At 41.1% G+C, this 57671-nt stretch carries 49 protein-coding genes, 1 rRNA gene, 2 pseudogenes and 2 riboswitches (1 of these 54 running past the window's edge); of the genes and pseudogenes, 18 read left to right on the top strand and 34 right to left on the bottom strand.

Translation table 11 applies throughout. The annotated features are described in order from the left end of the window. The 6 genes from G4417_RS08050 to G4417_RS08025 all read left to right on the top strand — a co-directional run. Nucleotides 1-1435: the 3' portion of an AAA family ATPase gene (locus G4417_RS08050; RefSeq protein ID WP_173683259.1), read on the top strand. Its footprint begins 155 nt before the window's first position; only the last 1435 of its 1590 coding nucleotides appear in the window; the start codon falls outside the window, past its left edge; the stop codon is at nucleotides 1433-1435. A 454-nt stretch (nucleotides 1436-1889) separates the two neighbouring features. After that, nucleotides 1890-2720: a LytR/AlgR family response regulator transcription factor gene (locus G4417_RS08045; protein WP_243872095.1), complete on the top strand. Its 831-nt coding sequence runs from the start codon at nucleotides 1890-1892 to the stop codon at nucleotides 2718-2720. A gap of 141 nt (nucleotides 2721-2861) precedes the next feature. Then, nucleotides 2862-3638, top strand: a complete 777-nt coding sequence (locus tag G4417_RS08040; RefSeq protein WP_173717673.1) for a hypothetical protein — start codon at nucleotides 2862-2864, stop codon at nucleotides 3636-3638. Then, nucleotides 3635-4465, top strand: coding sequence for an ATP-binding protein (locus G4417_RS08035; RefSeq protein ID WP_173683256.1), 831 nt, complete (start codon nucleotides 3635-3637; stop codon nucleotides 4463-4465). The genes G4417_RS08040 and G4417_RS08035 overlap by 4 nt, the downstream gene beginning before the upstream one ends. A gap of 18 nt (nucleotides 4466-4483) precedes the next feature. Beyond that, nucleotides 4484-5371 carry an AraC family transcriptional regulator gene (locus G4417_RS08030; RefSeq protein WP_173683255.1) on the top strand — a complete coding sequence of 296 codons (888 nt, stop codon included), beginning with the start codon at nucleotides 4484-4486 and terminating at the stop codon, nucleotides 5369-5371. A 170-nt stretch (nucleotides 5372-5541) separates the two neighbouring features. Beyond that, complete coding sequence (locus tag G4417_RS08025) at nucleotides 5542-7809, top strand: glycogen/starch/alpha-glucan phosphorylase (RefSeq protein WP_118759005.1); 2268 nt, start codon at nucleotides 5542-5544, stop codon at nucleotides 7807-7809. Between the two features lie 183 nt (nucleotides 7810-7992). On the opposite strand, the gene G4417_RS08020 is transcribed toward G4417_RS08025, so the two are convergent. Next, on the bottom strand, nucleotides 7993-9204 hold the full coding sequence (locus G4417_RS08020) for an MBL fold metallo-hydrolase (protein ID WP_173683254.1): 1212 nt from the start codon (nucleotides 9202-9204) through the stop codon (nucleotides 7993-7995). Nucleotides 9205-9386: 182 nt separating this feature from the next. On the opposite strand from G4417_RS08020, the gene G4417_RS08015 reads away from it, so the two are divergent. Further along, nucleotides 9387-10034 (top strand): endonuclease III domain-containing protein, encoded by a 648-nt coding sequence (locus tag G4417_RS08015; RefSeq protein WP_173683253.1) that lies wholly within the window; start codon nucleotides 9387-9389, stop codon nucleotides 10032-10034. A 221-nt stretch (nucleotides 10035-10255) separates the two neighbouring features. Here G4417_RS08015 and G4417_RS08010 read toward each other — a convergent pair whose 3' ends face one another. After that, nucleotides 10256-10546, bottom strand: coding sequence for a hypothetical protein (locus G4417_RS08010; protein WP_022380138.1), 291 nt, complete (start codon nucleotides 10544-10546; stop codon nucleotides 10256-10258). A 164-nt stretch (nucleotides 10547-10710) separates the two neighbouring features. Then, nucleotides 10711-11517 carry a DNA-3-methyladenine glycosylase family protein gene (locus G4417_RS08005; RefSeq protein WP_173683252.1) on the bottom strand — a complete coding sequence of 269 codons (807 nt, stop codon included), beginning with the start codon at nucleotides 11515-11517 and terminating at the stop codon, nucleotides 10711-10713. A gap of 252 nt (nucleotides 11518-11769) precedes the next feature. Here G4417_RS08005 and G4417_RS08000 point away from each other — a divergent pair, with 252 nt between their 5' ends. From G4417_RS08000 to thiC, 3 genes are all read left to right on the top strand, one after another. After that, complete coding sequence (locus G4417_RS08000) at nucleotides 11770-12048, top strand: type II toxin-antitoxin system HicB family antitoxin (protein ID WP_173683251.1); 279 nt, start codon at nucleotides 11770-11772, stop codon at nucleotides 12046-12048. Between the two features lie 187 nt (nucleotides 12049-12235). Continuing rightward, the gene (locus G4417_RS07995) at nucleotides 12236-13243 is read left to right on the top strand and encodes a fibronectin type III domain-containing protein (RefSeq protein WP_173683250.1); all 1008 of its coding nucleotides are present in this window, start codon (nucleotides 12236-12238) and stop codon (nucleotides 13241-13243) included. Nucleotides 13244-13335: 92 nt separating this feature from the next. Further along, nucleotides 13336-13444: riboswitch (TPP riboswitch) on the top strand. Nucleotides 13445-13692: 248 nt separating this feature from the next. Next, nucleotides 13693-15003, top strand: coding sequence for a phosphomethylpyrimidine synthase ThiC (gene thiC, locus G4417_RS07990; RefSeq protein ID WP_173683249.1), 1311 nt, complete (start codon nucleotides 13693-13695; stop codon nucleotides 15001-15003). Between the two features lie 77 nt (nucleotides 15004-15080). Here thiC and G4417_RS07985 read toward each other — a convergent pair whose 3' ends face one another. The 6 genes from G4417_RS07985 to nagB all read right to left on the bottom strand — a co-directional run bounded on the left by G4417_RS07985 (nucleotide 15081) and on the right by nagB (nucleotide 21628). Continuing rightward, nucleotides 15081-16901 (bottom strand): DUF6320 domain-containing protein, encoded by a 1821-nt coding sequence (locus G4417_RS07985; protein WP_173683248.1) that lies wholly within the window; start codon nucleotides 16899-16901, stop codon nucleotides 15081-15083. Between the two features lie 58 nt (nucleotides 16902-16959). Next, nucleotides 16960-17895 carry an alpha/beta hydrolase gene (locus G4417_RS07980; protein ID WP_173683275.1) on the bottom strand — a complete coding sequence of 312 codons (936 nt, stop codon included), beginning with the start codon at nucleotides 17893-17895 and terminating at the stop codon, nucleotides 16960-16962. Between the two features lie 56 nt (nucleotides 17896-17951). Continuing rightward, nucleotides 17952-18680, bottom strand: coding sequence for a histidine phosphatase family protein (locus tag G4417_RS07975; RefSeq protein ID WP_173683247.1), 729 nt, complete (start codon nucleotides 18678-18680; stop codon nucleotides 17952-17954). Nucleotides 18681-18853: 173 nt separating this feature from the next. After that, nucleotides 18854-19558: an N-acetylmannosamine-6-phosphate 2-epimerase gene (locus G4417_RS07970; RefSeq protein WP_173683246.1), complete on the bottom strand. Its 705-nt coding sequence runs from the start codon at nucleotides 19556-19558 to the stop codon at nucleotides 18854-18856. 111 nt (nucleotides 19559-19669) lie between these two features. Then, complete coding sequence (nagA, locus tag G4417_RS07965) at nucleotides 19670-20773, bottom strand: N-acetylglucosamine-6-phosphate deacetylase (RefSeq protein WP_173683245.1); 1104 nt, start codon at nucleotides 20771-20773, stop codon at nucleotides 19670-19672. A 111-nt stretch (nucleotides 20774-20884) separates the two neighbouring features. After that, a complete protein-coding gene (gene nagB / locus G4417_RS07960) occupies nucleotides 20885-21628 on the bottom strand; it encodes a glucosamine-6-phosphate deaminase (RefSeq protein ID WP_173683244.1) in 744 nt (247 codons plus the stop codon). A 387-nt stretch (nucleotides 21629-22015) separates the two neighbouring features. Here nagB and G4417_RS07955 point away from each other — a divergent pair, with 387 nt between their 5' ends. Continuing rightward, nucleotides 22016-22843, top strand: coding sequence for a MurR/RpiR family transcriptional regulator (locus G4417_RS07955; protein ID WP_173683243.1), 828 nt, complete (start codon nucleotides 22016-22018; stop codon nucleotides 22841-22843). Between the two features lie 102 nt (nucleotides 22844-22945). Here the strand turns inward: G4417_RS07955 and G4417_RS07950 are convergent, their stop codons facing one another. The 4 genes and pseudogenes from G4417_RS07950 to G4417_RS07935 all read right to left on the bottom strand — a co-directional run. Beyond that, nucleotides 22946-24469 carry an alpha-N-arabinofuranosidase gene (locus tag G4417_RS07950; protein WP_173683242.1) on the bottom strand — a complete coding sequence of 508 codons (1524 nt, stop codon included), beginning with the start codon at nucleotides 24467-24469 and terminating at the stop codon, nucleotides 22946-22948. Nucleotides 24470-24499: 30 nt separating this feature from the next. After that, on the bottom strand, nucleotides 24500-24814 hold the full coding sequence (locus tag G4417_RS07945) for a hypothetical protein (protein ID WP_330598239.1): 315 nt from the start codon (nucleotides 24812-24814) through the stop codon (nucleotides 24500-24502). A gap of 1 nt (nucleotide 24815) precedes the next feature. Next, nucleotides 24816-25124 (bottom strand): annotated as a pseudogene (locus G4417_RS07940) (carbohydrate ABC transporter permease); the annotation flags it as partial. A gap of 50 nt (nucleotides 25125-25174) precedes the next feature. Further along, nucleotides 25175-25270: pseudogene (locus G4417_RS07935) on the bottom strand (alpha-N-arabinofuranosidase); the annotation flags it as partial. Nucleotides 25271-25456: 186 nt separating this feature from the next. Here G4417_RS07935 and G4417_RS07930 point away from each other — a divergent pair. Next, entirely contained in the window at nucleotides 25457-26380 is a 924-nt protein-coding gene (locus G4417_RS07930; protein ID WP_173683241.1) for an ArsR/SmtB family transcription factor, read from the top strand. Nucleotides 26381-26476: 96 nt separating this feature from the next. Here the strand turns inward: G4417_RS07930 and G4417_RS07925 are convergent, their stop codons facing one another. From G4417_RS07925 to sstT, 6 genes are all read right to left on the bottom strand, one after another. Then, nucleotides 26477-28405, bottom strand: coding sequence for a glycoside hydrolase family 127 protein (locus G4417_RS07925; RefSeq protein ID WP_173683240.1), 1929 nt, complete (start codon nucleotides 28403-28405; stop codon nucleotides 26477-26479). Beyond that, entirely contained in the window at nucleotides 28402-28674 is a 273-nt protein-coding gene (locus G4417_RS07920) for a DUF6171 family protein (protein ID WP_062807108.1), read from the bottom strand. Before G4417_RS07920 ends, G4417_RS07925 begins: the two co-directional genes overlap by 4 nt. A gap of 131 nt (nucleotides 28675-28805) precedes the next feature. Then, nucleotides 28806-30308 carry an alpha-N-arabinofuranosidase gene (locus G4417_RS07915; protein ID WP_118576238.1) on the bottom strand — a complete coding sequence of 501 codons (1503 nt, stop codon included), beginning with the start codon at nucleotides 30306-30308 and terminating at the stop codon, nucleotides 28806-28808. A 262-nt stretch (nucleotides 30309-30570) separates the two neighbouring features. Beyond that, the gene (locus tag G4417_RS07910; RefSeq protein ID WP_173683239.1) at nucleotides 30571-31407 is read right to left on the bottom strand and encodes an alpha/beta hydrolase; all 837 of its coding nucleotides are present in this window, start codon (nucleotides 31405-31407) and stop codon (nucleotides 30571-30573) included. A gap of 111 nt (nucleotides 31408-31518) precedes the next feature. Beyond that, entirely contained in the window at nucleotides 31519-31770 is a 252-nt protein-coding gene (spoIIID, locus tag G4417_RS07905) for a sporulation transcriptional regulator SpoIIID (RefSeq protein ID WP_055152517.1), read from the bottom strand. A gap of 133 nt (nucleotides 31771-31903) precedes the next feature. Beyond that, entirely contained in the window at nucleotides 31904-33130 is a 1227-nt protein-coding gene (gene sstT, locus G4417_RS07900; RefSeq protein ID WP_173683238.1) for a serine/threonine transporter SstT, read from the bottom strand. 177 nt (nucleotides 33131-33307) lie between these two features. Here sstT and G4417_RS07895 point away from each other — a divergent pair, with 177 nt between their 5' ends. Further along, nucleotides 33308-34321 (top strand): hypothetical protein, encoded by a 1014-nt coding sequence (locus tag G4417_RS07895; RefSeq protein WP_173683237.1) that lies wholly within the window; start codon nucleotides 33308-33310, stop codon nucleotides 34319-34321. 137 nt (nucleotides 34322-34458) lie between these two features. Here the strand turns inward: G4417_RS07895 and G4417_RS07890 are convergent, their stop codons facing one another. The 3 genes from G4417_RS07890 to G4417_RS07880 form a co-directional block, all read right to left on the bottom strand. Beyond that, nucleotides 34459-36363, bottom strand: a complete 1905-nt coding sequence (locus tag G4417_RS07890; RefSeq protein WP_173683236.1) for an EAL domain-containing protein — start codon at nucleotides 36361-36363, stop codon at nucleotides 34459-34461. Then, complete coding sequence (locus tag G4417_RS07885) at nucleotides 36353-38026, bottom strand: GGDEF domain-containing protein (RefSeq protein WP_173683235.1); 1674 nt, start codon at nucleotides 38024-38026, stop codon at nucleotides 36353-36355. The genes G4417_RS07890 and G4417_RS07885 overlap by 11 nt, the downstream gene beginning before the upstream one ends. Before the next feature lie 282 nt (nucleotides 38027-38308). Next, the gene (locus tag G4417_RS07880; RefSeq protein WP_119245716.1) at nucleotides 38309-38944 is read right to left on the bottom strand and encodes a GTP pyrophosphokinase; all 636 of its coding nucleotides are present in this window, start codon (nucleotides 38942-38944) and stop codon (nucleotides 38309-38311) included. Between the two features lie 322 nt (nucleotides 38945-39266). On the opposite strand from G4417_RS07880, the gene G4417_RS07875 reads away from it, so the two are divergent. After that, entirely contained in the window at nucleotides 39267-39749 is a 483-nt protein-coding gene (locus G4417_RS07875) for a DUF2284 domain-containing protein (protein WP_173683234.1), read from the top strand. A 62-nt stretch (nucleotides 39750-39811) separates the two neighbouring features. On the opposite strand, the gene G4417_RS17725 is transcribed toward G4417_RS07875, so the two are convergent. The 3 genes from G4417_RS17725 to G4417_RS07865 form a co-directional block, all read right to left on the bottom strand. Then, nucleotides 39812-39976: an oligopeptide/dipeptide ABC transporter ATP-binding protein gene (locus tag G4417_RS17725; protein WP_420314191.1), complete on the bottom strand. Its 165-nt coding sequence runs from the start codon at nucleotides 39974-39976 to the stop codon at nucleotides 39812-39814. A gap of 236 nt (nucleotides 39977-40212) precedes the next feature. Beyond that, nucleotides 40213-40488, bottom strand: coding sequence for an ABC transporter permease (locus tag G4417_RS17310; RefSeq protein ID WP_330598235.1), 276 nt, complete (start codon nucleotides 40486-40488; stop codon nucleotides 40213-40215). After that, the gene (locus G4417_RS07865; protein WP_330598234.1) at nucleotides 40388-41047 is read right to left on the bottom strand and encodes an ABC transporter permease; all 660 of its coding nucleotides are present in this window, start codon (nucleotides 41045-41047) and stop codon (nucleotides 40388-40390) included. The genes G4417_RS17310 and G4417_RS07865 overlap by 101 nt, the downstream gene beginning before the upstream one ends. A gap of 196 nt (nucleotides 41048-41243) precedes the next feature. After that, nucleotides 41244-41438: riboswitch (cobalamin riboswitch) on the bottom strand. A 410-nt stretch (nucleotides 41439-41848) separates the two neighbouring features. Between G4417_RS07865 and G4417_RS07860 the strand changes: the two genes are divergently transcribed. From G4417_RS07860 to G4417_RS07850, 3 genes are all read left to right on the top strand, one after another. Next, on the top strand, nucleotides 41849-43924 hold the full coding sequence (locus tag G4417_RS07860) for a M28 family peptidase (protein ID WP_173683274.1): 2076 nt from the start codon (nucleotides 41849-41851) through the stop codon (nucleotides 43922-43924). A gap of 17 nt (nucleotides 43925-43941) precedes the next feature. Next, nucleotides 43942-44583 (top strand): GNAT family N-acetyltransferase, encoded by a 642-nt coding sequence (locus G4417_RS07855; protein WP_173683233.1) that lies wholly within the window; start codon nucleotides 43942-43944, stop codon nucleotides 44581-44583. A 416-nt stretch (nucleotides 44584-44999) separates the two neighbouring features. Continuing rightward, nucleotides 45000-45374: a BlaI/MecI/CopY family transcriptional regulator gene (locus G4417_RS07850; RefSeq protein ID WP_008707184.1), complete on the top strand. Its 375-nt coding sequence runs from the start codon at nucleotides 45000-45002 to the stop codon at nucleotides 45372-45374. An 82-nt stretch (nucleotides 45375-45456) separates the two neighbouring features. Here G4417_RS07850 and G4417_RS07845 read toward each other — a convergent pair whose 3' ends face one another. After that, nucleotides 45457-45780 carry a hypothetical protein gene (locus tag G4417_RS07845; RefSeq protein WP_025580833.1) on the bottom strand — a complete coding sequence of 108 codons (324 nt, stop codon included), beginning with the start codon at nucleotides 45778-45780 and terminating at the stop codon, nucleotides 45457-45459. A gap of 398 nt (nucleotides 45781-46178) precedes the next feature. On the opposite strand from G4417_RS07845, the gene G4417_RS07840 reads away from it, so the two are divergent. Continuing rightward, the gene (locus tag G4417_RS07840) at nucleotides 46179-47660 is read left to right on the top strand and encodes an IS1182 family transposase (RefSeq protein ID WP_173683232.1); all 1482 of its coding nucleotides are present in this window, start codon (nucleotides 46179-46181) and stop codon (nucleotides 47658-47660) included. Nucleotides 47661-47719: 59 nt separating this feature from the next. Here G4417_RS07840 and G4417_RS07835 read toward each other — a convergent pair whose 3' ends face one another. From G4417_RS07835 to G4417_RS07800, 8 genes are all read right to left on the bottom strand, one after another. Then, nucleotides 47720-48559, bottom strand: a complete 840-nt coding sequence (locus tag G4417_RS07835; protein ID WP_243268903.1) for a carbohydrate ABC transporter permease — start codon at nucleotides 48557-48559, stop codon at nucleotides 47720-47722. A 12-nt stretch (nucleotides 48560-48571) separates the two neighbouring features. Then, nucleotides 48572-49459 (bottom strand): carbohydrate ABC transporter permease, encoded by an 888-nt coding sequence (locus G4417_RS07830; protein ID WP_161286395.1) that lies wholly within the window; start codon nucleotides 49457-49459, stop codon nucleotides 48572-48574. Nucleotides 49460-49463: 4 nt separating this feature from the next. Further along, a complete protein-coding gene (locus G4417_RS07825; protein ID WP_243268904.1) occupies nucleotides 49464-50747 on the bottom strand; it encodes an ABC transporter substrate-binding protein in 1284 nt (427 codons plus the stop codon). An 89-nt stretch (nucleotides 50748-50836) separates the two neighbouring features. After that, nucleotides 50837-52396, bottom strand: coding sequence for a response regulator transcription factor (locus G4417_RS07820; protein WP_173683230.1), 1560 nt, complete (start codon nucleotides 52394-52396; stop codon nucleotides 50837-50839). Nucleotides 52397-52416: 20 nt separating this feature from the next. Further along, nucleotides 52417-54180 carry a cache domain-containing sensor histidine kinase gene (locus G4417_RS07815; RefSeq protein WP_173683229.1) on the bottom strand — a complete coding sequence of 588 codons (1764 nt, stop codon included), beginning with the start codon at nucleotides 54178-54180 and terminating at the stop codon, nucleotides 52417-52419. A 20-nt stretch (nucleotides 54181-54200) separates the two neighbouring features. After that, nucleotides 54201-55667, bottom strand: coding sequence for a GH39 family glycosyl hydrolase (locus G4417_RS07810; RefSeq protein WP_173683228.1), 1467 nt, complete (start codon nucleotides 55665-55667; stop codon nucleotides 54201-54203). 232 nt (nucleotides 55668-55899) lie between these two features. Then, nucleotides 55900-57207 carry a group II intron reverse transcriptase/maturase gene (gene ltrA / locus G4417_RS07805; protein WP_173683227.1) on the bottom strand — a complete coding sequence of 436 codons (1308 nt, stop codon included), beginning with the start codon at nucleotides 57205-57207 and terminating at the stop codon, nucleotides 55900-55902. A 360-nt stretch (nucleotides 57208-57567) separates the two neighbouring features. Beyond that, nucleotides 57568-57671 (bottom strand): 23S ribosomal RNA (locus G4417_RS07800); the annotation flags it as partial.

Genomic DNA, 57671 nt, shown 5'->3' with positions numbered 1-57671 from the left:
ATCCATTACTGCCGATATGCTCACCGCATATTACTGTAAAGGCTGTAGTTCCGAAGAAATGTTCTCATCTCTGGAAATCGGTCAGGCACCTGATTTCACGAAATATTTAAATCAATATGATGTGATCCATCTGGATATTCAATGGTGTATGGAACCAGCCGGCGGTCCGGAGAATGTAGTTTCCTACATTACCGAGAAAACAATCCTGGAATTAAGGAATTATTACCCTGAAATTCTGCCTGACTCCATAAACTCTCTGCCTGAGGCTCTGTCCTGCATTAACACTGCCACTGGTCAAAAGTTCGTAGTAATTATTGATGAATGGGATGTTTTGATCCGAGATGCTTCTACCGACCTGGCAGTCCAGGAGGAATACATCAACTTTCTTCGCGGTATGTTCAAAGGTTCTGAACCTACCAAATATATCCAACTGGCTTACCTCACCGGGATTCTTCCAATCAAGAAAATCAAAACACAGTCAGCTCTGAACAATTTTGCGGAGTTTACAATGACTGACGCCAGGATTTTTTCCAAATATATTGGCTTTACGGAAGAAGAAGTACAAATGCTCTGTGAAAAATACCACCGGGATTTCTCCAAAATCAAACACTGGTATGACGGTTATCTACTGGAGCAATATCAGGTATACAATCCTAAAGCAGTAGTAGAATTGATGATCTGGAATAAATTCCAAAGTTACTGGTCGGATACCGGAACCTACGAAGCAATTGTGCCTCTGATCAATATGGATTTTGACGGACTCAAAACTGCCATTATCGAAATGTTGTCCGGTAATTCCGTAGAAATCGATCCTACGACTTTCCAGAATGATATGGTGAACTTTACCTGCAGAGATGATGTTCTTACCTGCCTGATCCATCTGGGTTATCTGGGTTATGATCAGGATACTCATTCTGCATTTGTTCCAAACGAAGAAATCCGTCAGGAACTTGCCAAAGCTGTTAAACGAAAGAAATGGAATGAATTTCTGACATTCCAGCAGGAATCCTCAGAGCTGCTGGATGCCACTCTGGACATGGACGCAGACACTGTGGCCAGATCCATTGAAAAAATACACAATGAATACGCTTCGGCTATTCAGTACAACAACGAAAACTCCCTCAGCAGCATTCTGTCCATCAGTTATCTCAGCACTATGCGGTATTATTTTAAACCCATACGTGAATTTCCTGCAGGCAGAGGTTTTACAGATTTTGTCTACCTTCCAAAGCCAGAATATTCCAGAGATTACCCTGCGCTTGTTGTTGAGTTAAAATGGAATCAAAATGCCCAGACCGCAATCCGGCAGATAAAAAACAGGCAGTACCCTGAGGCTGTTGTAAATTATACTGACAATATTTTGCTTGTTGGAATTTCTTATGATAAGAAGCAGAAAACGCATAATTGTGTAATCGAAAAATACTCCGAAAAATAACAAAGGGACTGATTGTCCTTTACGAAGAACATCTTACCGATTATCTATGCAAAAAAGAAAAGCAGGAATGGGAAGCTCTTGTAAGCTAACCCATTCCCACTCTCTGTCTATTCCTTCGTCATTTGTGTTATTGCCAGAAGTTTCCCGATACTTCCAATCACTTTATATATGTACATAATGATTTTCAGACAGTCATTCTTATATATTTTTCTTCTCCCATGGAAACAATACCGCTTTCACATATATTCTATATTCAGCGCTTGAAAGTACCAGGAATAATAATTTTTTTCACGTACAAAATTCTAAAACCGCTTCCTTGTTTCCATATCCTGATTGTATCACACAGACTCCCGAAATCGCATGCATTCACACAAACAACTATATTTCACTACATATTTAACCATTTTTTCCAATCTTCCTCACAGACAAATTGCATCCTGTCATTTTTTATAGTATGATTATTGGAAATACAATTCATTTTATCCATCTGTCATATCCGACAGATATTGTCACTGACATAAGAAACTACCACCACTTTAATCCAAAGGAGCTTAATCCAATTTTGAAACTTGCAATCTGCGAAGACAACCCTTCACATTATGAAATAATACATACTATTCTGCAAAAGTATCCTCCGGGAGCTTTTGAAATAACACATTTTATATCCGGTGATGAATTTCTCCGGGCTGCTGCTGAAAACGGATGCCCTTATTCCATTGTACTGACGGATATTGATCTTGGTTCTGACACCGTAAATGGTATCTCACTTGCAGAAAAGATCAACCATGTCAGCCCGGATACTCAGATCATTTTTATCAGCCAGTATCTGCAATATACTACCGCAGTATATGAGACAGAACACACTTACTTTATCCATAAACAGCAGATGGAAAAGTATCTTCCTCTGGCTCTGAGAACAGCGTGCCAGAAGCTTGAGAAACTGCATACACGATATCTGTATTTCTCCGGAAATTCACGCAATTATCAGGTGCTCTGCTCCGATATTCTTTATCTGGAGCGGAATCTGAGGCAGACCACGATCTATACCAGAACAGGGACATATACAACAAAAGAAAGACTGACAGCTCTTACAGAAAGAATGAAACCAGATTTCTGTCTCTGCCATAACAGCTTTGCCGTCAATCTTCATGCTGTACGTACTTACAGTCATAAGGGCATTGTACTTTCTGATAATACAGAGATCCCTGTCAGCAGATCTTATTACCAGCAGTTTAAGGACGCTTTTGCTTTCATGATGCTTGCCAGTCACAGAGAGGTGCAGTAAATGGGCAGTCATATGATCAATCTATTTTTGTGTATTCTATCCAGCCTTTATCTGTGTTTTGGACTGTTTTACTTTTACTGCAGGATCCTGCCCTGCAAACGCAAGATCTCACTTCCACTGTTTTTGTGTCTGTCAGTATTTATGGCATTGTTATTTTGGTTCAAGCGTGAATCACAGCATAATGGAATTACAATCGTATTTCAGCTTACAACATTTCTTGTAACACTTTTTTTATTCCAGGCATCTTTTATGAAAAAATTAGCTGTTTATTTTATTTTCCAGTTGCTGATAATCTGTCCGGAAATTTTATGTACCAGTGTTTTCATAGCACTTCATAATCTTTTTATACCGACCCATATCTATACTCCGCACAATCTGATATCCAGCTGTTCACCTGCAGAATATTTCATCATTGAACTCTCCAACATCCTGCTTGGCCTGTTTCTTCTCTGGAAAATATCAGAAATCCTGCGACAGTGTATAGATTATTTGAAAATACTCACCTTTTTACAACTGTTACTGCCACTGATCGCTCCTGTTTTTCTCAATGTTATAATTTCCCTTCAGGAAAAAAGCGTAACAGTTCTGGCTCTGAGCATCATTTACTGGATTATATGCATCGGCAGTTATCTGCTGTTTCTGCGTGCAGTCCGTTCTTTAGCCCAGCAGCACAGGGAATATTTACAGAAAAAAATGGAAATTGAGTTAATGAAAAAGCAGATAAACGATTCCGTTCAGTTAAGTAATGAATATGCCAGTCTCCGGAAATGGAATCATGATATTGAGAATCACATCATGTCTGTCATGTATCTGATGGATATGAAAAAATATAAGGAAGCAGAAACATATACCGCTTCTGTTCTGTCCAGGCTCAATTGCAGCCCAAAAGAAAAACAACCAGAGGAGGAGCAGTCATGAAAAAGAACTTTAAATTGATTCCTTTATTCCTCTTCCTCTTTGTATTCCAGCTGCTATATTTTCTGTCTACGATTTATACAGAAAAAATTGATCATATGTTTCTGATACTGGCAGTGTTTATGATCCTTATCTGTATTCTCTTATACCGCGTGCTTGCTGATGTGTTAAAGAAATCCAATGCTGAAATGGAACTGGCTTTTCTCCAAAAACAGAAACAATTAAAACAGGAACAGGATTACAGTCTTCAGATCCGCAGACAGGATACTCAGGATTTTCAGATCAAAACTGTGCAGGGACTTCAGGACTTCCAGTCACTCCTGGAACAGGGAAAATATGAGCAGACCGATACTGCCATCAGAAATCTGAATCAGACTTTTCAGAAGGAGCGTTTTCATCCCTACTGCCAAAATAACCTGTTGCAGGCAATCCTGGAAGGGAAACGGCTTCATGCAGAACAGGAACATATCCATGTATCCTATGAAATCCTTTTACCGGAAAAGATTTCCATTGATATAGCTGACCTGAGCAGTATATTTTTTAATCTTCTGGACAACGCTATCGAAGCTTGTAGCGCTTCCGGCAATCCTAATCCAGAAATCCGGCTGTCTGCAAACATTTCCAACGGATTTCTGACTGTGTATATGCACAATACCAAGAACCCGATGCAAACTTTTACACATAAGACTACGAAATCAGAACCGGGTTCTCATGGATATGGACTTTCTATTATTGAAGATATCTGCCAGAGATATAATGGCTCCTATCAGTGGATCGACCATAATGATACTTTTGATTCCATTGTCTTACTACAGATAAAAAATCTCTGAAAAAAGGAGGCGCTTTCCATGCCAGTTACTCCCACAATCGAAGTAGATGATACCCTGAAAGAACGAAGCTCTCACGGCTCCTTTGAGCTTCCCATAGAAACCTATACAGACAACTGCGAGATATTCCATTCTCTCTACAACCACTGGCATGACGAGATGGAACTGATTTATATTGAATCCGGCAGCGGACTGGTTCGTCTGAACAAAGAGATCCTCCGCGTCAAGGCCGGTGACCTGATCATTGTGAACCGTGGCGTTCTCCATGGCATAAAAACAGATCTGAAGAATATCCTTTATTTCCGGAGTATTGTTTTTGACCTGAACTTTCTGTCCAGTCCGGCGGGGGATTTATGTCAGGAACGTGTCATTTCCCTGCTGATGGAAAATCAGGCGGAATTTACCCATATTATTTCCAGACCTGATAACAATTACGGGAATATCTGCCTGCTTTTTGACAGAATCCATACCTGCCATAAAGAAAAAAAACCATATTATTTCGTAAAATTAAAGGCTCTGTTTTTCAGCTTTTTCTACGAAATGCTCATGGGAAATTACATCACTCCCGCAGATAAGGAAGAGAACAAAAGTCTTGCTTCTATTAAAAAGATCCTGGACTACATCAACCTCAATTATTCACAGTCACTGACCGCAGCAGAGCTTACTGCTCTCTCTAATTACAGCGAATACTACTTTATGAAACTGTTCAAGCAATATACAGGCAAGACTCTGATCGCCTATATCAATGACCTGCGCATTGAGAAAGCCAAGCCTATGCTTCTGCACTCCGACTCCTCTGTCACAGAGATCGCACTGGAAGTAGGCTTCAACAACACCAGCTATTTCATCAAAAAGTTCCAGCAGGCAACCGGAATGTCTCCTCACAAATTTCGCAGAAACCTGTCATAAAATCGCAATTTTGTTGTATTTTTTTGAATTGACTGCTGATATAGTTATAGATGTCAGCAAGAGAACTTCTCTTCCTGATATAAATCAAAAACAATACACTATTCAAAACTAAAAAATAAGCAATCTAACTCATAAAAAAACACATATTCATTTCAGAAAGGGAGATTACGATGGAAAATTTAGAAAAGCTCATCTATGACCTGTATAAGAAAAATGCACGCCAGTGCACAAATGAAGAAATTTACAACGCATTATTAATCTATACAAAAAATCAGCTCTTTGAAAAAGGCTATCAGGATGGAAAGAAGAAAATCTATTACATTTCCGCAGAGTTCCTGATCGGTAAATTATTATCCAATAACCTGATCAACCTGGGAATCTATGATGATGTTGCTGCATTCTTAAAAGAGAATGGAAAAGCCATCGCTGACATCGAAGAAGTTGAACCGGAACCATCTCTTGGAAACGGTGGTCTTGGACGTCTGGCAGCATGCTTCCTGGATTCCATCGCAACTCTCGGTCTTCCGGGCGAAGGTATTGGTCTGAATTATCATCTGGGTCTTTTCAAACAGCTCTTTGAGAACAGACTTCAGAAGGAAACTCCGAACCCATGGATTGAAGAACACAGCTGGCTTACACCTGCAGGTGTTTCCTATACTGTACCGTTCCGCGGATTCTCACTGAAATCTTCCCTGTACGATATCGACGTTGCAGGCTACAATAACAAATCCATTCATCTGCACTTATTTGACATTGATCTGGCAGATGAATCCATGGTTCACGATGGAATTTCCTTTAACAAAAAGGACATCCTTCACAACCTGACACTGTTCCTGTATCCGGATGACAGTGATGATGACGGACGTAAGCTCCGTATCTTCCAGCAGTACTTCATGGTATCCAATGCTGCTCAGTTCATCCTTGACGAAGCAACAAAAAAAGGCTGCAACCTGCATGACCTTGCAGACTACGCAGTGATCCAGATCAACGATACTCACCCAAGTATGGTCATTCCAGAACTGATCCGTCTCCTGACAGAGCGCGGAATCGACTTTGATGAAGCTGCTGAAATCGTATCCAAAGTATGTGCTTACACAAACCATACCATCCTTGCAGAAGCTCTGGAAAAATGGCCAATGGACTACCTTCTTGATGTAGTTCCTCACCTTGTACCGATCATCGAAAAACTGGATGAGAAAATCAAAGCAAAATATCCACAGGAAAATGTGGCAATCATCGACAAGAACAATCTGGTTCATATGGCACATATGGATATCCACTACGGATTCTCCATTAACGGTGTTGCTGCCCTGCATACAGAAATCCTGAAAACAAGCGAGCTGAAAGCTTTCTATGATATTTATCCGGAGAAATTCAATAACAAGACTAACGGTATCACATTCCGCCGCTGGTTAATGCACTGCAATCATCCGCTGACAGACTATATTACCTCCCTGATCGGTGATGAGTTTAAAACAAATGCAACTGCACTGGAAAATCTCCTGAAATATAAGGATGATGAAGCAGTTCTGAATAAGCTCCTTGAGATCAAAACAGAAGCTAAGAAAACCTGTAAAGAATTTATCCTGTCCAATACAGGTGTTGAAATTGATGAAAACAGCATTTATGATATCCAGATCAAACGTCTCCATGAGTACAAACGTCAGCAGTTAAATGCTCTGTACATCATCAGCAAATATCTGGAGATCAAGGGTGGAAAGAAACCATCTCAGCCTGTTACCTTTATCTTCGGTGCAAAAGCAGCTCCTGCTTATGTGATCGCAAAGGATATCATTCATCTTCTGCTCACACTTCAGGATCTTATCAAAGATGATCCGGAAGTTGCACCATACATGAAGCTTGTTATGGTTGAGAACTATAATGTATCTGCAGCTGAGAAATTATTCCCTGCATGCGATATTTCCGAGCAGATCTCCCTGGCTTCCAAAGAAGCAAGTGGTACAGGTAACATGAAGTTCATGCTGAACGGTGCTGTTACTCTGGGAACTATGGATGGCGCTAACGTTGAAATCAGCGAACTGGTTGGCAAAGATAACATCTATATCTTCGGTGAATCCAGTGAGAAAGTCATCGAACATTATGAGAAAGCAGACTACTGCTCCAGAGATATTTATGAAAATGACAAACACATCAAAGAATGTGTTGACTTCATCGTAAGCGAAAAGATGTTGGCACTTGGCCACAAAGAAAATCTGGAAAGACTGCACCACGAACTGGTAAGCAAAGACTGGTTTATGACACTGCTTGACTTCAACGATTATGTTGAGAAAAAAGATCAGGCACTGGCTGATTACGCAGACAGAAAAACATGGGCAAAGAAGATGCTGGTTAATATTGCAAAAGCCGGATTCTTCTCTTCTGACAGAACTATCGAGCAGTACAACAACGATATCTGGCATCTGACACCGGCAAAATAATCCAATAAAATTTATGATCATATAAATTCTGTAAAAAATTCAACAGCAGGCATTGTATATTCAATGGAATATACAGATGTCTGCTGTTTTATATTTGTCAGGTCATAAAAATCTCTCACTATGTTAATTTTAATCAAATCAGACTATAACTACGGCAACCGAATTCGAGCAAAATATACCGCTTTATATATCCTTGTAATAAGCTGGAGATATAACATCCGCCTCCTTGCAGGAGCATCCGTTCTCGTAACTGTCACAGCAGTCACAGTTTGAACAGTACATATGGGTATCCGGAATATAGAACAATCCTCCATAAAGCGGTGAGGTACGGAGTTCTTTTGACTCTTTCTTGCTGTTGGCAAAATGTATTCCATTAGAGATCAGCATATTTTCAGGTTCATACTGAGAGAAATCAAAATAATGTCCCTGCGTTCCATGATGGGGTACCTTGATACACCAGTAATGTTCATATAACGGCAATTTTCCATCATAGTTCTCTGCGATCATTTTCAAATGCTCAGGCTGTGCATCCCCGGTGAACAAAAGATTTAATTCCCCGTCTCTGGCATTCTGGAACACAATACTGATCTTATGCTTAAACTGCCGCAGATTTATCTGATTCTCATTCAGCCATGCCAGCAGTTTCTTAAAATCAGGAAGTGCTTTGATTCTGCGAAATTCACGTTCATACACATATGCCCGGATAATTTTCTGACGGACCTCCGGCTGTTCTGTCAGCTCAGATGCTGTTGAATCTGTTTCTTTTTCCACAGTTTCCGCCGGTTTATTGCCTTCAGCAGTCATAGACCATACGATCAGTCTCAGTTTCTCTGCAAATTCAAGCAGAATATCCATTACTTCTTTGAATTTCCCGTCTTCACAGATTCTGTTATAGACTTCGTCCGTCTCCTTCCGGATCACATCTGTATCCGGCCAGAGTGCCTGATATTTGTTTTCAAAAAGTTTTCCCCGGCTTAACAGTTCCACGTTCTGTTTGTTTTCCAGAAGTGCATCGACCAGTGCAAACAGGCTGACCTGACGGCTTGGCAGTCCGGACTCTTTTAACAAATCTGCCAGAAGCAGCAACACCAGTGTTCTGCTCATTTCTTTTTTTGAAAAAACATCGGGAAGATAAATTTTCCCAAAATCAACAGAAATATCTTTTTTCTTCATCATATAAAGAAGCCCTGACAGATGATCCATATGAAAATGTGTCAGAAGCAGATTTTTACTCTTGATTGTAGACAGATCTGAGATGATCACATCAAATATTTCTCTTCTGGGGTGCCCCTCTATCCTGCTGTTATTTGTTCCGAAATCTACCAGCAGACTCTTCTTTCTGTCTCGGAGACAGAAGCAGTCTCCGAAACCTACATTATACATTCGTACCTTCATTCTTTTCCCTCTTGTTTACAATGGTTGGTTTTATTTTAATATAGGGAAATTGGAAATGCAAGAGGGTGTTGTTTGTGTTATTATAGTATCATATGGTTACTGAGAACGGAGTAAACGGTAACTCATCCGAAATAAGAGGAAAGACAAACATAAAATATTAGCAGAATGGAGATAGAACACTTATGACAAAACAGGAACTGGCCCTTGAGGTCATTGAACGGTTAAAAAAGGAATATCCAGATGCGGACTGCACTCTGGATTATGATAATGCATGGAAATTACTGGTAAGTGTGCGTCTGGCTGCACAGTGTACAGATGCAAGAGTAAATGTAGTTGTACAGGATCTGTATGCAAAGTTCCCTACTGTAGAAGCTCTTGCAAATGCAGATGTTGCAGATATCGAAGCAATCGTACGTCCATGTGGTCTGGGTAAGAGTAAGGCAAGAGATATCAGTGCCTGTATGAAAATCCTCCATGAACAGTATCATGACAATGTTCCCGGGGATTTTGATGCTCTGCTGAAGCTTCCCGGAGTCGGAAGAAAGAGTGCCAATCTGATCATGGGAGATGTATTCGGCAAACCGGCGATCGTGACAGATACCCACTGTATCCGCCTCTCCAACCGCATCGGTCTGGTCGATAATATAAAAGAACCCAAGAAAGTAGAAATGGCTTTATGGAAGATTATCCCACCTGAAGAAGGCAATGATCTCTGTCACCGCCTGGTCAATCACGGCCGCGATGTCTGTACAGCACGTACCAAACCTTACTGTGACAGGTGCTGTCTGAATGATATCTGTGAAAAAAATGGTGTAGACAGCCATGAATAATTATTTTATACACATATAACCAAAATTGTTCATCCTATTATACACATTATCCCAAAGAAAATCCCCATCTCTGTGTTCCTTTAACTATAGCACTCCTCTAAAATAATGCATTTACGAGGACTGCTATAATTCAGCAGATGAGGACTTTCTTAATTTATATTTATAACTTTTATAGCTGTTCCAAACGCCAGGCAGATAAAATCATCCACTTCGCTATTTGCCTAAATGTGTTCCTCAAGACTTGCGAAAAAAAGTTCATAGAAATCGTCTTCCCCTGCAAGCTTCGGAGAATTTTCTCCTCCACCGTTGGTACTTCTTCGCATGGTAGCATAGAATTCTTCCCCTGCTGTGATCAGATCCATCTCATAAATCTGATATCCCAGTTCCCGGCACTTTGCGCAGAAAGCGGCAAGCGGCTGTTCTGCCTTTCTGGTGTCCATCAGTTCCTGCCAGATGTTACGGTCTTTCAGTGCTTTTTCTCTTAATTCGTCTAACATTGCTCCGATTTCCATAATAACCTTCCTCCTCTTATATACTTTTTAGTCAAGCGGATATTCGCAATCCGCTTCGCTACGTAGCCCTACACCGAATAACTATTCAGCATCTTCATTGATACGAGTCAGACTCTCTTGAAAATCAACTTTTCCATTTTCATGCAGAATCCCCGACTGAACAGTTACTTCATCAGTTCATAATAAAATATATACTGCTGCATCACGCCCCGGCAGCCCTTATAACGTCTGTTTGGAAATCCCCGTTTATAATGGGCATCCAATGCCTGGCGGATGTGAGTATCTACAGGAAACGCATCAAGCTGGTGCAGTCCGAAAAGACAGATACAGTCAGCTACTTTCTCACCAACTCCATACAGTCCCAGCAGTTCTTTTCGTGCAGCTTTATAAGTCATATCATGCAGGCTGTCAAGTGGAATATCTCCGAAACAAACTTTTCCGGCTGTATCCAGAACATATTTGGCTCTGTATCCCAGATTGCACTCCCGAAGCTGTTCTTCCGTTGCTAAAGCCAGTGCCTCTGCAGTCGGAAATGCATAATATTCTGCACCTGTACTGCTTATTTTTCTTACTCCAAATTCCCGGCTGATATTTTCAATACACTTCTTTATTCTTGTAATATTATTCTGTTGAGAAATCAGGAATGAAATAATCATCTCCCACAGGTCCTGCTGCAGAATGCGGATTCCGCTTCCCATCTCTCCTGCTGCTGTCAGATATTTATCCCTTGGATTGATCATATTTATATATTTACTGTAATCACAATCCAGATCAAAATACCTTATCCAAAAGAAGATGAAATCTTCTTCCGGGCAAGAGAAATTGACAATTCCCCGCTCCTGAGTCAGTTCCAAATATTTATCTCCTGCGATCACCCGGTAACGGTCATCACCAATCTGATCCATCCGAAAGCACTGCCCGGATCTGCAGATCTGTCCCAGGTTAAAGTTGTCCATCTCTATTGTCAACATAAACTAATCCTTGTTTACTATTCACACGCCACGTTACTGTAAACGGAGCGAACAGTAACGACCCTCTCTGTTCTAACTCATTTTTATCCTTGATGAATATATGAATGTATTATATACTATACTGAGTGAAAACGTAAACTAAAATTCATAAAATATGTAATCAAAATCCCCCCCTGCAATACGATTTTGAATATACATTATTACTATAGGATAGTCAGATCAGCAATTATCTGACAGAAGGGAGTTTTTATCATGAAATTTATATATCCGGCAGTATTCCGAAAAAATGAGGAGGGAAAATACAAGGCATTTTTTCCTGATCTGATATGCTGTGAAGCAGAAGGCGAAACACTTGATGACGCGATCGATAACGCAAATGAGGCAGCTTATAACTGGATCTATGCAGAAGTAATGGAGGATGAGATGGATCTTCCGGCGATTTCTGATGAGTCTGATCTGGATCTGCAGGAGGGAGATATTGTGAGAAATATTCAGGTCAATATCCGTATGTATGATGGCTGGGATGAATAATTATAAAAACAGCTCTTGTGGTAATCCATGCACATCTTGCATTTACAACAGTTCTGCAAAGTATGAAGGAATTGCTACAGTATTGTTATAATTACAGACTCACTGCTCCGTTATGTTATATTGACATTAACAATAACGGAGCTTTTTGTGACTCACAACACAAAACCCTACTCAAGGAGGTTCTTTTATGAAGATGAAAAGTTTTAAAAAATTTTTTGTAAGCATTGCGCTCAGTGCTGTTCTCACATTATCATCTGCTTCCTCTGTATTTGCAGCTACCGCACTGCTGGTACCTGCAGAACAGACTGCAGAGCTGACTCAGGAGAATGCTTCCGATACTCCTGCTGTTGAATCATCAGAAGCCCCGACTGCCGGTGCTTCCCTCTCTGCTCAGTCCGGGATCAGCCAGACAACAGCTTCCGAAACTTCCGTAACAATTCAATGGAATCCTGTTGCCAATGCTGTTAAATATGCTGTCAGCATCAGCCCTTTAAACTCTTCTTCCTATCGTCTTCTGGGCTACGTTGACAATTCCCGTAACAAAGCTACAATCAACAAATTAAAGGCGGGAACTGCCTACATTATAAAAATTACAGCACTGAATTCATCCGGCATTGCAATTTCTTCCCGCTCTGTAGGATGTACAACCCTTTATTCAAAAGTAAGTATTAAGTCTTCTTATGCAAATCCGGGCAGATATACTTTTAATATGAAGACTGTAACTCCTTCAAACGCGATCACCGGATACAAAGTTGTATATCAGGGTTCTGCGGCCCGTAAACCTATAACCAAATATTTTAAGACCAGATATTCTTTTACTATTCCGATATCTGACAACACATTTTATCAGGTGAAAATTTACCCTTATCTGGTTCTTGGAAACAAACGTTATGTAAGTTCAACTTCAACAAACAGATATGTTGCCAACTCTATTTCCCTTCAGAAAGCAGGAAATACCAACACTTCCATGAGTGTGAAATGGAACAGAACCGCAGGCGCAAATAGCTACAGTATTTACATCAGATATCCGGGATCCGATTCTTTTAAAAAGGTGAAAACAACCTCTTCCAATTCCTTTACACTCACCGGAATGAAGAAGAACACCAAGTATGGTATTAAGGTAATTGCCAATAAAAAGGTAAAAAACAAAGTATGGCGTTCTGATTCAAAGATTTATAATATGTCTTTATCCTGACCCTGTGGCTACAGGCTACCGGCTGTCTGCTTTCACATTTACCTGTCAAATTTCATATTGACTTTCCCATTCTCAGGTGATACACTAGTTGTAATTGAGACAAGGGGTGCTTGTGTAAACAGGCTGAGAGTAAGCTGTATTGCTTTAACCCATTACCTGATTTGGATAATGCCAACGTAGGGAAAGTTATAGTTCTTCCGGACTGCAATATGCTTGTTGGCGTATTGCAGTTTTTCCTTTTTATAAGCAGACATATCATATCATCTCCCCTGTTTTAATTATAACCAGACAAACACGACAGACCGGGGGCACCACTCTCTGTCACTTCAGTAGTTTACTAAAAAACTTACGAATATGCGCAGGTGCAAGTCCCTGCTATATGCAGGAGGCGCAGTTCATTTTATTCGCAGTAACATCGAACGCCCGCAGTGCAGGGCAAGGAGGAAAAAATGACACAGTACACAACACAGATGGACGCAGCACGTCAGGGAATCATCACACCACAGATGGAAATCGTAGCAGAAAAAGAGCATTTTGACGTGGAAGAATTAAGAGAACTGATTGCAAAAGGACAGGTAATCATTCCCTGTAACAAGAATCACAAATGCATCAGTCCAAGCGGTGTAGGCGCAAAGCTGACCACCAAGATCAATGTAAATTTAGGTGTTTCCAGAGACTGGAAAGACGTTGACATGGAATATGAAAAAGTACGTTCTGCAGTAGAAATGGGCGCAGAAGCCATCATGGATCTCAGTTCTTACGGAGATACCAGAAGTTTCCGCCGCAAGCTTACTTCCGAATGTCCGGCAATGATCGGTACTGTTCCGATCTATGATGCAGTTGTATATTATCACAAAGCACTTGGCAAAATCACTTCTGAAGAATGGATCGATATTGTTCGTATGCATGCAGAAGACGGTGTGGATTTCATGACTATCCACTGCGGTATGAACCGTGCAACTGCAGCACGTTTCAAACAGAATAAACGCCTCATGAATATCGTTTCCAGAGGTGGTTCAATTATGTTTGCATGGATGGAAATGACAGGAAAAGAGAATCCGTTCTATGAACATTTTGATGAGATTCTGGATATCTGCAGAGAGTATGATATCACCTTAAGTCTGGGGGATGCATGTCGCCCGGGATGTATTGCAGACGCGACAGATACTGCGCAGATTGAAGAACTGATCACTCTCGGCGAGCTTACCAAACGTGCATGGGAGAAGGATGTTCAGGTTATGATCGAAGGACCTGGCCATATGCCGCTGAACCAGATTGCAGCCAATATGGAAATCCAGAAAACACTGTGCCACGGCGCTCCTTTCTATGTACTTGGACCGCTTGTAACAGATGTTGCTCCGGGATATGATCATATCACCTCTGCAATCGGCGGTGCGATCGCAGCTTATTCAGGTGCTGCTTTCCTCTGCTATGTAACACCTGCAGAACATCTTCGTCTGCCAAATGCTGCTGACGTAAAAGAAGGAATTATCGCTGCCAAGATTGCTGCCCATGCTGCTGATATTGCAAAGGGCGTTCCTGGTGCTGCTGACTGGGATTACAAGATGAGCGAAGCGAGAAAACGCCTTGACTGGGAAGAAATGTTCAAACTCAGCATGGATCCGGAGAAGGCAAGACGTTATCGTGCAGAAGCCAAACCTGAGAAGGAAGACACCTGCAGTATGTGCGGTAATTTCTGCGCTGTTAAAAATACAAACCGTATTCTGGACGGAGAGATCGTTACTATTTTTGATGAATGATGCTTTTAAAAAGCCGGATTTTAAAGAGGGAGATGCATGCTATGCATCTCCCTCTAATCTGTATAATGATTATATCCTTACATCCTCAGCTTTTTATGAAACTCCCTCAGCGTATCCTTCTGGCAGAAGATAAACAGTGCTGCCAGTGTCAGGAAACTGATACCTGCACAGATTACTGACGGAATGGTAAATTTTACAATTCCGATCCATACCAGTATCATTGGAACCAGTCCTACAATTCCGGCCTGAACAAGATAAAACAGATACTCTTCCCGTTCCAGCCTGTTTATTTTTGCGATCACAGGAACGGAAAACTGCACTGCCAGCACTCCAAAGGGAAATACAAAATCCACAGACCAGCCCTTCCATCCGGTAAACCTGTCCCACAAAACCGCAATTACTGATATAAGCAAAAGCTGCCACATTTCGTTCTTCAGAATATTTCTTCGTTTATAATATGCTACCATGACAACCAGCCATGCGCAGGCACATCCTGCACCTGCAAACCAGAACCAGTTCAGCACACCCGCCATCATAAAATTAGCCATTCCACAGATTACTGCTATTGCCAGGCACAAAAAACTAAAGGTCTGGATAACCTTCTGATTTTCTTTCTTTTCGAGCCTGTGTTTTTCCCCATATCCCGGAAATTCATTCTTCAACTCCCTGTGGGAAACCTCTTCCTCACTGAGTATTTTTCGAAAATTTCTCTGAATGCTGTCATCCGATAGCTTTGATGTGAGTCCAAGAACCATTTCATCTCCATAAGAACAGGAACACATCTGAAGAGTATTAGTACAGGCAAAAATCCCAAAATGCTGAATATATTCTTTGTATTCTTCCGGCAGCCGGATAATTCCAATATTAGAATAAACAGCAGTAACGCTTCTGCTGCCAAGGCTGGCTCCAATCCTCATGAAATATCTCTTGATTTCCAACGGAACTACCCGCACAAAAGGATTCTTCTCAATCCGCACGTACCCATTCATATGCATGGCGATTTTCTCTTTTACCAGTTCATTCTCAAACTGTCTTTTTACTTCATCTACCACATCCTGAAAAGTTGTTGTATCTGAAAATGTATATCCAACTTCAATCCATCCAAAGAAATTTGCCATAGACTGAGACGGAAAATAATTTCTCAGATTCACTGGTATCATCAATGAGATTGGACGCTTCTGCTGATTTTTTGGTACTTCCCTGCGAATGGAACACAGCATCATGGCCGCCAGCAATACGGTAATAGATACTCCATAGGAGCGGGCCTTCTGATGAATATCCTTTACAGAAAGAATCACTTCTGTAATGTGCATGTCGGAATGAACCAGCTTCTCACCTTTCAGCTTTACTGCTGCCTTTTTCTTCTCTTTATCTTTGGGAATATCTGAAGAATAGTACTGTGAAAAACTATCCTCTTCCTTATCTCCATGAGTAATTTCTGCTTCCTTCTCGATCCGTGGCAGATCTGCCAGAGGATGTGCAAGAATCAGATATTCCTGCACCAGTTCCTGCAAAAAATGCATAGCTCCTGTTCCATCTGTCAGCGCATGAAACACTTCAAAATTAATCCTGTTTTTATAATAAGTAACCTGAAACAGCAGCGACTTTTTGTCCGGGATATACAGGCGGCTGCATGGCGGTTCCGTTTCCTGCTTCACTGTTGCCCTGATATCCCGGTGTTCCAGATAAAACCAGAATAATCCTTTTCTCAGAACAGCCTGAAACAGTGGATATTTCTCCATTGTCTGATCCAGCGCAGTCTGAAGCAGTTCTCCGTTAACCATTTCTTTTAGCTGACAGTAAAATCGAAATACTCTGGTATCATTCTTTCCTGACACCAATGGAAATGCTAACGCTGCATTATCCAGTTTTCTCCATTTTGAATATCCTGTATCCATAGTTTTCCTGCTTTCTTCTTTATCTCACCAAGGGTGTGCCAGATATTGACACGCTGGTTCAGAGTATCTTCTCATAACTCTTATTCAAAAATCCGTTGATGTATTCAAAGCTCTCCTGCACATGCAGAAACTTGATTCCCAGTGCAAAAAAGCCATGAAATGCACCATGGATTCTGTGAAGTTCCACATGATTTCCTGCTTCTTCCAGTTTTTTTGCATATGCTTCTCCTTCATCCCGAAGAGGGTCATATTCTGCTGTGAGAACCAGAGTTTCCGGCAGATTTCTCAAATTTTTTTCCAGAATCGGAGCGAAATATGGGTTCTGCCTGTCCTCTTTAGTTCTCTGATATAAGGTGAGATAATCTTCCATTTTTACTGCTGTCAGAATACAATCACTTCCATTTTCATGTACGGATGGATAAGGAGATTCTTCTGTATAACAGTTTCCAAGTGCCGGATAAATGAGTATCTGGCGCTTTGGTGTAAAATCGCCTCTGTCTCTTGCCATCAGGCACACGGCTGCTGTCAGGTTTCCTCCCGCACTGTCACCTGCAATCGTGATTTTCTCAGGATCTGTGTTTAAGATCAACTCATTTGAATAGAGTGCTTTTGCGGCAGCATAACAATCTTCCAGAGGAACCGGAAATTTATGCTCCGGAGCAAGTCTGTACTCTACAGAAACTACAATATGTGCTGTTGCCTGTGCCATTCTGGAGCAAACCCGGTCATAATTTTCCACACTTTCAGTTGCCCATCCACCACCGTGGAAGAACAGCAGGATTGGAAATGTGTTTCCCTCTACAATCCCTGCCTGCATTGCTTCTTCTGTCGGAAAATATAATCGGATCGGCACTACATGATCTCCGTTATAGACCTTCGCATCCAGCTTTTTTACAAAAATCCGCATAGCATCCAGTTGTTTCAGATCTGCCAGTTTTCTGGACGAATCCACTTCTATATTTCCATGCGACAGTGTATGCAGAATTGTTTTCATTGTCTTTGATATCAATATTTCCTGTTTCCTTTCTGACTATGTAGATATTTATTCGCTTAGTGACGTTCATCCTCATTACTGTACATCTCACAGAATCTCGCTGCAAATGCAGGTGGTTCACCATGCACATATAAATGGGAAATATCCCCAAATGCACTGACCCGGAAACTGGCGATTCCTTCCCGTCTCTCTTCTGTGTTTACGGTTGTCACAGAGCTTGGTGCTGCACACAGTCCATGCCAGAACACCATAGGAGATACACTCATCAGATGACTGAGAAGAACACATTCCAGTCCGAAATGGCAGAAGAATACCAGTGTGTCATCATTCGCTTTTGTAACCCTGTAATAATGTCCTTCACGGACATATCCATGCTCAGCCAGAAGCTGATCAAATTTTCCTGTTACATAATCATAATAGCCTTTGGCATCTGCTTTCTGTAGTCTTTCGTTTTCAAACCAGTGATCATACTGATAAAATCTCTCGTCCTGTGTCCAGTCCTGCGGAAGCCAGTCCCATAGAATTTTCTTTCTGTCTGTGATATCCGGCCGGTCAATGAGAACATTAAATTCCTGTAACCAGTCACATTCTGTTGCTGTCCTGTTCATCTTTTTCAGAGTAAAAGAGGCGGTATCTTTTGCTCTTCCAAGAGGAGAAACATAAAAGTCTTTTACCTCAAGTTTCGACAGTCTTTCTGAAAGATATTCTGCTTCTTTCCATCCTTTTTCGGTCAGAGAATCAATGGAATAATCCGGATCTCCGTGTCGTACGATCACTAATTTCATTTGTATTTTATCCTTTCGGTTTTTTTCAAATATATCATACACCGGTATAATTGACAAGAAGTGCAGCATCCGGACCGGATTCTCAAATACAAACTCCTGTTTTGGGAATATCAGATAGTCCCTGTAAAATTTGCTCGTCTGAACTGTCCTGATTGCATTATTTTATAGAATTGCTATCTGCTCTCTCTGATTTTCTTCTGAAAACGCAATGCAATTTCCAGCGGGCGGGTAATCGCCCCACCTACAACGATCGCCCATACTCCGGTCTGCAATGCTCTTACAGCCTGCTCCGGATAATGGATCCGCCCTTCTCCAATAACAGGAATATCTGTATCTCGCGCCAATCTTTCCATCAGTTCATAATCCGGCTCATCAGTTCCTGATACTGTATAAGCCGTATACCCGCTCATAGTCGTTCCCACAATATCTACACCGCATTTCCATGCATTGATACCTTCTTCGTAATTGGAAATATCTGCCATCAGTATAATATCCGGATATTTTTCTTTGATCTGAGCAATAAACTCATTGACAGTTGTGCCATCTCCACGTTTACGAAGTGTGCAGTCCAGTGCCACAACATCAGCACCTGCTGCTGTCAAGTCATCAACTTCTTTCATAGTAGGTGTGATATATTCCTCATATCCAGGATACTGAATCTTCACCAGACCGATAACCGGAAGTTCCGTCTCCTCCTTAATCGCCACCACGTCACGGATACTGCTGGTACGAATTGCCGGTGTCCCTGCCTGCTTCGCCGCACGTGCCATTAAATACATAATGGATTTCTCTTCTACATATAAAGGTTCGCCTTCTACAGCCTGACAGGAAATGATCATCTGTCCATGAATCGCATCAAGAAACTCTTTTTTTGTCATCAGTTTTTATTCTCCTTAAAAAACCACCCACAGCTTATTGCTCTTCGCAATCCCTGCGGGTGGCCTTATGGTTTTCCTCTTAAAACAATGCACTTGAGAGGATTGATATAATTACAGTACCTTCACAATATTCAGTTCTTCATCTGTCAGAATGATATCTGCCCGTTTTCCGGGGGTCAGAGAACCTACTTCATTATAAATCCCAATACTTCTGGCCGGATTTGCAGTTGCTGCAAGAATAGCCTCTCTTTCCGGTACTCCCATGGAAATAACACTCTTCATACATCCGAAGAGACAGGTCGCTGAACCAGCAATGGTTCCGTCTGCCAGTGTCGCCTTGCGATCCTTCATGGTTACTTCCTGACCACCCAGTTCATAGATTCCATTCTCCATACCAGTTGCCATCATGGAGTCACTGATGAGAATGACCCTGCTGTCTCCGAAAAGACGAAAAGTATTGCGTACAGTTACCGGATGGATATGGATACCGTCTCCGATCAGTTCTACCATACAATTTTCATTATCTGCCGCTGCTCCGATCACTCCCGGTTCTCTGTGTCCCATCGGATTCATGGCATTATATAAATGAGTTACATGAATGACACCCTGTTTCATGGCTTCTGCTGCACAGTTATAATCTGCTGCTGTATGTCCGATGGAAATAACTACCTCGTCATGTAATTCCCTGATAAATTCCTCTGAGCCTTCCATATTTGGAGCGAGAGTTACCAGTTTGATCAGTCCGCCTGCTGCCTTATTACATTCTTTGAAAAATCCAATATCCGGTTTGCGGATATATCCTTCCACATGAGCTCCTTTTTTGGACGGATCAAGGAACGGTCCCTCCATGTTGATGCCAACGATTCTTGCGCATGTTTCGTCCTGTTCTACATCTTTTGCTGTCTGGAAAATTCTCAGCAGTTCTTCTTTCGGAAGGGTCATGGATGTCGGGCAGTAGGAAGTGATTCCCTGTGATTTTTCATACTGAAGAATGATTTTCAGTCCATTCACATCCGCATCTGAAAAATCATGTTTGACTGCACCGTGGCTGTGAATATCTACCAGTCCCGGCAGCACTTTCAGACCTGCTGCATCCAGTTCTGTTTTATCTGTTACTTCATCTTCAGATGCTACAATCCAGCCATTCTCTACGTATAAATCTGCTGTTTTATAGCTTCCATCTTCCTGAAAAACTTTTCCATTCTTTATAATCATCTTCTTTTTGCCTCTTTTCTCGCTGAAGTGAATTATTAAGTACTTCCCTGACTTTATCTCTGTCAGGCAATTCTTTCCGCTGATACTGTTATTATCACACAAGAGCCAGTATTATAAAAGACCTTTTTCACGAATCAGTTTTAATGCATCTTCATCTGACACAACAGTTACATCCGGATGGAGCTGCAGAATAGATGCCGGTACATTTGGAGTAATTGGTCCGTATAAAGATTTGTAAAGAGCATCCGCTTTTGCTTCTCCGGTTGCGATCAGGAGAATTTTCCTGGCTGACATAATACTTTTGATTCCCATTGTGTAAGCCTGTTTCGGAACTTCATCCATACTTGCAAAGAATCTTGCATTTGCTTTAATTGTACTTTCTGTAAGGTTTACGCAGTGAGTTTCTTTTTCAAAAGCTTCTCCCGGCTCATTGAATCCGATATGTCCGTTTCCACCGATTCCCAGAAGCTGCATGTCTACTCCGCCTACACTGCGGATGATCGCATTATAATCTGCACATGCTTTTTCACTGTTTTCTTCCAGTCCATTCGGCACATAGGTTCTTGTTTTATTAATATTTACATGGTCAAACAGGTTTGTGTTCATGAAATAGCGGTAACTCTGGTCGTTATCTCCGGATAGTCCTTTGTACTCATCAAGATTTACAGAAGTAACTTTAGAAAAGTCCAGATCACCTTTCTGATACCATTCAATTAACTGTTTGTACATTCCCACCGGTGTAGAACCTGTGGCCAGACCAAGAACTGCATCCGGTTTCATAATAATCTGAGCTGACATAATATTAGCTGCTTTTCTGCTCACGTCATTGTAGTCTTTTCCTGCATAAATAATCATATTTTTTCTCCTTTTCATTATAACACGTTCTGACAGATTTGTTATTGTCTACATCCACATCCGATAATCGCCTTTTAAAAAATGCCAGTGATAAAAGACATTCTGAACCTGAATCATATAAATTCATTATAATTGGCAATGAATTTATTTTCAATAAATATGGTTTGTTTAGAATCTTCTTTCAGCCTTCATTTTTTCCGGTCTTTCCGGCCAACTATTTTTCTTTGTTTTTGAAATTACTTTCTTTGTTTTTACTGATATATGAAATTATTTACATATTTTCTTGAGAATCTCAAAAGAGCGTGATATAGTGATATTGTGGTTTTGAATCAAAATATCTTTTAACCCGGACAGCCTATTTGCAGAAATAAAAAGGAAGGCTTTTACATGTCATTAAACAAACAGAAAATTATTCCATTAATTGAATCTTATTATCATACATTTACACCACTGGAAAGAACGATTGCAGATTTCTTTATGAATAATACAGAAGAGGAAGATCTTTCTTCCAGACATATCTCCGGAATCCTCTATGTATCAGAAGCGTCTCTTTCACGCTTTGCCCAGAAATGTGGTTTCCATGGATACAGAGAATTTATTTATGAATATAAGCAGAGTCTTATCCCTGAAACAGAGGAAAACGTTCCAAACTTCGAGATTTCAGAATTTAATACTTATCAGGAACTTCTTAATAAGGCTAATGCCCTGCTGGATAAAGCCCAGATTGCACATATCACCAGACTTCTGGTTTCCAAACCACGGGTGTATGTCTATGGAAGAGGCAGTTCCGGGCTTGTGGCTCAGGAAATGAAACTGCGCTTTATGAGAATCGGTCTGAATATCGAAGCAATTACAGACAGCCACATTATGAAGGTAAACTCTGTTATTCTTGATGAAAGCTGTCTGGTCATCGGAATCAGCGTCAGTGGACAGACAGAAGATATCATTTCCTCCCTGAGAGCAGCTCATCAGATAGGCGCTTACACTCTTCTCATGACTGCAAGACAGGATAAATCCTATCAGGAATTCTGCGATGAGACACTGATCTTTGCAAGTATGGAACATCTGGAATATGGAAATATCATTTCCCCGCAGTTTCCGATTCTGCTGGTTCTGGACGTACTTTATGCTCATTATCTGCAGATTGACAGAAGCAAAAAAGAAGCATTGCATGAATATACGATACAGACACTTCAGCCACATTTAAGCAAATAATCGTCAGACGGAGATATCAAAAAGGGATTGCATGAGTTTTCATAACTCTGCAATCCCTTTTACAATCAGCTATATATTCCGGAATTATTCAGACAGGATATTTTATTTATTCTCCTTCACAAGACGGATTACATTCCAGGATGCTTTATGAATCATACTTGTCAGTTCCCCATTGTCCATTGTTGTCTGCTGTGTTGTTTTTGGTTTTACGTTTTCCTGTCCGAATGCATTGACTACCTTCAGGTCATCGCTTTCAAGTACAATATGCTCAGCAACTCTGTAGCCTTCGAAGTTTCTCACGTCTGTGTTGAGAACAACATCCTCTTTCAGGTTTCTGTTTACTGCGAAGATTGTAACTTCTTCTTTCTCTTCATTGTAAACAGCAACTGCCTCAACATCTGTGATGCTTCCATGTCCGCTTGTCTCATGCTCTGTAGATGAGATTACCGGCTGAAGCGCAACACCACGGCCATATTTGGAAGCATGCATAAACGGATAGAAAATAGTCTGTTTCCAGGAACCTCCCCCATTCGGGTCAGTCATGATCGGTGCGATAACGTTGATGAGCTGTGCAAGGCATGCCACTTTCACTCTGTCGGAATGGCGAATCAGGACGATCAGCATCAGGCCTACCAGCAGGGCATCTTCGAAATTGTAGATATCTTCAAGAAGCGGCGGTGCCACCTGCCATGGATGGTTCTCTGTGATATCGTTGTCAGCATCATTGGAATGATACCATACATTCCACTCGTCAAAGCTGAGATACATGTTCTTTTTACTGCGTTTTTTCGCTTTTACATAGTCGCAGGTTGCGATGATGGTGCGGATAAATTCGTCCATGTCATCGGATTTTGCAAGGAAGTCGTTGCTGTCATCAGAACGGTTTCCATAGTATGTATGAAGGGATAAATAATCTACATAATCATAAGTGTGGCTCAGTACATGATCTTCCCAGAGTGCGAAGGTCGGCATATCTTTGTTGGAACTTCCGCATACAACGAACTCGATAGACGGATCGATGAGTTTCATTGCTTTGGCTGTTTCTTCTGCCAGTCTTCCGTACTCATCCATAGTCTTGTGACCGATCTGCCACGGACCGTCCATTTCGTTTCCGAGGCACCATGTTTTGAATCCGTATGGATCTTTCTGTCCGTGTTTGATACGGAGATCACTGTATTTGGTTCCGCCCGGATGGTTGCAGTATTCCAGAAGGTTGCAGGCATCCGTGATTCCTCTTGTTCCGAGATTGACTGCCATCATCACTTCTGAATTGGCTGCGTCTGCCCATTTCTTAAATTCATGAAGTCCTACTTCGTTCTTTTCCAGACTTTTCCATGCAAGTTCCAGTCTGTGAGGTCTTTCCTCAACCGGACCTACACTGTCTTCCCAGTAAAAGTTGGATACGAAGTTTCCGCCCGGATAACGTACGATCGGCACGTCCAGTTCTTTTACCAGATCAATAACATCTTTACGGAATCCGTCAGCATTGGAAAGCGGATGTCCCGGCTGATAAATTCCATCGTATACAGCTCTTCCCAGATGTTCAATAAAGGAACCGTAAATTCTTTTGTCGATTTTGGAAATGGAGAATGCTTTGTCCACTACCATTTTTGCCTGTTTCGCCATAATGTTTTGAACCTCCGTTCTTATAAATTATCAACCTTTGACAGCACCGGATGTCATACCATCGATCAGATATCTCTGGAAGATCAGATAGATGATCAGGATCGGAAGGATACCAACCATGGAACCTGCGATCAGAAGGTTGTAGTTATTTCCATAAGGTGTAAGCAGTGTGTTCAGACCGATCTGCAGTGTAAATTTGCTTGTATCACGGAATACCAGCATCGGCCATAACATATTGTTCCAGGAACCCATTGCACAGAGGATAGCGAAAAGCCCTGTGGATAATACAGACGCAACTTTATGATTTGATTCCATTGTCTTTGGCTGAGCTGCTGTTTTTGCCATATCACTTTTCCTCCTTCTTGAATGTTCCTGTTGCCACAAGCTGGACAACATTGATAGCCAGGGCAATCACCAGAAGCACCATACCTACAGCACACGCATAACCCATATCATTTTTCTCAATACCACGTTTATACAGATATCCTACGATAGTAAGACCAATGTTCTTCGGTGAGGAGTTACCATTCCACAACATGAAACTCTCAAGGAACATGGACAGACCGGCATATACGGAAATTGTAACAACATAGATGGTTGTCGGTTTCAGAAGCGGCAGTGTGAGATACCAGAATTTCTGTTTTGCGTTGGCACCGGAAGAAAAACCGATCCAGTTTCTCAGATCTGCAGACTTCGCAGATTCCATGCTGTAAAATAATAGTTTCCATCTGTGTGGCGGTAAACATATGGATCTGCTCTCTGCAGAATCCATGGCTCATTATACTTAAGTTCTTCACTCATTGTACGTCCCCCTGTCCGCTTTTTATTTTAGGTCTATATAAATTATTTTTATATATTTAAAATTGTACTGCATTTTTCAGAAAATATCAACTATATTTTTTTCTTTTCGTTGCACATTTTTTGCAGATTCGTTATAATTTACCGTAAACGTTGCAAAATCATTTTTAACAGAAAGGGAAATCCGTTATGTTATATATTAAAAGTCTGGAGCAGGCGGTCCCTGTCTTCAAAGCTCTTGGTTCTGACATCCGCATACGGCTGATCCAGACTCTCCTTGAGCATCAGGAAATGAATATGAATGAACTGGCTTCCAGTCTGGGGATTACCAACGGTGCCCTGACCAGCCATGTAAAGAAACTCGAAGAATCCGGAATTCTCGCAATTCTTCCAGAGCATTCCGGCCACGGAAACCAGAAGGTCTGTCGCATTAATGTTGACAAGATCCTGGTTGATATTGCCTCTAACAATGACAGCCCAGCTGAGAACAGTTACTCTATTGACATTCCGATCGGCAACTACTTTAATTATTCTGTCTATCCAACCTGTGGGCTGTCTACTACCGATAATCTCATCGGTGAGGTAGATGATCCTCGTTATTTTGCTCATCCGAGCCATGTAGATGCAAAGATTTTATGGTTTGGACGGGGATTTATTGATTACCGCATTCCAAATATGCTACCTCCGGGACAGAGGATTGACCGGCTGACACTCTCCTTTGAAATCAGTTCAGAAGCTCCCGGAGTCAACAGTGACTGGCCTTCTGATATTTCCTTTTTCCTGAATAATACAAAGGTCGGAACCTGGACAAGCCCCGGAGATTTCGGTGATGTCCACGGTATATTCACTCCCGACTGGTGGTTCCCGAACTGGAATCAGTATGGTCTTCTGAAGATGCTTGTCATTGACCGTCACGGTACTTTTATCGATGGATTAAAGATCTCTGATGTGAATACACAGCAGCTCACTTTTACCTCTCAGGATGATATGGTATTCCGTTTCCAGGTGGATGAACCATCTCAGAATATTGGCGGTCTGACACTCTTCGGAAAAGATTTCGGAAACTATAATCAGGATATTAATGTGAAAGTGCATTATACTCCAAATGTATAATTTTACAGAATATCTGAAAACAGCAAAAAGCAAGGAACCGATGTGTTTTGCCACATAGTTCCTTGCTTTTGTTTTATATTTCATCTGATTCTCCGGTTATTCTCCGCGCATCCAGACTCTCATCTGATTTTCTCCGCGGTTGCCCCATGTGTAATACGGCACTGCTGTCAGTGTTGTCAGCGTTCTCACCGGTGCAATATCACTGTACAGAGAATCTCCCACTGTTTCCAGCTTACGTGCTTTGATCTTAAGCAGGACGTAGCCTTCCAGCAGGCCTTCTTTGCAGACTTCCTCTTCCATCTTTGCATCTTCAAAGATGTGGTAAGACTGAAGCAGGCCGGGATTGTCCACACCCTCGAAACAATAAACGATCGGCCCGCGCATAAATGCTACACAGCCGGCATCTTCCCTTATTTTAAGGTTTGCATAAATCTTGCGGATCTTCATCGGAAAAACAAGTTCTACTTCATCATTTTCCCACACTCTCTTAAGGATCAGATATCCTTTTTCCACATCTGCAGTGATATTCTTCTCTTTTCCATTTATACGTACCTGAACAGAACCCGGACGTACCCAGGATGGGATATGGATTCCCAGGATAGTCTCTTCCTCTGTTTTTCCGGTTATATGATAGGTCACTCTGCCATCCCACGGATAGTTGCTTTCTACAGTTACATCCATCTTATCAAAGTGTGCTTCTGTGCCTGCCGGGATATGAGAATAAACTCCCTCTTCAGTCTCACTCCACAGATATTTGCCAAGAGACATCAGCAGACGCACTACATTGGGAGGACAACATGCACATGTATACCAGCCCGGACGCTCCGGCAGAACATGCTTATATCCATATAATTTTCCGCTGACTCCAGGTTCTGTTTCCAGTGGATTTACATAGAAAAATCTCTTTCCGTCAAGCTGCATTCCGCTGATGATCCCATTATAAAGTGCTCGTTCCATCACATCTGCATAGCGTCCATCCATCACATTATCAAGCATCTTTCTTGCAAAAAATACCAGTCCGATGGATGCACAGGTTTCCGCATAAACGGTGTCATTTGGCAGATCATAATCAATGGTAAATGCCTCGCCGTCTACGGTACTGCCGATTCCTCCGGTGATATACATTCTCTTCTGAGTCATGTTCTCCCAGAGATCACAGCATGCCTGATAGAGTTTTTCATCTTTGTAAAGAGAAGCCAGTTCTGCCATGGCAGTATACATGTAAACTGCACGGACACTGTGTCCTACTGCTTCTTTCTGCTCATAGACAGTAGCATGTACCTGGTTATATTCTCTGTTATGCACATCCATATCAAAGTGAACCCAGCCTCTTTTTTTCCTCTCTTTGACAAAGTAATCCGGATCTTTTCCACGCTGTTCAATGAAATATCTGGCAAGGTCTTTGTAATTTTCTTTTCCGGTTACTTCATAGAGACGCAGAAGTCCCAGCTCGATTTCCTGATGTCCCGGAATGCCCGGTTCTTTACCTTCTTCTGTTCCAAAACGTTTCCCGATATGTTCTGCCATGCGCTCCATTACATGAAGCAGACGGTCTTTTCCAGTCACCTCATAGTAAGCCGCCGCTGCTTCCATCATATGTCCGGCACAGTATAATTCATGGCATTCCTGTAAGTTCTGCCAGCGGTGTTCCGGCTCTTTGATCGTGAAAAAAGTATTCAGATAACCGTCATCCTGCTGCGCTTTTTCAATGATTTCAATAACCTTATCTGCACGTTCTTCCAGTTCAGCATCCGGTCGGACTTCCAGTGCATACGCTACACCTTCCAGCCATTTGGCAACATCACTGTCCTGGAAAACCATTCCGTAAAATTCACCCTCTTCCAATCCCGCTGCAATACGGAAGTTTGCCAATGCATGGCTCTTTTCCACTCCCGGAATCTCATCATTTAATATTTTCTCCTGATAAGGAATTACTGTATTCATTACCAGTTCCTGATATCCTCGCCAGAATTTATCCGTTACTTTTACCTTATTCAGCAAACTGCTCTTTAAACCTTCTTTCATTTCTGCGCCTCCCATTTTGCCGGCAGATCCGGACATTTTTGCACCTTCTGTACAGCCCGCAGTTCTACAAAGCATCCGCAGAGCCTGCACATCCCACTCATTAATCGTTCACAGGAGCTGCATATGCCAAGCCTTTTCTCATAGGTCTGCTGATCTACTTTCAGCTCTTCATCCATACGCTGAATATAGCGTGACAGATCCTCATAAAAAGCTTCTTCATTCTTCTGTCCGGGCAGACATTTCCTGCACACACGCAGCTTCCCATTCATACCTTAGTCTCCTTTTTGTTTCCATTATAAATGTTCACAGAAAATACCTGCCTGTTTTGTCAGAAGCGGCATTTTCTGTGAATTTGTAAAGTTTATTAATCTTCCATTTTATCTGTTTAAAAATACTGTAATTATCTTACTTCCAGATGGAGAACACTGCATTTAGGAATTGTAAATTTAATTCCCTCTGCTGTTTTTTCCACTTCGTTAAATTCTTTTACACGAACCTGATCCGGTGTTTCGAAGGTATTCATTTCGTGCATTTCACCGTGTACAATCTCACCTTTAACTTCATTTACCTGGTAATCTGTAAGGATAGTTCTGATTTCATAATCTTTATCCAGAGACAGGTTTGTCAGTGTGATATGTACAGCTCCGTCTTCTGCTACAGATACGGATTCTGTCAGGTTCGGTACCTGCCATTCGTCTTCCACACCAATAGTTTCTGTTTCAACAGAACTGTCTACAAGCATTGCATCCTGATGATATTTATACATATCAAATACATGATAAGTTGGTGTCAGAATCATATCAGCACCGTCAGTAAGAATCACAGACTGAAGCACATTTACGATCTGTGCAAGGTTCGCCATCTTTACTCTGTCGCTGTGTTTGTTAAAGATATTCAAAGTGATACCTGCGATCAGGGCATCTCTCATTGTGTTCTGCTGATACAGGAATCCCGGGTTTGTTCCTGGTTCTACTGTGTACCATGCGCCCCATTCATCAACGATCATGCCGATTTTTTTCTCTGGATCATATTCGTCCATGATATGTCCGTGACGCTCGATCAAAGTTTCCATAAAGAGCGCTTTATTCAGACTCTTATACCATACCTTATCATCAAAATCTGTAGCACTTCCCTTGATCTCCCATCCTTCCGGATGTACATAATAATGAAGAGAAAGACCATCCATATTTCCGTGAAGTTCTTTCAGACAATGATTATGTGTAGTCTTTAATACTTCGGAAGTCCACTCATAATCATCTACATTGGCACCGCAGCAGACTTTGTGGATTGGGTGATCCGGATGATAATTGCGGACATAAGTCTGATAACGGCGGTATTCATTTGCATAGAAGTCAGGATTCATATTTCCGCCACATCCCCAGTTTTCATTTCCAACTCCAAAGAAATCCAGTTTCCATGGTTTCTCATGTCCGTTTTTCTTACGGAGGTCAGCCATCGGAGAAACACCCTCGAATGTGATATATTCTACCCATTCAGACATTTCCTGAACTGTTCCGCTTCCCAGGTTACCATTAACATAAGCTTCGCAGCCAAGCTGCTCACAGAGTTCAAAAAATTCATGTGTACCAAAGCTGTTATCCTCTACCACACCGCCCCAGTGTGTGTTGATCATTTTTTTACGTGTTTCCTTTGGTCCGATACCGTCTTTCCAGTGGTATTCATCTGCGAAACATCCACCCGGCCAGCGAAGTACCGGAATCCTGATATGCTTCAGTGCTTCTACTACGTCTGTACGCATTCCGTTCTTGTTCGGAATCGGGGAATCCTCACCTACATAGATTCCTTCGTAGATACATCTTCCCAGATGCTCTGAGAAATGTCCATAAATCTCTTTATTGATTTTGCTCTGTTTCTTTGATGGATTAATTACAAGCTTAGTCATTTTTACCTCCACAGTTTATGATTTCAGGTTTTTATTTTACCTTTTTCTAAAATAATATACTTTATTTTGTTTTTTCATTATACACAACTTCTGTCTGATATTCAATATATTTTCTGCAAAATTGCTATGATAATTTTGTATTAAGAAGGAGTCCTGCCCATAGGGCTTTATTCTGTTACAGGAACATTACGGAGTAATTTCCTGCAACAGAAATAAAAAGAGCCACAACAGATTTCATATCCATCTGTTGCAACTCTCTCATTTACAGTCCTACATTCCCACTGTTCATCCCTTCTTTGCTGTCCTTATCAAGAGGCAGCCAGTCCAGGACTTTCTTAATATAACGATTCCAGAAATCCCACTCATGTGCTCCCGGACCTTCCTCGTAAGTTACATCCACACCCAGTTTCTGCATGGCATCTCTGAACTTACGGTTCGGAGGAAGAAGCGGATCGTCCAGTCCACAGGCAAGGTACATATGCGGGAATGGGATTCCATCTTTTTTCATATTTTCGGCAATCCATTCCGGATTGATCTCACAGTCTTTAATCCGGGACAGATCTCCAAATACACTCTCCAGAAAGCTTTTTTTCTCAAAGAACATAGGAGAACTGTCATCTGCTGTCCCCATTTTCTCAAGAATCATAGCAGAAGAAAGACCTGCGATATATCCAAATGTGTCATGGTATTTCAGACCATTTCGGATTGCACCGTATCCTCCCATAGATAGCCCGGCAATAAATGTATCTTCTTTTTTGTGAGATAGCGGAAACATTCTTCGTGTAATCTTTACAAGCTCTTTTCCGATAAATTCGCTGTAGTTTTCGTTTGCATTCGGATGATCCATGTAGAACATATTTGCTCCGGAAGGCATAACTACTGCCAGATTCTTTTCCTCTGCCCATCGCTTAATACATGTTCCTGTTACCCAGTCTGTATAATTTCCCATTACTCCGTGAAGCAGATATAAAGTCTTAAACGGTTTGTTCTCTTCTTCTATTTCCTCTTCAAAAAACACCTTATCTGCCGGCAGGATTACATTCATCGTTACCGGACGCATCAGTGCTTTTGAAAAGAAGTTCACTTCCATTAATGCCATCTTCTTGTCCTCCTTATGTATATACAAAATATCCTGAAATATCTGGATTTATTATACAGAAAATGTATCAAAAAAGCTACTGTCATATCCGACAGCAGCTTCTTTTACGCTCTAATGCTGATGTAAATATTTTTCTCTGGTAGCGAGCCCACCTCTGATATGCCGCTCCTGCTTGTTCACATCCAGAACCTGTCTCACTTCACATGCCAGTCCCGGATTGAGCTGACTGAGACGGTCAGTGCAGTCTTTATGTACTGTACTCTTACTGATCCCGAATTTCTTCGCTGCCTGACGCACCGTTGCCTTTGTCTCAATAATATAATTCGCAATTTCCACTGCCCGCTCCTCGATATAATCTTTCACGGATAAGCCTCCGAAGACGCTGTTTTTACAGTGTATGCACAGAAATTTCCGAATATGTAGCAATCGTTTTTATAGTTGTGCCTTATAAAAGAACGGCCGTCCATACCGGACGACCGTTTCACTCATTGCAATCTTATTTAAATTTAATCTCTTTCCCTTCCAGTCTCCACTGTCTGAATTCTGCGGAAGCAGATAACAGAAGATCTGAAGAAGAGTTCAGAGCTGTTTCTACAGAGTCCTGAACTACGCCAATGATAAATCCTACTGCAACAACCTGCATGGAGATGTCATCCGAAATTCCAAACAGGGAGCAGGCCATCGGGATCAGAAGAAGTGATCCGCCTGCTACACCGGAAGCGCCACATGCTGACAGAGCTGCAAGAAGACTCAGGATAATTGCTGTCGGAATATCTACATGAATACCAAGAGTAAATGCAGTTGCCATTGTCATAACTGTAATAGTGATAGCCGCACCATCCATATTAATAGTTGCACCAAGCGGAATGGTTACAGAATAAGTATCTCTGTCCAGTCCCATCTCTTCACAGACTTTCATGTTTACCGGAATATTAGCTGCGGAACTTCTTGTAAAGAAAGCTGTCAGCGCACTTCTCTTCAGGCAGTGGAAAATCAGCGGATATGGATTCTGGCGGATACACCAGTAAACCAGAAGCGGATTGGTCACAAAATAGATAAACAGCATACATACTACAAGGAGAAGTAGCAGTTTTCCATAAGTTGTAAAAATATCCAGACCGTTTGTGGATACTGTGTTAAATACCAGACCAAAGATTCCAAAAGGTGCAAGATTGATGATCCAGGTTACTACCACGGAAATTCCATCTGCAACATCAGCCAGAACGTTCTTTGTCATCTTATCGGCTGCACGGAAAGCAAGTCCAAGAAGAACTGCCCACATCAGAATACCTACATAGTTTGCATTTACCAATGAAGATACCGGGTTGGCAACTACGTTCAGAAGCAGGTTATTTAATACCTCAACGATACCCTGTGGTGCACTTGTATCTGTTGCTGCATTTGCAAGTGTCATCTTTACAGGAAATGCCATACTCGCAAATACTGCGATCACTGCTGCCAGAACTGTACTGAACATATAGAGAATGATAACTGTCTTAATAACTCCTCCGTGAGATTTTCCTGCATTACACAGGGAACTGATAACCAGGAAGAATACCAGCAAAGGTGCAATTGCCTTTAACGCGCTTACAAAGACATCACCCAGAATTGCGATTCCTGTTGCCTGCGGTACAGCAATTCCCAGAATCGCACCCAGGATCAGGCCAACCAGGATTCTCTTTACCAACGCAATCCTGGTCCATTTGTCCCAAATTTTTTTCATTTCTTTAATCCTCTTTCCCTTTAATTTGATAAAGCAATGATACGTTACATTATAAGGGAAGCAAATAAAATATGCAAGAACATCTTCATAGTTGTATTGTATTTCTGTTTGTGATAAATTAAATTTATCAGGTTTCTGTAACTATTCACAGTCAAATTTCAAAGGAGATGAATCAAAATGAAAAGGAAAAAGCTACACTCCAAAAGCCTGCTGGCATTTATGTTCCTTTGCATCTTTATCATGTGTGCAAGTGTAACAGTATCAGCCGGCACAAACATCCTGCCTTCTGTTAAACAGGCAAAGGCAGGCACCTGGCAGAGAGACGAGAACGGCAACAAATATGTGTATACAGATGGCCGCTCTCCCAAATCCTGCTGGCTGAAAATCGCCGGAAAATATTACAGCTTTAATTCCCAGGGATATGCCGAAACAGGATGGAAGACTTATAACGGAGAAACATATTTCCTCTCTGAATCCAAATCCAGAAATGGACAACTTATGAAAGGGCTTCGCACAATCAGTAATAAAACCTATTACTTTTCAAAAACCACCGGTCAGTTATCACATGGCTGGCAGAAAATCGGCGGCAAACGTTATTATTTCCATCCCAAAACAGGTGCCATGGTTAAGAAAAAATGGATTGGAAGCCGTTATGTATCATCAACCGGTGCTGTCACAAAGGTAAAACGGACTTCAAAATCCCGCCTGATCATTCTGGGAGACTGCCGTGTTGCTTCCATGCGTGAATGTGGAATCGGAAATGCAATTTATATCGGAAAAGTTTCCATGGGATATGACTGGCTTAGATCCACTGCCGGTCCTATGCTGGAATCTTATCTGGCATCCTACCCGGAATCCACGGTAGTGTTTGGTTTCGGTCTGAACGATTACCTTTATCAGCAGGCAAAATATATCGCCTATTATCGTTCCTTTATTGCCAGTCACCCAAATGCAAACATCTATCTGATGTCAATCAATCCCGTGATTGGAGTTGGTGCTTATAATGTAAGCAACGCCACGATCAGACCTTTTAACGATGCATTAAGAAAGAACTTCCCGGATTATTACCTGGACTGTTTCAGCCACCTGCAGAAGGTTGGTTATTATGCAGCAGACGGTCAGCATTACAACACAGCTACCTACCGCAAAATCTATAACTATATCGTAAAAGCTACCGGCTGGATATCCTGATACAGTTAAATTATTTAAAAAAGCAGATGTCGTTCAATCATTTATATCCGATTGAACAACACCTGCTTTCTCTCCGGCGCAGTGCGATTCTGTCCGGAAGATCTTTTTATGTTATAGGTATATTACGGAATAATTTCCTATAACATGAAAAGTCTCAGCAACTCTGCCTCCGGAAGTGGTCTTGAGAAGTAATATCCCTGGACCATGTCCACACCCCACTCTCTCAGCAGACTCACCTCTTCTTCTGTTTCTGCTCCTTCTGCTACAATTATATATCCCATATTCTGCATAACCGTCACAATACTGTGGTAAAAAACAGCAGCCTGTTCATCACAGGTAATTCCTGTTAACAAAGATCTGTCCATTTTCACCACATCAAACGGAAGTCTCAATACTGCATTCAGATTTGCATACCCTGAACCAAAATCATCCAGACATAATCCGATTCCCGCATTCGTAAAATCCTCCACAGCTTTGCAGAAACTTTCACTGTATTCAGTTGCCACTGTCTCAGTAATCTCAAACTGAAAATATTTCGGTGAAAGCTCATACTCCTTCACTATATTGATCAGAAGCTGACTGTGTCCCGGTTTTAGCAGTTCGGAAGGTGACAGATTGAACTTTACATTCTTAATCTGTTTCATCATATATTCATTCTCTTTAATAAAACGGCACACCCTTCTGAACTGAAGCAGTCCGATCTGTGCAATGAGCCCCTGCCTTTCTGCAATACCGATAAACACATCCGGCGGAATCATTCCCATACAGGGATGCTTCAGCCTGCTCAAAGCTTCAAGAGTAATATAACGATCTTCCTTTGTCCAGAATACCGGCTGATAGTACACTTCAAACAGGTCTTTATCCACTGCTGTTTTCAGGAAATGCTCCACCTCTTTTTCATAACGGAAGCCCTCCAGAATCCTGTCATCTGACTGGATCACTACCGTTTCATCTGCACGTTTTACCAAAGATATCAGATACTCGATATATGCCAGCAGTACATCTTCCTTCTCCATCTTTTCACCGTTGATAATCCCGCAGATGATTGCCGGAAAAGTGATTTTTTCCCCGTCAGTTTCAAAAGGTTCTTTGAAATAGTTCTCAATCTCCTGTCTTTTTTTCTCATATTCTGTCAATGAATCTGTAATGATCAGAAAACAGTTTCCTGTGGTTCGGAACACCTGTACAGAACCTGTAATGTTTTGCAGTTCTCTTGCAATCTGTACCAGAAGCAGATCACCTGTACTGCTTCCGTAAACCTTATTAATCTGTTTCAGCATAAACAGCTCTACAGCAATCACATGAAACTCAATTCCTTTGGTAAATTTCTCCTGTATCCAGTTATCAAAATACCTTTTATCAAATGCTCCTGTTGTACTGTCTATATAATCACCTGGATTGTTCATCATAAGATAGAGAAATATGAGACCAAGTGCCAGTCCAAAACCTGACAGAAATATGTACCCTGTGTACAGTTCCACTCCTATACATACGCCTTCGATCACAAGAAATTCGCCTGCAATACTCATCTTTTCCGGCGTATAGTCCTCCCTGCTTCTGATCATACGCAGCATTATCAGAACGATATAAACCAGGGCATAGAGATAAAGAAACACGTACCCTGTTCCTTTTTGAAAAACGCCATTACTATCAAAACAGAAGAATCCCCCGCTTCCAAGATTTCCAAGCATAGCTATCATCATAGCCACCGTAATCCCGGCACAGATTACAGATAATGCACCGCTCTTTTTCTCATTTTCACGCGAATCAGGAATACATGAATACAAAATATAAGGAATCAGAATATCAAGCAAATAGATTCCTGTCAGAATACCCATGACAGTTCCTTCATCTTCCGCTGTGTAATTTATAATTGTCAGCGTACCCAACAGGTCAGACAAAATATATAAACCGCTCAGGACAAGTATATATGTAAATGTTTTCACATTTGCATTATGCAGTTTCTTCTGCGTCAGAAAATGATATAAGAGTAACGCTGTAATAATAACTGCCGCTACCTGAAAGTTTATATTATAATTCATGTGTCTTTCTCTCTTTCATTTTATTCTGATACATATTCGTATCTGCCTCATACTTCCATTCACCGGTTGTCTTCAGCTTTCCCCTGTCATCCCGAATTGAACTGAAACCTCTTGAAATAGACATGCGATATCTGCTGTTTCTGTTATAACGCCTTATTTCTTTATCCAGTTTCTCAGACAATGCATTCCTGTCTTCCTCCGGATCAAACACAACTACCGCAAACTCATCTCCTCCTGTGCGATAACATTTTCCGATTGCTCCAAAAACATTCTCAATGCATCTGGCAGCCGCCACAATAACCTCATCTCCTGCCGCTCTGCCAAAATCATTATTGATCCTGCGCAGATAATCAATATCCATAAAGACCAGCAGGATATCCTTATGCTCATTCATGGTTTTCGGAATTTCCGCCAGCAGATTTTCAAAAGGTTCCCTGCTCTGCATTCCGGTCATCCAGTCCTCTTTCATCAGTCGTTCATATGCCTGCATTTCTGTCCGGTAACGGACCTTTCCAACAAGACTGATCACAGTATCTGCAATGATCATAACCAGAAATACCAGTATTCCAAACTCAAATATTGCTCCATAATAGGATATTTCAAACAGCCAGTACAATGACAGTGACAAAAGTCCACTGAACAATAATATCATATAAGCGATCAATATGATCTGCACACTTCGATCCGGCTTCTTTCTATATTCTTTCCAGAGCAGTACCGCTACGATCAGTACCCACGTTATCAGCAGAACATGTGTTACAAACAGCATATCTGCAAACGTGAATACCCCGAAATAGGCCAGAAGTCCCTGAATAAATGCATTCAGATAAAACACAGCAATTCCTGCATCCAGAATGCGTTCCTTTTTCAGTCCACCTATTTTCTGGGCAAAATGCAGCATCGGTACCGAATGTAACATAAACATATAAAAAGAAATCGTACAAAGCATATCCGGATGACTGCTATAGGTCTGGATCGCAGAAGAATCTGTGATCAGCCAGACTGCACATATCATAAGGAACAATGCTACATCGTAAAATCTGGCATCCGGCATCTGACGGTATTTCAGATAGACTGTAATCAACAGAGAAATAACGCTCAAAACAAGAAAACACAAAGCAATACCTATAACTATTCCTGAATTCTGTAAATGTAAAGCAATGACTGCACTTCCGGTTCCAATATAAACAGAAGTCAAAACATACTTTCCGTGATGTGGATTTGAATAAACCAGCTTCAGCGGCTCATTCTGCATGTCTGTAGGGATTTCCCCTACACATTCCAGTTTTGATTTCATCTGCGTATTTCTTACAAAGGTTGTATCCTGATATTCATAGATGGGACGGTCACCCAGCCAGATTTTCAGATCATACTGTGCACCTCTGGTTGTAACTACCTTACCGGCATCCAGATCAGTAATCCCGTCATTATACAATATCAGTTCTTCCCCTTTCTCCGCCTGTATTGTATCCGGAAGAGTAACTTCTGTTCTTTTTCCGTTGTCATAATAGTACCAGCCAGAAGATATCTTCCTGATCTGGTTCACCGGCTGCATCTTTTCTCCCAGTGACATAACTCCCAGAACAGCAGCAAAAACAGCCATCACCATGATAAACAGAAATATCTCTACGTTTTCTTTTTTCTTCTTCTGATTATATTTCACACGCTTCTCCTTCTCTTATTTCCAGAATCATAACTGTTTATAGCAGTCCTTGTAAGTAATGCATTTAAGACAGTTCAGCAGAATTTCACATTCTGATGGGTTGGATTAAGATGCATTATTTTAGAGGATTGCCATAGTATCTCAGCAGGATAATAAACTGCTGAATAGTTACCTTTATATATTTTCTGAAGGTGCTATCAGAAAATAATATAAAGGTACTATAAACTAATGTTATACTAACATTCCACTCTAAAAAATACAAGACACAAAAACAGCCACCTTTTACAGTGACTGTTTTACTTCTGCTGTTCTTTTTTCCTGTTGATGATCCGTCTCATTATACTGCTCAAAACGGCTCTCAATCTCTACCAGCATATTCGCATATTCTCTTAATTCCTCTTTTAGCTGTTCTTTATCTGTGCGTTCCTTTTTGTAGGAAATCCGATGCTCCATACTGGCCCAGAAATCCATGGACATAGTACGAAACTGTATCTCCACCGGGAAGTATTCCATTCCATCCAGACAATATACCGGCACTCCTACGATCACATGATAGCTCCGATATCCATTTGGCTTCGGGTTTCCAATGTAATCCCGTTCTTTGATTACTATCAGATCACTCTGACTCTTCAGAAGTTCTGTCAGATTATAGATATCATCTACAAAATAGCAGATTACCCTGACACCTGCAATATCCTGAAGATAATCCTTCGCATTCATCACAGTAGGTTCTTTTTTCTTTCGCTGCAGTTTTTCTTCAATACTCTGTTTCTTCTTAATCCTGCATTGGATGTTGTGGATCGGTCTTGCAGATGCCTCACCGTATAGGTTATGATTCAACACATCAAGCCGTGTGAGAAGCATCTGTTTAGCATCTTCATATGGTTGTATAAATTCATAGTATTCTTCATCTGTCATATTATTTCTCCTGTAAAAACCTCTGCAGTTATTCTTCTGTCTTTCATATTTCTTATTCTGTACTTCTTTGCAGAACTTGGCATTTTTCCACATTTGTACTGCAAAATAACCATTTTTCCCCATTACGTTTCCATCATACAAAAGAAATGTGTTTAATCAGTGTCCCAATTCTAATCATTTTATAAACAAAATTCTCTATCAGTTACACACTCCCCTCATCAGAAGTTCTCGACAAAACTTGATTTTATTTATTTCAAAATGTTATAATTCACTTTGATATATTCAAGCCAAAATAATCCGCTTTAAGAAGGGAGACATTCTTATGGATTTCATAAAAGAAGCACTTTCTATGGGTTTCGCAGATGCAGCGATCATGGATACAAAAGACCTGGTATTTGTACCGGAATACAGACAGTTCTGCGAGGACAATCTCTGTGGAAATTATAACCTGGTTCCTGCATGTCCGCCTGCCTGCGGTACTGTAGAAGAAATGCAGGCAAAAGCATTGAAATATGAAAAGGCACTGGTTCTCCAGACTGTTCTGAAAGATCCAATTATGGATCCGGTTCTTTTCAAGCAGGCGAAACATGCACAAAATATTCTTACGGAACAGCTTGCCAGACAGATGCAGGAAGCAGGAAAAGAAGATATCCTGATCATGAGCGCAGGACCGTATAAGAATTGTTCCTGTATGTCCGCCTACAGTGTAGATGCACAGAAAATGGCTGATGCAGTAGGTATGGTCTGCTGGGCAGATGATTCAGATGTGAGATTTTTTACACAAATCCTGTTTCATGAAGACTGAGCATTACGCAAAAGAGACTGTCACACCGGAAAATCCCTGATGTGACAGCCTCTTTTTCATTTTTATATCTTTTGTTCTTCCACATAAAAGCATGCCACTGCATGTCCGGGAGCAATCTCTTTCAGCTTCGGCATCTCTGCCTTACATCTGTCTGTGCAATGCTCGCAGCGGTTCTGGAAAGGACAGCCCTTAGGTACATCCAGAGGACTTGGTGCTTCACTCTCGATACTCTGGATCTTCTGGTTGGATCCATGTGGATAGAGAACTGCGCACCCAGAAGTGCCTGTGTATATGGATGCACTGCATGCTCTGTAACATCTTCACCGGGAATAACCTCTACGATATTTCCCAGATACATAACAGCGATCTGTGGGGCAAACACAGCCACACCGACTACGACCAACGCCAGTATCGAAAAAAGGGTAAACTGCTTATTTTCTTTAAATACTTTCACTAACTTCAATTATCTATCCTCCTTAAGTCTTGGATCCAGATAAGTATAGGACAGATCCACAAGCAGATTGATACACATATACAGAATAGCGATCCACAGTACATATCCCTGAACCAACGGATAATCACGGCAGGAGATTGCTTTGACTGCCATATTTCCCATACCCGGCCAATTGTAGATAATCTCAACGACTGCAGTACCGCCAAGAAGACTTCCCAGGGAAAGTCCAAGCAGAGTTACCAGCGGAAGCATTACATTTGGAAGAACATGTCTCCATAAAATCACACTCTCCTTGATACCTCTCATACGTGCACCTGTTACATAATCCTGATGAAGCTGCTACATTTACCCAACGAAGCTGTACACCGAAGATGCTCAGTAAGATCAGGCCAAGCCAGAAGCTTGGTACGGACACCCCGATAAAAGTAATTCCTCTTACAAAGTAATCCGGGAATTTGTTCTGATACACTGCTGCCAAGATTCCCAGTGGAATGGAGATCACGATCATCATAAGCAGTGCCAGCAGAGACATCTTCAGGGTTGACCAGAAACAGGATACAAGTTTCTGTACTACCGGCATCTTGAAGGAATAGGACTGTCCCATATCTCCGGTAAGTACACCCTTCAACCAGGTTCCATACTGCACAAGAAAGGGCTGGTCAAGTCCCAGCTCATGCCTTGTCTGTTCCAGAAGCTCCGGTGTGGGAAGATTACCGCACTCTGTCAGCATGATCTCAGCCGGATCACCAGGAGACAGATAAGTCAGTCCAAATGTCAGAAAGCTGATACCAAACAGGACGATCAGAATCTGCAGAAATCTTTTCCCGATTTGTTTTTTCGTCAAAATAATCTCCTTCCTACATCTTTCGTGAATTAAACCAATACCGGAAATGTTTCTGATTACTTTTACTCAGTAACATGGGGAATCTCCCCTTAGGGGTTAATTTTCAGGCAAAAAAATAGCCCGCAATATGAAAACACCATACATACGAACACAAAATGACATGAAAAAATTATGCTTCCTATCTACCGTAAGAATCATTCCTATCCCAATTGTAAGCAGTTCTCCTGACTTAAGTTCATCACTTCGAAATCGCCTTCCCGGACCAACTTTAAAATCACATGGTCCAGTGACATTTTTTACTCCGAAGCTCCCTCTTACAGTGACGGGATCGTACCGGACTTACACCGGTTTCTCTATTAATCCTTGCGGAACTTACAACGACTGGTTCAAAACCAATAAATGTTATTTAATTTTTACTATAATATTATAGAATAGTTTTTTTTTACTTTGTCCAGTAATTAGCAAAAAAAGTTAAATTGTACCTAAAAACATACAATCAGATTTTTCTATTACTTTTTTAATAAATAAACAAGGTTATTTTAACTTCCCAATATGATAGAACTTCCATAAAATAGCTTTTTTCTCAATAACTGTTATCTTGTTCCTGCTGCTGTTCTATGCTAAAATATTTCCAGTATAAATATCATAAATCACAGACAGATCAGTACCCTGACATTTCCGGCACTGATCATATCTGATCATATTATACAAACTATCAGGAAAGAGGCGATTACATTGAACATTGAAGATTCCTGTATTTCCTTCATTGACACAGACTGGTCCTACCAGCTTGCCAGACGCATGGAAAAAGAGAAAACAAACCCTGTTTTGGGCTATCGTACTGCAGGTTCCGCTGCAGAAACAGCTACAGGAGATATGTTATACAGGGAAATGAAAGCTATCGGACTTACCGATGTAACCAGAGATACATTCTCACTGGACGGATGGGAATTCGAGAAAGCAGTCCTGAAATTTACAGATGATAGCGGGCAGGAACACACCTTTCAGATGGGCGGATATCAGACAAATTTCGAGACAGACGGATTTGAAGATTACGAACTCGTTTATCTGGGAAAAGGAACTGCCGCAGATTATGAAGGCATAAACGTAAAAGGAAAGCTGGTTATGGTTGAGATTAACCAACGAGACGAATGGTGGATCAGCTTCCCTGTTTATCAGGCTTATCTGCGCGGCGCTGCTGCCCTGATCGCAGTTCAGGCAAACGGCTACGGAGAAATCGCAGAGTCTGCGCTGAATGCACAAGATATCGCAGGTCCTGATTTCGCACCTGCATTCTCTCTGTCTCAGGCAGATGCACGTATCCTGAAGCGTGCCCTCCGGAATAAAATTTCCGCCTGCGAAAACAACACCACTGATTCAGAAGATACCCATAACCCTCCGGAACAGGATGCTGCTTTATTACGCAGATTCTCATTAAAAGTATCACTGGATGCCCGTTCCAGAGTGATTCCGGACACAACAGCAGGCAATATCACAGGTAAAATACAGGGGACTGAGACAGACTCTATGATCCTGCTGTCCGCACACTATGATTCCTATTTCGATGGATTCCAGGACGATAATGCGGCAGTCGCCATGATGCTCGGCATTGCCCGTGCACTGATAAAGGGCGGCTATAAACCTGCCCACACTCTTGTCTTCTGTGCAATGGCTGCCGAGGAATGGGGAATCATTGATTCCAAATACGACTGGTCAACAGGAGCCTACAATCAGGTATTCCGCGTACATCCTGACTGGCAGGGTAAAGTGATCGCAGACCTGAACTTTGAACTTCCTGCACACGCACACAATACGCAGGATGCCATCCGCTGTACCTATGAATATGCAGATTTCATCAGACAGTTTACAGACAGCCTGACTGTCCCGAAGGAAGCATATCCCGACGGGATCACAGTTCTCTCTCCCATCGAGACATGGTCTGATGATTTCTCCATGGCGATCGCAGGTATCCCATCCACAGTCAATGACTTCAGCGCCGGGCCATTCATGCAGAATTATTATCATTCCCAATATGATAATCAGGATGTTTACCAGGAAGCTGTCTATCAGTTTCATCATGAATGCTATCTGAAGCTGATCATGACCATTGACAGACTTGTACTGCCACCGATGAATTTCAGTAATACCATGAACGCGGTCGCAGACAGTATCCGCGAAAATGCACTCTCATTTGCTGATCCTGAGCAGAATAGCCTGCTTAGAAACCTGCAGACAATTATTGCTTCTGCCGAAACTATTTATGAAAAAATCTGCCAGATCAATGCGGAATATGCCACACTTTCAGATTCCGACGCCCGCATTGCTTTCCGCCATAAATGGGAATATGCCGGACTGGAACTGCTGAAAATTTTCCGCAAGACACAGGACTATCTGGTACGTCTCAACTGGCAGGATGAGGTAATTTTCCCACAGGAAGCTGCCTCCAAGAATATCCGGCAACTGGAAAAAGCCAGCCGGGCTTTATCTGAGGGAAATATTACAGACGCATTGAAGGCCCTCTACCGAGTAGACAATAATATGTACGCATTTCTCTTCGATGAAGAAGTTTACTACCACTTCACCGAATACATTCTTCACCAGCCAAAAGACCGCCTGATGTGGGGTGCCGGACGTATCATGCATCACGAAAATCTCTACGGGATCGTGCAGAAACTGAAGCAGCGCATGGAAGAAGAAACACCGGAACTCGACAGTGAGATCCGTCGTCTGGAAGCTGCCCTGCGCAGACAGAAGGCTTATTACAGAGATGATATCCGTTATCTGAACACCTCCGTAAATAAGCTGTCTGCGATGTTGGATAATATCTATAAAAACATTACCACTCCCGGGAACAGCAATATTCCCGGCAATAAATAAGGAGATTACTACATACCATGGAAAGTGATAATTTGTACAGAGTACAGGAAGAAGATTTACCACGATTACAGAAACTGTTAACCGTCTGTTTCGCACAGGATCCGCTGTATCATACCCTGATTCCTGATGATGACACCAGAGAAAGACTGCTGCCGGAGCTTTTTTCCTGCGATCTGACGGAGTTCTTTCAGACATGCGAGATTTATTCTGACAGCAGCGAACTGAACAGTATCCTGGTTGTTTCTGACGAAAGCGAACCTTACAATTTTCTGCACTACTGTCTCACAGAGGCTAGAGCTGCACTTACCACTGACGGATGGCTGATCAAAGAAGACCCAAGCCTGAAAACCTTCTGGAATTTCATTCAGGGCAAAGATTACCTGAACTCAAGCTGGACAGATCAGCTTCACCAGACAGAGCGTCTCCATGTGATCTACCTTGCGGTAGACCCCGGACACCAGCATCATGGATTGGCAGAACTTCTGATGGATGAAGTGATAAATTATGCCCAAAAACACAAGATGCTGATTTCTCTGGAAACCCATAATCCCAATAATGTTCCTATTTATGAACATTTTGGATTTAAAACCTACGGGATTGTAGAAAAACATCACTTTGGACTGAAACAGTACTGTATGATTCGGGAAGCTACTGTATGATCTGTATCTGCAAAAATATCCGCAATTGTTGACTCAAGTGCTCAACAATCGCTAATTTAACCTATTTTTCACTTACATTTTTGTCTATTTCTATGTCTAGTAATATTTATACTTTTATATTAAAATAGCATACAGATGTTGGATAAAATAGCGGATATTTTCCACATCTGTTTGTTTATTGTACCATGTGTACTTTTCTGCTACTATTCTTGATTGCAGATAACTGTTCAGGATTTTCCCATTCAATGGAATGCTGAACATCCACAATTGCTATTCTTAATAAGAAATCAGGAGAACTGTTTCTTTCCCCTGACATCAGTTTAAAGAATATTAGAAACAAAAGTATTTACCTGGTAATAAAAAATTTGATAACCCCCAAAGTACACATCACTACACTGATAAGGAGGACTTATATAATGGTACGAAATGCAATGAGCGCAACAGAATTTTATATTTTACAATATTTATGGACCAGAGAAACACCTGCAACTTTTTCTGAGATCATGGTTCACTTTAATGAAGAAGAAAAGAAAGCATGGAAGAAACAGACAGTAAACACATTTCTTTCCCGTCTGGCACAGAAGGGCTTTTTGAATATTGACAAGAGCGGAAAAAGAGCTATCTATATTCCATCTGTCACCTCAAAGAAATTCTATGAAAATTATGCCCAGGAGATTGTAAAGGATTCTTACAACGGAGCCATCAAAGATTTCATCGCTGCATTTACAGCAGGAAATAAATTAAGCGCAGCTGAGAAAGCTGAATTATTATCTTATATCCAGACACTTTAATCAGAAATGCTTAATAAAAAGGCTGTCATTAACAACAGCCTTTTTTATTTACAGAATTACTATAAATACCGGATCAGAGAAATTACTCAGACTCTTCTATATTTTCCAACGTAAGCTTATGATATGGCGTGCGCACATATTTTCCGTCGATCAACGGAATATCACTCTTATCTCCATCCGTTGCGATTACAAATGCAAGATTCAGCATTTCACGCGCCTGCCCCTCTTTATCATTATAAACCGTTCCAAGCATTTCCTCATTCTTTACAGCCTCAATCCCCTCATCTGTACGGTCGACCAGATTGACACACACCACATCACATCCTTTATCGATCAGGTTTTTCACCTGTTCATTCTGCGTCAGCTGACTCTGTGATGCATCCAGGATTTCCAGATTGATCGCCACACCGCTGGATTCCTCTTGCCAATGATTTTTTCAGGTTATATTTTTTCTATTGTGATTTTTCCATATTACTTCCTATTACATAATGTTCGGATCAAAAGGTATTTTTCCTCTAACTTGATACCCACGAATTACTCCGCACTTTGCGGCTCCCGCAATTTTATTATATGTTTATATATACAGCATAAAAGCCACTCTACAGATTATTCATCCAAAGAATGGCTATCCTTATTTTTATCAGATACTTATGGTAAGTATACCCGTATATTCATTTTTACACAAAAAAACCAGTTAACTGTTAGCTGGTTTCAGACTGTAGACAAAGCCCTGCTTTTGCAGGGTTTTGCTATTGTTGGAACCGCTTTTCTGATATAATAAATATCAGAAGGGCGGTGTTTTTTATGATGACGAAAAATACAGATAAAAAAAGAGAACAAATGATGATGTTTTCCATGGATGACATGGTACCTCAAAACCATATGCTGCGATTGATTGATAAAGCAATCAATTGGAACTTTATTTATGATCTGGTTGAAGAAAAATACTGTCCGGATAACGGTCGTCCCAGTATGGATCCCGTCATGCTGATAAAGATACCATTCATTCAGTATCCCTATGGGATAAAAAGCATGCGTCAGACCATGAAAGAGATCGAGGTAAACGTTGCATACCGCTGGTTTCTCGGACTAGACATGTTAGATCCAGTACCTCATTTCTCTACATTTGGAAAGAATTATACCCGCCGTTTCAAAGATACAGACCTTTTTGAGCAGATCTTTTCAAAGATTCTGGAAGATTGTATGAAATATAAGCTTGTAAATACAGAACAGATCTTCGTGGATGCAACACATGTAAAAGCCTGTGCAAACAGTAAAAAAATGCGTAAGCGGGTTGCACACGAACAGGCTCTCTGGTATGAAGAGGAATTAAATAAAGAGATTGAAAAAGATCGTCTGGCACATGGAAAAAAGCCATTAAAGAAAAAAGATGATAGCCAGCCACCTGCATCCGGTGGAACCGGAAATGATAAGGATTCTATATCTGAAGAACTTCCTGAAGATGTGAAAACACAAAAATGCAGCATCAGCGATCCGGAAAATGGATGGTTTCGAAAGGGTGAACATAAACACGTTTTTGCATATGCAGTAGAAACTGCTTGTGATAAACATGGCTGGATCCTTGGATATACAGTACATCCTGGTAATGAGCATGACAGTCGTACTTTTAAAGCATTGTACGATAAGATATCTAAACTGAATCCGCAGATGGTAGTTGCAGATGCAGGATATAAAACTCCGGCAATCGCCCATCGGCTGTTGGAAGATGGAATTCAACCACTTTTTCCGTATACCCGTCCCAAGACCAAAGAAGGCTTTTTCGGAAAACACGAATTCGCATATGATGAATACTATGATTGTTATATATGTCCGGGAGCACATATATTGACATACAGTACAACAAACAGAAGTAGATATAAAGAGTATAAAAGCTGCGGTGAACATTGTGCTGAATGCCAATGTCTTTCAAAATGCACAGAAAGTAAGGATCATGTAAAACTGATCACACGTCATGTATGGGAAGAATATATGGAAGTGGTAGAAGACATTCGGCACACGATCGGAAACAGACAGATCTACCAGTTAAGAAAAGAAACCATAGAGCGGATCTTCGGTACAGCGAAAGAACAGCATGGATTTCGATATACACAGTATGTAGGAAAAGCACGGATGGAAATGAAAGCCGGGCTTACCTTTGCATGCATGAATTTGAAAAAACTGGCAAAGATCCTGGAAAAACGAGGTTGGAACACAGTCAGATTTTTGTTGATTTTGAAGAAAATAAAAAGAAAAGAAGTTTTAAAAGAAAAATGGTGCTGGGCATAATCCCCAACACCAAGTTTGTCTACAGTCTGAGGGGAACTGCGTATGCAGTTCCCCTTGACTTAACCTTTGACAGCTCCAACTGTGAAGCTTTCCTGAACCTGTTTGCTCAGTAATAAATATATCAATACTGTTGGCAATGTGGCAATTACCATACCGGCTCCGATAATTCCCCAGTTTGTTGAATGTTCTCCTACGAAAGACATAATTCCTACAGGAAGTGTCTTATATTTGGCATCATCTACAAATGTATTTGCAAATAAAAGTTCATTCCATGTATTCAGAAAAGCAAAAATACAGGACGTAGCAATTCCGGGTCTTATCATAGGAAAGATAATTCTGAAAAACATATTGAAAATATTACATCCATCTATACATGCTGCTTCTTCAATCTCTCTTGGCAGAGCTTTGAAAAAGCCACCTAATATCATAACCGTCATTGGCATTGCAAATGTAATATATGGAAGCATCAGTCCCAGATATCCTCCTCTGATTCCCAGACGATCCAGTCCCTGGAACAGCGGAAGCAAAGTTGCCTGTACAGGAATCATGATTCCCAGGCTGAAAATTGCCGCTACGATACCTTTGGCTTTCCAGTACATTCTGTTGATCGCATAAGCAACCATTGATGCCAGAAGTGTTGAAACAACAACTGTCACTGCTGCATAAAAAACAGAGTTTAACAGGTATCGTAAAATTTCGCCTCCCATAAGAGCCTTAGAAAAGTTTTCCAGATGCCATACTTTCGGCAAACCTACCAAATTATTGGAATCAAATATTTCCGTATTACTTTTGAAGGAAAATGTAACCAGCCAGTAAAAAGGAAATATCTGGATAAAGGTAAATACTGCCAGAAACAGATATATTAATGTCTTTTTTATTTTCATTGCACTGATCTTCATCTGCTGCTCCTCTCAAATCATTGATGCATTTTCTTCTGACTTCTTAAAAATGAGGTTGAGCAGGAAACTGAACAGCAGACACTCAAATACGATAAAGAACGCCTGAGCACTTCCATAACCATAACGACATTTTACAAACAGATTATCATACATCAATGTTGCCGGAACCTCACTGACATGGTTAGGACCGCCACCGGTCATAACATATACCAGGTCAAATACTCGCAGAGAGCCGACAAGTGCAAAGGTAGCACAGACTTTTATCGTCGGCATTAACAGTGGAATTGTAATCTTTGTTGCTGCCTTAAATCCTGTAGCGCCATCCAGCTTTGCCGCTTCATAATATTCCGGTGAAATATTTTTAACTCCCGCATAAAGAATTACCATATGATATCCAATACTCTGCCAGATTGCAGGGATAACGGTTGTCATATAAGCTGTCTTTGGATTTACCAGCCATGCTGTATCATTTGCCATTCCCAATGCACCCAGGATTGCATTTAAGAGGCCTTCGCTGTTGAAGATCTTACACCAGAGCTGTCCGATTACCATACTGGAGATTACAACAGGGAGAAAGAATACTGTTCTGTAAAAACCTTCGCCCTTAACTCTATTTGCCAGAACAATAGCCAGAAATAATGCAATCGGAATCTGAATAAACAAAGAGCCTGCTGCCAGAATAAAGGAGTTCAAAACGGCTCGCTTGAAATATGGGTCCGTTGTAAACAGTTCTTTGTAATTCTTTAACCCTATAAAAACTTTTTGTCCAATTCCATCATAATTGAACAGTCCATAATATCCGGTAGTGAATAACGGGATAACTGCCATTACCAGAAATAAAATGAGACCTGGTGCAACGAAAACAGTAACATACCATTTATTACTTAAAAGTTTTTTCATAGTTTTATTCCTGCGCGCTGATTGCTTCCTGATGTGCAGACATGAAACTGTCTACATCAGCACTTCCTGAGAGTAAAGACTGAGCCTGTTCCAGATGAACAGCTGCCGCATTTGCACCTAAAATGCCATCCCAGTTCTGTACACCTGTTTTTACTCCATCATACAGATCCATTAATTTTACAAATGTAGGAGAAACCTTATCTGTGTCGATTTCTGTATTCCAGCATGGGAATCCTGTACCAAGTTCCAGAGCCTGTTCACCCATTTTTTCAGAGATATACATTGCAAAATCAGCAGATTCTTTCGGAGTATCTGTATTTTTGTTTACAAAGAAAGATGCACCTGCTCCACCTGCATAATCAGTAGCATCCTGCTTATCTGAAACTACAGGGAATGTAATTACTTCTACATTTTTTACAGAACTGTCTTCTGCATTATCGATTGTTCCAGCAAACCAGCTTCCGTCAAGCTGCATTGCAACTTTTCCATTAAGGAAATCTGCTGTTGCTTCTGCTTCACCATCTTCCAGCGGACTCTTTCCTAAGATTCCTTTATCATATAATTCTACAACATCTTCTGCTGCTTTCTTAAATCCATCATTTGTAAACTCTTTTTCTCCAAGAAGTGTGGACTGTACTTCAGAAGCGCCTACTTCTCTCAGTGCAAGTGACTCATACAGTGCACCTGCAAGCCATGCATCTTTTGCACCAACTGCCAGTGGTGTTACTCCGTCCAGTTTTTCAAGAGCTTCACCTGCTGTGAGCAGTTCATCATATGTCTTTGGAATTTCTACTCCCGCTTCATCAAATAAATCTTTATTGCAGAAAAGACACATCATATAACTGTCGATAGGAAGACCATATAAATTTCCATCCAGTTCAAAGTTGCTTGTAGAACCTTCTTTAATTTTGCTCTTAATGTCATCTGTTACATAATCATTTAACGGTAATACCTTATCGGCATCTGTAAACAATTTCAATTTTCCCGGTGCCCAGTAATAAAATACATCTACACCGGAAGCACTGCTTGCGAACTCTGTAGAGATTTTTGTTTTATAGGACTCTGTATCCAGACCATGAAGTTTGATTTTAATATTGTCATGTTCTTTTTCATATTCTTTTACTGCTGCTTCAAATGCCGATGTCTGTGCGCTTTCCGGATCAGTAAACTGATGCCATACATCCAGTGTCACTGTATCATCTGCAAAAACTGCCGAAGATCCAAATACAGTTGTTCCAACCATTGCCGCACCCATGCAGGCAGCTGTAAACTTTTTCCATTTGTTCATTTCCTTTTTTCCTCCTTTATGATCCCTGTCTGTGTAACTTATTGTTATGCTGATATTATAAAATCCAGGAGGAGTTTTCTCAATTCAGATTATTTACCTGAAAGGGTGCGATTTTTACTTTTATATTCATTTACTGTTTTTCCCGTATATTTTTTAAAGGAAGTTCCGAAATAATGAGCATCCGGCATCCCAACTGCCGCTGCTACCTCATACACCTTCAGATCCGTATTGTCAAAAAGTTCCATACTTTTTTCCACTCGTTTTCTCATAATATATTTTGTAATGCTCTCACCTGTTGTCTGTTTGAAAATACGACTGAGATAACTGGAATTTACAAAAAGATTCGAAGCGATCAGATTCAGTGACAGTTTCTCTCTGTCAAGATTCTGCTCAATATATTCCTGAGCCTTCTGTGCAACTGTATTTCCTCCCACGTTCTGCGAAACAGTCTGTATTGTTCCTTCAATCAGAGTATATAATGTCCTGCAAAATTCCTGCAGCGTATTAATACCTGAAATATTCTCCAGAATTTTTACCTGTTCCTCATTATCAAAATGTTTATTACTTTCCTTCAATACAGAAATGGTATTGTGGAAGATCAGTACTCCCAGGTTGCGAAGCTGTGAGATCATTAACGGACCGTCGAAAATATACTGTTCCAGATAATGATCAATAAATGCAACTGCCTCCTCCTGGTCACCACTTTTTACTGCAATCCTGTATCTGTCAAAATTTACAGGATATGAATGACTGATCTGCTGCATATATTCGATATAATCCTCATAGAAGATCAAAGTTTTTCTCTCATCCCGCATAGTATCTACCAGGGCTTCTTCACATTCTGAGAGAATTTTCGGGCTGTCATCTATTTTTCCATAATAACTGCTGACTGATGCAGCTACCATGCCGTCTTTACCCAGTTCGGTTATCTGTTCAAATGCAGTTCCAAGCAGATCTTTAATCTCCGGAGTTTCTTCTATGACAAAGAATATCTTGTTTTTCTCCAGGAAAAAATATCCGTACTTTTTTTCACCTATGGTTTTATTCATAATTTCTAGGAGTTTCAGCAGCATGTCGTGATCTTCCAGATTCATAATAAGCAAAACTCCCCGGACTCCATTATTTTTCCACAGCTGGATCTGATATTCAGAAAGCTTTTCCACAGCTTCTTCCGATTTAATGTATCCGGTAACTATCCTTCGAAGCAGTTCCTGACAGAGGACCGGATAAATTTCCACATCTTTAGACTGCTGTTCCCGTTTCTTCAGAATCTGTTCCCGCAGTTTCATTGCCGCCGCCAGAAGTTCATCTGACTGGATCGGTTTTAGCAGAAATTCTTCCACCCCTATATGGATAGCCTCTCTGGCATATTCAAACTCCCGATACCCGGTGACGATCACAATGCGAACTGCTGGATATGTATCACGAATCCGTCTGCTTAATTCCAATCCATCTATTCTTGGCATATTAATATCTGTATATACAATATCAGGGACCTGTTTTTCCATAAGTTTCAGAGCATCTTCTGCACATTGTACATTGCCGATAATGTGAAACCCTTCCGATTCCCAGTTAACACATTTTTCTATTAATATGCCTTCATATTTTTCGTCATCTACTATCAGTATGTTAATAATGTCCTTCTCCATGATCATGCCTCTTCTTTGTATTACCCATTTACATTATAATATTCTTCTTTATATGGAAACCGTACTGAAACTTCTGTTCCTCTTCCCGGCTGACTGGATATAGATACTGCATCCTCAACCCCATAAAATAATTCGACTCTCTGTTTCACACTGTAAATTCCAAATCCTGACTTTGAATTTTTATATTCACCTTCCAATATCAGTCTGACTTTTTCTTCAGAAATTCCAACGCCATTATCTTTTATCGAAACTTCCATCATTCTGTTGTCCACCATCCTCATAGTAATCTGAAGTTCTCCCTTTCCCTCTTTCTGACGCAGGCCATGATGAACTGCATTCTCTACCAATGGCTGCAGGATCAGCTTCAACATCAATGTATCCATCAGCTTTTCATCCACCTGGTATCGAATACTGATTTCATTTTCATATCTGATGTTAATGATCGTCATATAACTTTTTACGATATCCAGTTCCTCTCTTACAGGAATCATCTGGCTGCCTCTGTTCAGACTGTTTCTGTAAAATCTCCCCAATGCCTGTGTCATCTGGAAGCTTTTATCCTGGTCCCCGATCAAAGTAAGTCCGCTGATCACATCCAGAGTATTATAAAGAAAATGCGGATTGATCTGTTCCAGAATAAGATCCAGTTCATTTTTCCGGATAATCTTCTCTTCTTCCTTGGTTCTTTCCAGCAATTCCCTGATTGAATTCAGCAGATTATTATATGTCCGTTTCAGATTGGTAATCTCATCCTCACACTCTTCATCCACTTCCATATTCTCAGGAATAGCTTTCGAATACATCATCTGTTCTTCCATTTTCTGGATTGGTCTGCTCACTGTACGGGAAATGAAAAGCCAGCACAAGATCAGCATTCCTATATTAACAAGCAGTACGATGATCGTATCGGAATAACTGATGCTTCTGGAAAAGCTGCTCAGCGGAGTCTCTATGGCTATAGTCCAGCCGTCTATCATAGACGTAATTTTTTTATATACCATGGGATTTTTACCGTTGCGTACAATCTTCGTTTCATTTTCTTTCAAAGATCCGATAATATTTTTGCTTACATCATAGTTTTCTTTTTTCTCCGGTCCGAAGATCAGGGTGTCATTCATCAGTACATAAAAGTTGGAATGCAGATTTCCGCCAACAGAGTCAAAAATCTCACGGATGGTTTTCTCATCGATATTTACCATGAAAATTCCCAGTTTGGAATAATCCGTTTTTTTCTTAATTACACGGATCATAGACAGAATGTTTCTGTTTTTGCTTTTATAGCTGACGACCCCTCCGCCATTTGTTTCGAAAATCCAGTCTCCATCTTCTTTTATAGCCTTTTCATACCAGTAGGCATCTTCTACAGAAATGTCTTTCTTCAAAACAACCTCTTCTCTGTTGCACATAAAAGAATTTCCTATATTATCATAAAATACAATAGAGGAAATATAATCTCCTGCCAGCATGATATTCGTAAGGCAGTCCTGCAGTTCTGTTCTGGTCTTGACTGTCAGATTTCCTTTGGATACTTCTTCCAGTGTGTCCTGAAACATTTTACTCCAGAACACCGCATAGGTATCCTGATTCACATGATCGATCATCAGTTCCAGATTGCTGTCGATGGCATGAAGAGTCTGCGTTGTCATTTCACCGATATGTTTCAGATTAGATTTCTGATTGCTGTATACCACTGTTACTATGGAAATGACAGATGACAATAAAATACAGGCAAGAAACAATCCCCATATTTTTGTCTTTATTTTCATCTTTTTCAAACCCTTCATGCATCCACCTCTTTTTCTTTTTACATCAATTTTATCAATGCAACTCCATATACCGGAAGCTCAAACTCCAGCACCACTTCTTCTCCCTCTACCTTAACAGGTAATTCTTCTGTTTTCAACTCGGAATCTTCTTTTAATTTTTGCACCTCAACCGGAAGCGGATAAGTTGGGCATCCCATTTCCTCCCATTGTTTTTTCGCATTTGCGTGAGTGTCATCGATTCTCTGGATCACTGCTTTTGTTCCTGATGCATTTTTAATATGAATCTCTACTTTTTCCTGTGATATCGGTTTGCCGATCATCTCCTGATTATAAGCCAGAATTGCAAGTCTGCCTTCTTCATCCATAACCGGGCAGATACCCACATGTCCCTGTTCTTCCACTTTCGGAAGCCTCTCTTCTCCCAATTCATGCATCAATTCAAAAGCGCGATATACAGGCTTCGGAATACCATGAATGGTCTGCAGTCCGAATCCTCCTCTGAATTCTCCCGGAACCTGTCCATGCTCTTCAAAAATATCAGAAAATGTCCAGAAAGAATATGCTTCTACATATCCATAATTGTCAATGAGAGTTTTGGTCACCAGTGCAGAGCTGTAAGGTGTATCATGGAATTCATCACCTTCATTGGCTGAAGTGTTCCATTCTGTATAATATAATGGAAGATTTCCAGCTTCATGCTTTGCAATACGTACCATCTTGGTCAACAGACCCCTGCGGTCTATTTCTTCGCTGTTTAAGCTGACTTCTTCTCCGAAGAAATTGTCCAGATGCATGTCCGCATTCCAGTTCGGGTCATCTGAAGGATAATGATGTGTAGAAATGAAATCAAGTGGTACTGAATTTTTCTCACAGTAGCTGATCAGATCCGGAATCCATTCATTGTTGGCAGTGGCCGGTCCGCCTACTTTCAGATTTTTCCCTGCACTTTTTACTGCCCTGGCTGTATGCTCATATAATAGAAAATAATCTTCCTGGCTTCCTGCGAAAAAGAAATCCAGATCCGGCTCATTCCACACCTCAAAAAACCATTTTTCCATTTCTTCTATTCCATATCTGCTTTCCAGGTGCTTAAGCAGCTCAACAATTAATCCATCCCATAATTCGAAACTCTTCGGCATGGTGACATTTCCTTTATAATAGAAACAAGTCTGATCTCCTGATGCAAATGGCGTCGGCATAAAACTCAGTTCCAAAAACGGTTTCATATCAATGCTTAATAAAAAATCAAGGATGTTATCAATATTGACAAAATTATATTCGTACTTTCCTGGTTCTACCTCCCTGACCACACTCATCTGATCATTGAAGATTCCATGAAAACGTACATACTGAAATCCCAGATCCTTCTTTGCTTTTCTCAGCATCATTCTGTAATCTTCACGCAATGCAGTATACGCATGGCATGATCCTACACATTTTTCCCAATAATGATCAAATCTGGTTTTTGGCGCATTCTGATCTACATAAAACTTTAAATTCTCCATTTTTGCCTCCTGAAAATGCATTTTATTTTTATTATAAACATGCATTTTCTCCCCATGCAATACACCCTGACTGCAAAGTCAAAATCCCAACCTATTCTGTAAAAAAATTAACCATCTATCTCCCTATGATCACTCAGTCAATACTTGTAGCCAACCCAAAAATCGAGTAGGAGGCGGTGACTAACCGCCGTCCTCTCACACCACCGTGCGTACCGTTCGGTACACGGCGATTTCAATAGTTGACGTGCACAGACTGATAGGCTGTGGCTAAATCGTAAAAGCCACTGTTTATCAGTCTTTCTTTATTCAGCGCCCAAATCACAGCTTTGTTATTACTGATATACCAATACTTTCTGCGACTGTTTGCTATTGTTGCCGCATAGTGTTCTGGAATTCCCAGTTTGACTAGATTCTTATATTTCGTCCTCGGTTTCTTCCACTGTTTCCATATACACATACGTATTCTGTGATAGAGCCATCCATTGATGTCATCTATGTTGTTCTTCATACTTGCAATTCCGTTGTAGTTAAGCCATCCCCTCGCATACACCTTGATTTTCTCAAGGCTTGGCTTGATTGACTGACATCGCTTACGGGAAGATAACTCTTTCAGTCTAGACTTGAACTTCTTCCATGACTTCGGATGAACTCTGACATAAATGCCTTTTCCGTTCCTTCCCAATGTAAAGCCAAGGAATTTAAAATTTTGGATTGCAAACACGCTGACCGTACGGCTCTTTTCTCGGTTGACTGTAAGTTTCAGCCTCTCCTCAAGATATTTTGTACTGCTTTCCAAGAGTCTCTCCGATGCTCGCTTGCTCTTTGCAAGAAGCACAATGTCATCTGCATATCTTATGCATGGAACACCTCTTTTCAGGAATTCCTGGTCGAACTCATTGAGGTAGACATTTGCCAGCAATGGTGATAGATTTCCACCTTGTGGTGAGCCTTCCTCTGTGTCAATGACTACTCCGTTTTCCATTACACCGCTTTTCAGATAGCGCTTTATCAGTTGCACTACACGTTCATCCTTTACATTCTTTCGGAGAAGATTGATAAGAATTTCGTGATTAAGAGTATCGAAGTACTTTGACAAGTCAAGGACTACAGCAAATGTATAGCCTTGCTCGGCATACTCTTTAACCTTAAGTATTGCATCTTTTGCACTTCTGTTCGGACGATAGCCATAGCTACCCTCTGCAAACAGCGGTTCATAGATTGGCACTAACTGTTGAGTTATTGCCTGTTGAAGTGTGCGGTCTACCACTGTTGGTATGCCAAGCTTTCGCACACCACCGTCTGGTTTGGGAATTTCAATTCGTCTTACTGGAGAAGGAGTATACTTTCCACGATAAATGCGGTCGGTTAACTCTTGTTGATATTCCTTTAGATATGGAAGAGCCTCCTCAATGGTCATGCCATAAATTCCCGGCGCTCCCTTGTTTGCCTTAACTCTCTTATACGCTCTGTTAAAGTTGTCTTTATACAGTATCGCTTCCAAAAGTCTCGGCTGTACACTGTCCCTTTCTTTCCATTCCATCCATCTGCCTCATTTATCATGCATGATTCCGTGTAGTTATTGGGCTTCGATTTGGCGTGCAACCTTACCCCCATGCATAACCTCATATGAGATTTCTGTTCGTCAAACCAGAGATTTGCCCATGAGTTAGTATGTTCCTCACATCCAGCTTCCTTCAGATTCCGCCTCACGGTGGACACCCTTGCCTTCGGCTATATCCTTCCCACTACCGGGTGGATTCGGGACTTTAACCCGTTAGAAACGTGCGCCGCTAGGCGCACAAGGCACAAAAAAACCAGCTATCACCTAGCTGGTTTTCACTGTATCTTCAAAACTACATACATGTTGACATTTCCTTGAGATTCATTCTTCCTGCGATTCTTGGTCAAGCCCTCACCCGATTAGTAACAGTCAGCTCCATGTGTTGCCACACTTCCACCTCTGCCCTATCTACCTCGTCGTCTTCAAGGGGGTTTACTTCTTTC

The organism is Blautia wexlerae, from assembly GCF_013300825.1.
GTDB lineage: Bacteria > Bacillota > Clostridia > Lachnospirales > Lachnospiraceae > Blautia_A > Blautia_A wexlerae_B.
The sequence above is the reverse complement of the archived record's forward strand: the minus strand, read 5'-3'. Positions and strand labels throughout refer to the sequence as shown.

Bases quoted from the DNA above. Each gene is read 5' to 3' on its own strand.
- G4417_RS08045 (WP_243872095.1), top strand. From the start codon at position 1,890: ATGATTATTGGAAATACAATTCATTTTATCCATCTGTCATATCCGACA.
- G4417_RS08040 (WP_173717673.1), top strand. From the start codon at position 2,862: ATGGCATTGTTATTTTGGTTCAAGCGTGAATCACAGCATAATGGAATT.
- G4417_RS08035 (WP_173683256.1), top strand. From the start codon at position 3,635: ATGAAAAAGAACTTTAAATTGATTCCTTTATTCCTCTTCCTCTTTGTA.
- G4417_RS08030 (WP_173683255.1), top strand. From the start codon at position 4,484: ATGCCAGTTACTCCCACAATCGAAGTAGATGATACCCTGAAAGAACGA.
- G4417_RS08025 (WP_118759005.1), top strand. From the start codon at position 5,542: ATGGAAAATTTAGAAAAGCTCATCTATGACCTGTATAAGAAAAATGCA.
- G4417_RS08020 (WP_173683254.1), bottom strand. From the start codon at position 9,204: ATGAAGGTACGAATGTATAATGTAGGTTTCGGAGACTGCTTCTGTCTC.
- G4417_RS08015 (WP_173683253.1), top strand. From the start codon at position 9,387: ATGACAAAACAGGAACTGGCCCTTGAGGTCATTGAACGGTTAAAAAAG.
- G4417_RS08010 (WP_022380138.1), bottom strand. From the start codon at position 10,546: ATGGAAATCGGAGCAATGTTAGACGAATTAAGAGAAAAAGCACTGAAA.
- G4417_RS08005 (WP_173683252.1), bottom strand. From the start codon at position 11,517: ATGTTGACAATAGAGATGGACAACTTTAACCTGGGACAGATCTGCAGA.
- G4417_RS08000 (WP_173683251.1), top strand. From the start codon at position 11,770: ATGAAATTTATATATCCGGCAGTATTCCGAAAAAATGAGGAGGGAAAA.
- G4417_RS07995 (WP_173683250.1), top strand. From the start codon at position 12,236: ATGAAGATGAAAAGTTTTAAAAAATTTTTTGTAAGCATTGCGCTCAGT.
- thiC (WP_173683249.1), top strand. From the start codon at position 13,693: ATGACACAGTACACAACACAGATGGACGCAGCACGTCAGGGAATCATC.
- G4417_RS07985 (WP_173683248.1), bottom strand. From the start codon at position 16,901: ATGGATACAGGATATTCAAAATGGAGAAAACTGGATAATGCAGCGTTA.
- G4417_RS07980 (WP_173683275.1), bottom strand. From the start codon at position 17,895: ATGAAAACAATTCTGCATACACTGTCGCATGGAAATATAGAAGTGGAT.
- G4417_RS07975 (WP_173683247.1), bottom strand. From the start codon at position 18,680: ATGAAATTAGTGATCGTACGACACGGAGATCCGGATTATTCCATTGAT.
- G4417_RS07970 (WP_173683246.1), bottom strand. From the start codon at position 19,558: ATGACAAAAAAAGAGTTTCTTGATGCGATTCATGGACAGATGATCATT.
- nagA (WP_173683245.1), bottom strand. From the start codon at position 20,773: ATGATTATAAAGAATGGAAAAGTTTTTCAGGAAGATGGAAGCTATAAA.
- nagB (WP_173683244.1), bottom strand. From the start codon at position 21,628: ATGATTATTTATGCAGGAAAAGACTACAATGACGTGAGCAGAAAAGCA.
- G4417_RS07955 (WP_173683243.1), top strand. From the start codon at position 22,016: ATGTCATTAAACAAACAGAAAATTATTCCATTAATTGAATCTTATTAT.
- G4417_RS07950 (WP_173683242.1), bottom strand. From the start codon at position 24,469: ATGGCGAAACAGGCAAAAATGGTAGTGGACAAAGCATTCTCCATTTCC.
- G4417_RS07945 (WP_330598239.1), bottom strand. From the start codon at position 24,814: ATGGCAAAAACAGCAGCTCAGCCAAAGACAATGGAATCAAATCATAAA.
- G4417_RS07930 (WP_173683241.1), top strand. From the start codon at position 25,457: ATGTTATATATTAAAAGTCTGGAGCAGGCGGTCCCTGTCTTCAAAGCT.
- G4417_RS07925 (WP_173683240.1), bottom strand. From the start codon at position 28,405: ATGAAAGAAGGTTTAAAGAGCAGTTTGCTGAATAAGGTAAAAGTAACG.
- G4417_RS07920 (WP_062807108.1), bottom strand. From the start codon at position 28,674: ATGAATGGGAAGCTGCGTGTGTGCAGGAAATGTCTGCCCGGACAGAAG.
- G4417_RS07915 (WP_118576238.1), bottom strand. From the start codon at position 30,308: ATGACTAAGCTTGTAATTAATCCATCAAAGAAACAGAGCAAAATCAAT.
- G4417_RS07910 (WP_173683239.1), bottom strand. From the start codon at position 31,407: ATGGCATTAATGGAAGTGAACTTCTTTTCAAAAGCACTGATGCGTCCG.
- sstT (WP_173683238.1), bottom strand. From the start codon at position 33,130: ATGAAAAAAATTTGGGACAAATGGACCAGGATTGCGTTGGTAAAGAGA.
- G4417_RS07895 (WP_173683237.1), top strand. From the start codon at position 33,308: ATGAAAAGGAAAAAGCTACACTCCAAAAGCCTGCTGGCATTTATGTTC.
- G4417_RS07890 (WP_173683236.1), bottom strand. From the start codon at position 36,363: ATGAATTATAATATAAACTTTCAGGTAGCGGCAGTTATTATTACAGCG.
- G4417_RS07880 (WP_119245716.1), bottom strand. From the start codon at position 38,944: ATGACAGATGAAGAATACTATGAATTTATACAACCATATGAAGATGCT.
- G4417_RS07875 (WP_173683234.1), top strand. From the start codon at position 39,267: ATGGATTTCATAAAAGAAGCACTTTCTATGGGTTTCGCAGATGCAGCG.
- G4417_RS07860 (WP_173683274.1), top strand. From the start codon at position 41,849: ATGGAAAAAGAGAAAACAAACCCTGTTTTGGGCTATCGTACTGCAGGT.
- G4417_RS07855 (WP_173683233.1), top strand. From the start codon at position 43,942: ATGGAAAGTGATAATTTGTACAGAGTACAGGAAGAAGATTTACCACGA.
- G4417_RS07850 (WP_008707184.1), top strand. From the start codon at position 45,000: ATGGTACGAAATGCAATGAGCGCAACAGAATTTTATATTTTACAATAT.
- G4417_RS07840 (WP_173683232.1), top strand. From the start codon at position 46,179: ATGATGACGAAAAATACAGATAAAAAAAGAGAACAAATGATGATGTTT.
- G4417_RS07835 (WP_243268903.1), bottom strand. From the start codon at position 48,559: ATGAAGATCAGTGCAATGAAAATAAAAAAGACATTAATATATCTGTTT.
- G4417_RS07830 (WP_161286395.1), bottom strand. From the start codon at position 49,459: ATGAAAAAACTTTTAAGTAATAAATGGTATGTTACTGTTTTCGTTGCA.
- G4417_RS07825 (WP_243268904.1), bottom strand. From the start codon at position 50,747: ATGAACAAATGGAAAAAGTTTACAGCTGCCTGCATGGGTGCGGCAATG.
- G4417_RS07820 (WP_173683230.1), bottom strand. From the start codon at position 52,396: ATGGAGAAGGACATTATTAACATACTGATAGTAGATGACGAAAAATAT.
- G4417_RS07815 (WP_173683229.1), bottom strand. From the start codon at position 54,180: ATGAAGGGTTTGAAAAAGATGAAAATAAAGACAAAAATATGGGGATTG.
- G4417_RS07810 (WP_173683228.1), bottom strand. From the start codon at position 55,667: ATGGAGAATTTAAAGTTTTATGTAGATCAGAATGCGCCAAAAACCAGA.
- ltrA (WP_173683227.1), bottom strand. From the start codon at position 57,207: ATGGAATGGAAAGAAAGGGACAGTGTACAGCCGAGACTTTTGGAAGCG.